At 47.1% G+C, this 44972-nt stretch carries 40 protein-coding genes (1 of these 40 cut by a window edge); 14 read left to right on the top strand and 26 right to left on the bottom strand.

The genetic code is table 11. From position 1 onward, the window contains the following. Both FC61_RS08920 and FC61_RS08915 read right to left on the bottom strand, forming a co-directional pair. The coding region (locus tag FC61_RS08920) for an HAD-IC family P-type ATPase (RefSeq protein ID WP_155516310.1) at positions 1 to 1559 on the bottom strand (1559 nt) is incomplete at its 3' end. Between the two features lie 637 nt (positions 1560 to 2196). Then, on the bottom strand, positions 2197 to 2691 hold the full coding sequence (locus FC61_RS08915) for a MarR family winged helix-turn-helix transcriptional regulator (protein WP_011667054.1): 495 nt from the start codon (positions 2689 to 2691) through the stop codon (positions 2197 to 2199). A gap of 29 nt (positions 2692 to 2720) precedes the next feature. Here FC61_RS08915 and FC61_RS08910 point away from each other — a divergent pair, with 29 nt between their 5' ends. Beyond that, positions 2721 to 3275 carry an NADPH-dependent FMN reductase gene (locus tag FC61_RS08910; protein WP_035464495.1) on the top strand — a complete coding sequence of 185 codons (555 nt, stop codon included), beginning with the start codon at positions 2721 to 2723 and terminating at the stop codon, positions 3273 to 3275. Between the two features lie 61 nt (positions 3276 to 3336). Here the strand turns inward: FC61_RS08910 and FC61_RS08905 are convergent, their stop codons facing one another. The 3 genes from FC61_RS08905 to FC61_RS08895 form a co-directional block, all read right to left on the bottom strand. Beyond that, positions 3337 to 4461 (bottom strand): vitamin B12 independent methionine synthase, encoded by a 1125-nt coding sequence (locus tag FC61_RS08905; RefSeq protein WP_021741662.1) that lies wholly within the window; start codon positions 4459 to 4461, stop codon positions 3337 to 3339. Positions 4462 to 4837: 376 nt separating this feature from the next. Then, positions 4838 to 6358 carry an ABC transporter permease/substrate-binding protein gene (locus FC61_RS08900; protein WP_021741661.1) on the bottom strand — a complete coding sequence of 507 codons (1521 nt, stop codon included), beginning with the start codon at positions 6356 to 6358 and terminating at the stop codon, positions 4838 to 4840. Position 6359: 1 nt separating this feature from the next. After that, a complete protein-coding gene (locus FC61_RS08895) occupies positions 6360 to 7289 on the bottom strand; it encodes an ABC transporter ATP-binding protein (RefSeq protein ID WP_021741660.1) in 930 nt (309 codons plus the stop codon). A 206-nt stretch (positions 7290 to 7495) separates the two neighbouring features. On the opposite strand from FC61_RS08895, the gene FC61_RS08890 reads away from it, so the two are divergent. Then, entirely contained in the window at positions 7496 to 7912 is a 417-nt protein-coding gene (locus tag FC61_RS08890; RefSeq protein ID WP_024525852.1) for an Lrp/AsnC family transcriptional regulator, read from the top strand. A 128-nt stretch (positions 7913 to 8040) separates the two neighbouring features. Here the strand turns inward: FC61_RS08890 and adhP are convergent, their stop codons facing one another. Further along, positions 8041 to 9051 carry an alcohol dehydrogenase AdhP gene (adhP, locus tag FC61_RS08885; protein WP_021741658.1) on the bottom strand — a complete coding sequence of 337 codons (1011 nt, stop codon included), beginning with the start codon at positions 9049 to 9051 and terminating at the stop codon, positions 8041 to 8043. 369 nt (positions 9052 to 9420) lie between these two features. Here adhP and FC61_RS08880 point away from each other — a divergent pair, with 369 nt between their 5' ends. Beyond that, complete coding sequence (locus tag FC61_RS08880; RefSeq protein WP_021741657.1) at positions 9421 to 10656, top strand: ArgE/DapE family deacylase; 1236 nt, start codon at positions 9421 to 9423, stop codon at positions 10654 to 10656. A 58-nt stretch (positions 10657 to 10714) separates the two neighbouring features. Here the strand turns inward: FC61_RS08880 and FC61_RS08875 are convergent, their stop codons facing one another. The 11 genes from FC61_RS08875 to FC61_RS08825 form a co-directional block, all read right to left on the bottom strand. Continuing rightward, positions 10715 to 12862: a lectin-like domain-containing protein gene (locus tag FC61_RS08875; protein ID WP_035464497.1), complete on the bottom strand. Its 2148-nt coding sequence runs from the start codon at positions 12860 to 12862 to the stop codon at positions 10715 to 10717. A 41-nt stretch (positions 12863 to 12903) separates the two neighbouring features. Then, positions 12904 to 13503, bottom strand: a complete 600-nt coding sequence (locus tag FC61_RS08870) for a WxL domain-containing protein (RefSeq protein WP_035464493.1) — start codon at positions 13501 to 13503, stop codon at positions 12904 to 12906. A 150-nt stretch (positions 13504 to 13653) separates the two neighbouring features. Further along, on the bottom strand, positions 13654 to 14331 hold the full coding sequence (locus tag FC61_RS08865) for a hypothetical protein (protein WP_021741654.1): 678 nt from the start codon (positions 14329 to 14331) through the stop codon (positions 13654 to 13656). Positions 14332 to 14345: 14 nt separating this feature from the next. Continuing rightward, positions 14346 to 15713, bottom strand: coding sequence for an amino acid permease (locus FC61_RS08860; RefSeq protein ID WP_015473150.1), 1368 nt, complete (start codon positions 15711 to 15713; stop codon positions 14346 to 14348). 616 nt (positions 15714 to 16329) lie between these two features. Continuing rightward, complete coding sequence (locus tag FC61_RS08855; RefSeq protein ID WP_021741651.1) at positions 16330 to 16854, bottom strand: GNAT family N-acetyltransferase; 525 nt, start codon at positions 16852 to 16854, stop codon at positions 16330 to 16332. Positions 16855 to 16881: 27 nt separating this feature from the next. After that, positions 16882 to 17325: a flavodoxin domain-containing protein gene (locus FC61_RS08850; RefSeq protein ID WP_021741650.1), complete on the bottom strand. Its 444-nt coding sequence runs from the start codon at positions 17323 to 17325 to the stop codon at positions 16882 to 16884. Between the two features lie 223 nt (positions 17326 to 17548). Continuing rightward, positions 17549 to 18751 carry a trans-2-enoyl-CoA reductase family protein gene (locus FC61_RS08845; RefSeq protein ID WP_042516680.1) on the bottom strand — a complete coding sequence of 401 codons (1203 nt, stop codon included), beginning with the start codon at positions 18749 to 18751 and terminating at the stop codon, positions 17549 to 17551. A 143-nt stretch (positions 18752 to 18894) separates the two neighbouring features. Then, positions 18895 to 19890: a tRNA dihydrouridine synthase gene (locus FC61_RS08840; RefSeq protein ID WP_035463980.1), complete on the bottom strand. Its 996-nt coding sequence runs from the start codon at positions 19888 to 19890 to the stop codon at positions 18895 to 18897. A gap of 154 nt (positions 19891 to 20044) precedes the next feature. Continuing rightward, complete coding sequence (locus tag FC61_RS08835; protein WP_021740858.1) at positions 20045 to 21019, bottom strand: DUF4097 domain-containing protein; 975 nt, start codon at positions 21017 to 21019, stop codon at positions 20045 to 20047. After that, entirely contained in the window at positions 21016 to 21654 is a 639-nt protein-coding gene (locus FC61_RS08830; RefSeq protein ID WP_021740859.1) for a DUF1700 domain-containing protein, read from the bottom strand. The genes FC61_RS08835 and FC61_RS08830 overlap by 4 nt, the downstream gene beginning before the upstream one ends. Further along, positions 21647 to 21964, bottom strand: a complete 318-nt coding sequence (locus FC61_RS08825; protein ID WP_021740860.1) for a PadR family transcriptional regulator — start codon at positions 21962 to 21964, stop codon at positions 21647 to 21649. Before FC61_RS08825 ends, FC61_RS08830 begins: the two co-directional genes overlap by 8 nt. A gap of 167 nt (positions 21965 to 22131) precedes the next feature. On the opposite strand from FC61_RS08825, the gene FC61_RS08820 reads away from it, so the two are divergent. Then, a complete protein-coding gene (locus tag FC61_RS08820) occupies positions 22132 to 22686 on the top strand; it encodes a cysteine hydrolase family protein (protein ID WP_035463984.1) in 555 nt (184 codons plus the stop codon). Between the two features lie 47 nt (positions 22687 to 22733). Here FC61_RS08820 and FC61_RS08815 read toward each other — a convergent pair whose 3' ends face one another. The 3 genes from FC61_RS08815 to FC61_RS08805 are packed head-to-tail and all read right to left on the bottom strand — an operon-like array spanning position 22734 to position 27387. Further along, positions 22734 to 24068 carry a glycoside hydrolase family 30 protein gene (locus tag FC61_RS08815; protein ID WP_021740862.1) on the bottom strand — a complete coding sequence of 445 codons (1335 nt, stop codon included), beginning with the start codon at positions 24066 to 24068 and terminating at the stop codon, positions 22734 to 22736. Between the two features lie 45 nt (positions 24069 to 24113). Next, positions 24114 to 25382 (bottom strand): MFS transporter, encoded by a 1269-nt coding sequence (locus FC61_RS08810; protein ID WP_021740863.1) that lies wholly within the window; start codon positions 25380 to 25382, stop codon positions 24114 to 24116. Positions 25383 to 25395: 13 nt separating this feature from the next. Next, positions 25396 to 27387, bottom strand: coding sequence for a beta-galactosidase (locus FC61_RS08805; protein WP_035463982.1), 1992 nt, complete (start codon positions 27385 to 27387; stop codon positions 25396 to 25398). A 129-nt stretch (positions 27388 to 27516) separates the two neighbouring features. Here FC61_RS08805 and FC61_RS08800 point away from each other — a divergent pair, with 129 nt between their 5' ends. The 4 genes from FC61_RS08800 (at position 27517) to FC61_RS08785 (ending at position 32883) form a co-directional block, all read left to right on the top strand. Continuing rightward, complete coding sequence (locus tag FC61_RS08800) at positions 27517 to 28386, top strand: helix-turn-helix domain-containing protein (RefSeq protein WP_021740865.1); 870 nt, start codon at positions 27517 to 27519, stop codon at positions 28384 to 28386. A gap of 173 nt (positions 28387 to 28559) precedes the next feature. Continuing rightward, the gene (locus tag FC61_RS08795) at positions 28560 to 30782 is read left to right on the top strand and encodes a glycoside hydrolase family 3 C-terminal domain-containing protein (RefSeq protein ID WP_021740866.1); all 2223 of its coding nucleotides are present in this window, start codon (positions 28560 to 28562) and stop codon (positions 30780 to 30782) included. 176 nt (positions 30783 to 30958) lie between these two features. Beyond that, entirely contained in the window at positions 30959 to 31831 is an 873-nt protein-coding gene (locus FC61_RS08790; protein ID WP_042516681.1) for a C39 family peptidase, read from the top strand. Positions 31832 to 31848: 17 nt separating this feature from the next. Further along, positions 31849 to 32883 carry a DUF5776 domain-containing protein gene (locus tag FC61_RS08785; RefSeq protein WP_021741096.1) on the top strand — a complete coding sequence of 345 codons (1035 nt, stop codon included), beginning with the start codon at positions 31849 to 31851 and terminating at the stop codon, positions 32881 to 32883. Between the two features lie 123 nt (positions 32884 to 33006). On the opposite strand, the gene glpK is transcribed toward FC61_RS08785, so the two are convergent. From glpK to FC61_RS08770, 3 genes are all read right to left on the bottom strand, one after another. Continuing rightward, entirely contained in the window at positions 33007 to 34521 is a 1515-nt protein-coding gene (glpK, locus tag FC61_RS08780; protein WP_035464187.1) for a glycerol kinase GlpK, read from the bottom strand. Positions 34522 to 34653: 132 nt separating this feature from the next. Then, a complete protein-coding gene (locus FC61_RS08775) occupies positions 34654 to 35301 on the bottom strand; it encodes an endonuclease III domain-containing protein (protein WP_021741098.1) in 648 nt (215 codons plus the stop codon). A 111-nt stretch (positions 35302 to 35412) separates the two neighbouring features. After that, positions 35413 to 35664, bottom strand: coding sequence for a hypothetical protein (locus tag FC61_RS08770; RefSeq protein WP_021741099.1), 252 nt, complete (start codon positions 35662 to 35664; stop codon positions 35413 to 35415). Positions 35665 to 35825: 161 nt separating this feature from the next. Between FC61_RS08770 and FC61_RS08765 the strand changes: the two genes are divergently transcribed. Together FC61_RS08765 and FC61_RS08760 are read left to right on the top strand one after the other, a co-directional pair. Further along, complete coding sequence (locus FC61_RS08765) at positions 35826 to 36560, top strand: gamma-glutamyl-gamma-aminobutyrate hydrolase family protein (protein WP_024855237.1); 735 nt, start codon at positions 35826 to 35828, stop codon at positions 36558 to 36560. Between the two features lie 81 nt (positions 36561 to 36641). Continuing rightward, complete coding sequence (locus tag FC61_RS08760; protein ID WP_024525871.1) at positions 36642 to 37301, top strand: DUF6198 family protein; 660 nt, start codon at positions 36642 to 36644, stop codon at positions 37299 to 37301. Positions 37302 to 37350: 49 nt separating this feature from the next. Here FC61_RS08760 and FC61_RS08755 read toward each other — a convergent pair whose 3' ends face one another. After that, positions 37351 to 39192, bottom strand: coding sequence for a S53 family peptidase (locus FC61_RS08755; protein ID WP_021740831.1), 1842 nt, complete (start codon positions 39190 to 39192; stop codon positions 37351 to 37353). Between the two features lie 160 nt (positions 39193 to 39352). Continuing rightward, on the bottom strand, positions 39353 to 40237 hold the full coding sequence (locus FC61_RS08750; RefSeq protein WP_021740830.1) for an alpha/beta hydrolase: 885 nt from the start codon (positions 40235 to 40237) through the stop codon (positions 39353 to 39355). A 175-nt stretch (positions 40238 to 40412) separates the two neighbouring features. Here FC61_RS08750 and FC61_RS08745 point away from each other — a divergent pair, with 175 nt between their 5' ends. Both FC61_RS08745 and FC61_RS08740 read left to right on the top strand, forming a co-directional pair. After that, a complete protein-coding gene (locus FC61_RS08745; protein ID WP_024525872.1) occupies positions 40413 to 41207 on the top strand; it encodes a tyrosine-protein phosphatase in 795 nt (264 codons plus the stop codon). A 78-nt stretch (positions 41208 to 41285) separates the two neighbouring features. Next, a complete protein-coding gene (locus FC61_RS08740; protein ID WP_021740828.1) occupies positions 41286 to 42218 on the top strand; it encodes an alpha/beta hydrolase in 933 nt (310 codons plus the stop codon). Positions 42219 to 42579: 361 nt separating this feature from the next. Here the strand turns inward: FC61_RS08740 and FC61_RS08735 are convergent, their stop codons facing one another. Beyond that, a complete protein-coding gene (locus tag FC61_RS08735; protein ID WP_021740827.1) occupies positions 42580 to 43158 on the bottom strand; it encodes a TetR/AcrR family transcriptional regulator in 579 nt (192 codons plus the stop codon). 124 nt (positions 43159 to 43282) lie between these two features. On the opposite strand from FC61_RS08735, the gene FC61_RS08730 reads away from it, so the two are divergent. Both FC61_RS08730 and FC61_RS08725 read left to right on the top strand, forming a co-directional pair. Next, positions 43283 to 44197, top strand: a complete 915-nt coding sequence (locus FC61_RS08730) for an NAD(P)H-binding protein (RefSeq protein WP_021740826.1) — start codon at positions 43283 to 43285, stop codon at positions 44195 to 44197. A 113-nt stretch (positions 44198 to 44310) separates the two neighbouring features. Next, positions 44311 to 44972: the start of an NAD-dependent succinate-semialdehyde dehydrogenase gene (locus tag FC61_RS08725; RefSeq protein ID WP_021740825.1), read on the top strand. Its footprint extends 751 nt past the window's final position; 662 of the gene's 1413 nt are visible here — the first part of the coding sequence; its start codon is at positions 44311 to 44313; the stop codon falls past the right edge of the window.

Below are 44972 nucleotides of genomic sequence, written 5' to 3'. Positions count from 1 at the left end.
TGGTAACCCAACGCCACGACCCGCTTACCTTGGTGGGTTAGCTGTGATAGTCGGGCCTGCCAAGCCGCTTCATCAACGGTCTCGCCCTGTTCTTTCATCTGGCGGATCAGGGTTTGTGGGGCACCTTTAACCAATAACCACCGCTGATCCTTGAAGTCAACCAGTCGCGCAGAGTAACGGGTGGCTGAGTCAAACGGCTGTGAATCAATCTCTTGTGGGGCTGGATCATGGCCCACCAACTTGTGATAAAGCGCCGTCAACGCCCCATCGGTTGGCTCACCCGTCAATACCCACTGACCGTCTTCCTCATGGAATTCTGCGTCAGAGGTTTGCCCAGCAATCTGTACTAACCACTCTAAGTCAGGATCTTCTTGCCAAGCGACTCGTTGGCCTTCATCATTTTCGACTTGCCCCGTAGCATCGTAGCCCACGCCAGACACGGTATACGTATCCTGAGTCGTTAATACATCGGTGACGGTCATTTCATTTTTGGTCAAGGTCCCGGTCTTATCGGTATTGACAATATCCACTGCACCCAACGTTTCTACCGCGGGCAACGTCTTGACGATCACATTTTGTTTCGTCATCGCCTGCGTCCCCATCGCTAACACCACTGAGGTACTAGCTGGCAAACCTTCGGGCATCGACCCAACGACCATCGTAATGACGGCCACCAACAAGACTGGCAGACTGTAAACGTGGGTCATCATTCCCAAGATAAATAACAGCACAGCCGCAATTAAAATGGCGATGGATAACCCTAAACCTAAGCTATTCAGGTTCTTCATCAGTGGAGTGGCCTGCTGCTTCACATCAGCCACATTTTGCTGGATACTTCCGATTTCAGTTGCTGAACCGGTCGTGGTCACGATACCTCGCGCCGATCCACTGGTTACCGCCGTTGAAGCGAATGCCTGATTAGACCGTTCAGCCAACGGTAAGGTCGCCGCTGACAACGGATCTTCTCCTTTTTCAACTGAATCGGTTTCCCCGGTCAACGCGGACTCTTGAATCTTCAAGTTGTCTGCGTTGATCAGCCGCATATCGGCTGGAACCGTATCTCCCGCTTCCAGTTGAACAAGATCACCAGCTACCAACTCTCGTGCTGGTAAGGTGACTTTTTGACCGTCACGAATGACGACGGCTTCAGAAACCAACAACGCCTTTATCCGGTCCAAGGCATTATCGGCCGAGCGTTCCTGGAAATAGCCAATGAACGCGTTGGCAATAATCACCAGCCCAATCACAATCGAATCGGAATAGTGGTGCATAAGAAAAGTGATCAAGGCCGCCGCAGCCAAAATATAAATAATCGAGTTGTTAAATTGCTTCAAGAAGCGCAACAAGTTCGATTGCTTTTTGGCGGTCAGTTCGTTAGGACCATTCTCTGTAAGTCGTCGCTTGGCCTCAGTAGTTGTTAACCCTTGCGTCTCGTCGGTTTTAAAATCAACAAGTAAGGACTCAGTCGAGCGTTGCCATAAAGGCGGCTGCTGGCTGGGTCCGGGGTCGGTGGTCTCTGTTTCAGTGGTTGTTGCCGTTATCTTTGATTCTTGCGCCATGAATAATGGTCTTCCCTTCGTTTAACAAATTTTAAATTAGCGGTCTGGAATTGGTAATGCAGCGTACAAGCGGTACAAGACGTCCACCTCCAAATCTTTTTAGTCGTTGATTGAATTTTACCAAGTTTTGGTCAGCTTTGCATCTGTTTTGGTCGTCTGCAATCAAAATTTAACAATGGGGTAAATCGATAATGGTCGTAATTAAGTAATCCTTGTGAAGATTGGCGTATCAACCTCCGCTAGTTGCTCGTCATGCTTAGCGGACACCTCATGAATAAATATACGCTGATTTTTACCTTTAAAATTCAACAGTAACCCTCTCAGTACAAGTCATTTACAATATCTGTGATATTTAAAATCGGCCCGTAAAATTGTAATATTACAAATTGCCAAAATCGCCCGCAGCCCTTGATTTCTTTGTTATTATAAAGATGTCGTAAAACAATTGCTTAACAAACTGACGACAAACTAAAGCTTTTTTGGTAACAGTCGGCGGTGTACCCGGAAAATGCACCGTTAGTTACTGTGTCCAATTGAATAATTAACCTTATTGAATCAGACTAAATCCCAGTTCGATTCAATGAGGTTAATTTTTTTGCACAAAATGACTGCCGCAATGATGACTGCGGCAGTCATTTTACTGATTATCATCCGGATCGTCAGGTGTGGTTAATGTTTTAGCCAATCGCTGTAAGACTTGTAGTAATTCGATCCGTTCCGAATTGGAATAGTCTGCCAAGTGCTGACGTAACCCAGCCTCGCGGGCAACCTTAATTTGTAATAAAGCGCGTTTACCCTGATCGCTTAAGGTTAATTGCCGAATCCGTTGATCCCGTCGCTCGACCTCCACGAGCCATCCCGCTGTGACCAACTTATCGACCTGACGACTGATTGACGAATGATTTCGCCCAATCTGATTAGCCAATTCACCGATGCTAATCTCCGGTTGCCGACCAATTCTAACAATGATGGGCAAGGCTGCCGGTTCTAACGTCAAATTAGCCTGCTTCAGTAACTGACGATCCTGCTGGGGTTGATTAAAAAACGTGACAATTTCAAACAATGCTTCAAAAATATCATTATCCATATTGTTATTATAACAGAAGCGTGCTAAGATGTGTGCATAATGCACGAATTAATGACACATTTAAGGAGCTTTTCATGACTAAAAAAATCGGTATCATTATCGGATCAACTCGACCCAACCGAATCAGTATGAGCATTGCCACTTGGTTACAAACGGCGATGGCCCAATCTGACCTTCAGATCGATCTCATTGACCTCGCTGACATTCAGTTGCCCTTCTTAGACGAAGTCGCTCAACCTTCAGATGGTCATTACGAGCTGGCACACACGAAGGCGTGGAGTCAATTAATTCAAAGCTACGATGGATTCGTCCTTCTCTTTCCCCAATACAATTGGGGGTATCCGGCACCTCTCAAGAATGCCTTGGATTATCTATACACTGAATGGCGCGGCAAGCCAGTTAGCCTGGTCTCCTACGGTGGTCATGGTGGATTTCAGGCCGCACTGGGCATGCAATTGGTTGTCCGTGGCTTAAAGATGCAGCTCATGAGTACTAACCTCCAACTGACATTAAAGAAGACCGACCTGACTGAAAACGAACAATTTATCGACGCCCAACAAGCCTTGGCACCTTACCAATTTTACGCGCAACAATTAGGCGCTGAATTTGTTCATCGCTTGACTGACTAAACTAAAATGTGTCCCCGTAGACTTTTAACGTCCACGGGGACACATTTTTATCATTATCAGTTTAAGCCTCCCAAACGTCTGTAGCAATCTGTTTGACTAGTTTGAGTTTTGCCCACTGCTGATCTTCGGTTAACGTGTTGCCTTCTTCCGTCGAGGCAAAGCCACATTGCGTTGACAAGGCCAAGTTGGCTAACGGCACTTGCTGAGCTGCAGCCTGAATCCGCGCCTTAATCACCGTTGGATCTTCCAATTCCGCGAATTTTGATGTAATCAGGCCTAAGACTAAGCGCTTATCCGGATCACCATGCCAGATTTTCCGCAGCGGCGTGAAATCACCGGCACGATCACTATCGTACTCAAGAAAAAGGCCGTCATAATGCAATTGACCTAGATAATCCGCCACGTCATCATAACCACCGGAAAAGAGATACGTTGACTTGAAGTTTCCCCGACAGATGTGCGTCGTTACCGTTAAATCATCTGGCAAACCCGCTAATAGTTGATTGATTACCCGCACGGCATCCGTCGCTAGCGTAACGTATTTCTGGTGGGCCGCTGCATCTGTCGCTGTTTCATTGAGCTTGCTAATCAGAAATGCCCACGTGGTATCGTCAAGCTGGATATAGCGACAGCCGAGGTCATAAAAATGCTGGATTGTGTCGTGATAAGCCTGGGCCAAATCATCCAGATAATCTGACCAAGTCTCATAATACGTGGCCCAATTGTCACTACGATTATCTCGAAATAGCATGGTCGGCGAGGGAATCGTTTGCTTAACCGTCACCCCTGCTGGGACCAAGCTCTGTAAATACTGAAAACTGGTGAAAAAGGGATGCTCAGGATTAAAGGCCACTTTCCCAATCAGATCGGCATTATCCGTTCGCGTCTGGCTCCCGTGAAATTTATAGCTTTGATGATAATCATAGTGTCCCACGCCAGTTAGGCCCCACAGAAAGTCCAAATGCCACCAGCTTCGGTTAAACTCACCATCAGTGACTGCTTTGAGGCCTAATGCCACCTGTTGGTCGACGACGCGCTTCGTTTCGGCTCGCTGGACGGTTTGCAACTGCTCTGCATCAATCTTTCCGGCCGCAAACTGGGCCCGGGCATCCTTTAAAACTACCGGTCGTAATAAGCTCCCGACGACATCATACCGATATGGAAATTTAATTGCCGTTACTGTCATTTGAATAACCTCCTAAAAGTCTGATGGCCTGCCCGTCAATCACGAAAAAACGCGTTCGTCCCCCGAACTCATTACTAAGTTCAAGGGACGAACGCGTCGTTTTACCACCCTAAATTCACAAGATCCTCACAGACCTTGCCTCAACGGTACCAGTTGATACCCGGAAAGCTAACGGTTCCTACCGACTGAGCAACGTGAATCGCTCAATAGCTATTAGGAGTTCATCTTCATGATACCGTGGTTGACCCGTTCTCACTGTTCGGGCTCACTGCACAACACGACTATCACTACTCTTCTCCGAGCTTTATTTATGACAGACCAATTAGAAATTAGTGGTAATTCTAAGCGTATTTCTCATTATTGTCAAGTTCGGGTTCTAATTCAAGAAACCATGACTTCTGAGATAATCCCGCGCAACGACTGCCGCTTTTTGGTGCTTTACGGATACTTGATAGTTCATTTTTTGCATATCCGTGGTTGTTACCTTCCCGGCTAACTTGTTGAGTGTCGTCCGTAGTTCAGGATGATCTGTCAATAGCTTCTCTGACATCAACGGTGCGCCCTGATATGGCGGGAAGAAATGTCGATCATCTTTTAAGACCACTAAATGATACTCTTGAACCTCCGGATCGGTGGTATAGCCATCAACCAAGTTCACCTTGCCGTTGGCAATTGCTTTATAGCGAATCGAGGGTTCCATCGTCTTAACACTAGCAAACTTCAACCCGTAAGCCTGCCGTAGTCCGGGATAACCATCTTTTTGTTGATTAAAGTCCGGGTCAAAACCCGCGTGAACCCGATTTTCAACCTGAATTAAGTCCGAAATCGTCTTAACGTGATACTTCTTAGAAAACTGACGCGTGACTGCCAAATCATAACCATTTTGGTAGGCCATGGGTTTCAAATAAGCCATCTGGTATTGTGACTTCAAGGCTGACTTAGCCAACTGGTAGGTTTTAGCCGGACTGTGACTGGCCGATTGCTTGGTTTTCACCAGCGATTCTAATACCGTTCCGGTAAATTCAGGATAAATATCAATGGAACCCGATTGCAACGCCTTAAACAAAAATGACGTCGCACCAAAATTAGCCTTCGTATTGACCTTAATATTCGGATGATCGTGTTCGATCAAGTCCTTATACATATTAATTAGAATCTCGGGTTCACTGCCCAATTTACCGGCAACGGTGAGCGTCGTTTGCGTGTTAGTCAATTGACGATAACCCGCAAAGCCACCAATTAGCACAACCAGTGTTGCTAACACAATCCCCGCCTTTTTAAAAGACAAGCGACCTAACCAGTCGATTCCCGCCCCAAAAACCAGCGCAAGAATCGCCGACAAGACGGCCCCAATAATTAGGAGCGCATTGTTATTGGTTTCAATCCCTAACAGAATATAGGTTCCCAGTCCGCCAGCCCCAATCAAAGCGGCCAAAGTGGCCGTTCCAATGATCATGACCATGGCAATCCGAATCCCTGAAATAATCATCGGCAAAGCTAACGGCAACTCAATCCGCAGTAGCTTCATCCGCCGTGACAACCCAAACGCTGTCGCTGCTTCCTCCAAACTGGGGTCAATGGTCGTTAACCCCGAATACGTATTCTGGAAGATGGGCATGACCGCGTAAATCACCAACGCAATAATCGATGGCACCGTTCCAATCCCCACCAGTGGAATTAAGATTCCCAACAATGCCAGACTTGGAATAGTCTGTAAGATGCTAGTGATCTGGAGCATCACCTTAGCCAGCCGTTGGTGATTCATCAAAATAATCGCGAGTGGAATCGCAATGACTGCCGCAATGAGTAACGATATCAACGATAAGCCGATATGTTGGCCGATGGACTGGACGATTTCACCGCCCTGCGTGTGTAAGATATGCCAAATTTGTTGCACGCTACTCCACCTCCGTTTGTGCCAAATAGTCTAATAAATCAGCGGTCGTCAATGTCCGATTCCCTGACGCAGTGCCAACGATAACTGGCCCTTGCTTTAAGGCCGCCGCTAGTTCATTGACCGTAGCCGTTACTGGTAACGTAGCGGCCGTTGTGGTGGTTGCACCATACCCCTGACTCACCAATACCTGGACTGTCGCCGGCCGGGGTGTATGTTCATTTTCAAAAAAGCCGCGTACGAACTCGTTAGCTGGATGGTGCATAATCTCTTCACCCGTACCAACCTGTTGAATGTGACCTAACCGCATGACCGCAATGTGTTGACCCAAGCGTAATGCTTCATGCATATCATGGGTGACAAAGACAAAAGTCATCTTGAGTTCGCGATGTAGTTGCAACACCAAGTCCTGTAACTGCTTGCGTGACAAGGGATCTAGGGCACTAAAGGGTTCGTCCATCAAAACAACCTTGGGCTTAATCGCTAATGCCCGAATAATTCCCACCCGCTGCTGTTCGCCACCGGAGAGTTCACTCGGCATTCGCGTGGCATATTGATCCGGGTCCAAATCGACTTGTTCTAACAACGCTCGGGCCCGGGCCACCCGTTCTTTTCGGGGCCACCCCAAAGATTCCGCTTGAATCGCAATATTTTCTTGAATGGTTAGATTCGGGAATAACGCAATGTTTTGTAAGACATACCCCATTTGTAACCGCAAATCACGTAGCTTATAGTCGATTAACCGTTGATTATCAAAATAAATATCCCCATCGGTTGGTTCAATCAACCGATTAAGCATCTTCAGTGTGGTGGTTTTACCACTCCCACTAGGTCCCACCAATACGAAAAAATCTCCGGTTGGAATCGTCAAATTCAGATCATCCAATGCCAATTGTTCCGTGTATTGTTTGCTAACCTGTTTAAACTCTATCATTGGGAACCTCCAAACCTCTATCGTTTTGCCCGATTACCATCATGGGCCTGTACGATTTCATTATACTAATATTTCGTTATTTACCTAAGAAAAGACCTCGGCCTATTGAACGGCAATAGCCCCTACTTTACATTTATTTCGCCTAACTGTTAATATTAAAAAGAAAGTCTTTACCCGAAAAAATTTGATAAAAAAAGGTGTTTACCGTGAGTGATCCCACAGACTTACAGATTATTAAGGAACTGAATCACAATTGCCGGATTAAGGTGACCCAACTAGCCCAACTCGTTCACCTAACACCCCCAGCCGTTGCGGCACGCATTCAACGCTTGGAAGATGCTGGCATCATTAAGCGTTACACCATCGAAGTTGACCTGGAAAAGATGGGCTTCATGCGACAAGTCTTCATTCAGGTTGCCGTTGCAGCCCAGCAACAATCAGCCTATCGTGAACTTATTCAAACCTATCGTCAAGACATTCGCCATCATTACCAAACGACCGGCGACTTTACCCATCTCATTGAAGGGGCCTTCCCCGATCAGCATCGACTGAGTCAATTCCTCCAAGCGCTAAGTATGGTAGCGACTTATCGCGTCATCGACGCCATTGACGAGTTATTTTGAGTATCAACACGGTTCATGAGCCAAAAAAGGCGGTGGCTTTAGCCATCGTCTTTTTGAATTGCTATTTGATATTTCTACAATACTATACTGTTCGATGTGGGCGGTTCTCTCCCAATTGGGAGAAACCCTTAGAATTTGACGACCATCCGGCCTTCAATCTTCCCGGCTTTCATCTCATCAATAATGTCATTAACTTCATCGAGTTTCCGGGTGGCTACGATTGGCGTGACATCCCCTTCAGCACATAGCTGGAAGGCTTCAGCTAAATCTTGTCGCGTTCCTACCAGAGAACCAGCGATTTCGATACCATCCAAGACCACTTTCACGATGGATACTTCCATGGCACCCTTTGGCAGCCCAACGGCAACGACGCGAGCACCAGCCCGCACAGACCCAATCGCTTGGTCAAAGGCAATTTGTGAAACGGCAGTAACCACTGCGGCGTGGGCACCACCGATTTTATCTTGCACCCAAGCGCCAGAATCTTCTGTCTTAGAATTGAAGGTTAAATCAGCGCCGACCTTTTTAGCACTGGCTAGTTTATCATCATTGATATCGATCGCAATAACGTGGGCCTTAAAGACATTCTTCGCCCATTGGATGGCTAAGTTTCCGAGACCACCACAACCATAAATAGTGACCCATTCACCAGGATGTATGTTGGCAACTTTTAACGCCTTATATGTGGTGACTCCAGCACACGTGATCGAGCTGGCTTGCACGGGATCAAGATTTTCTGGTACCTTGACCGCATAATCAGCTTTCACGATAACCTGTTCAGCCATCGCACCATCCACGTTGAACCCGGCATTTTCAACGTTCCGGCACAGTGTTTCACGGCCGGTCAAACAGTATTCACAGTGACCACACCCGGCAAAGAACCAGGCGATTGATACTCGGTCCCCCACCTTTAAGCTGGTGACGTCACTCCCAATTTCTTTAACCCGGCCAACCCCTTCGTGGCCGATCACTCGACCAGCAGTGTTGCCAAAGTCACCTTGAGCGACGTGTAAATCAGTGTGACATAAACCACAATATTCCACATCAACTAAGGCTTCATTGGCCTTAATTTCCCGTACTGGTACCTCTTTAATATCTACATACCCATCTAAACTATCACGAACAACTGCAGCTTTCATCACGAAAACTTCCTTCCTCAAGATATTGGTTTAATGGTGTGTCTAATGGTTTACTAGTAGGCAATTCTCATTATGCGTAAGCGCTTACATGATGTCAACACCTTTATTTATCAGGACCTTATGCCTAATTTTCTTTCCTATAAGTCACTTACTTTGTAAAGCTCTTCACAGATTTACAAATGGTACCCCATTATCTAAAAATAGCCCTAATCATTCATGCTTTCATGAATCAAATTTTCATTACTAATCAGATCCAACGCCTACCTTGACCAGTCCCCTAAAAAGTGCTGTAATCAAGTTGGGAGCTTGGTTATTTTCATTAACCAATTACAGTATCGCGTTTCAACTTAAACTAATGAGGTGGAAAAAATGGATGAAGTTGTGCAAGCACTCAGTGACGTCATCAAGCTCAACACAGTTAATGGTAACGAAAAGATTGTTGCCGACTACTTAGCTGACTTATTGGCCAAGCATGGTATTGATAGTAAGGCGGTCGCTTACGAACCTGATCGGGTCAGCCTAGTGGCCGAGATCGGCGACGGTAACGGCCCTGTCGTGGGATTTGATGGTCATGAGGATATCGTGGCTTTGGGTGACGCTGCCAAGTGGGACGCAGACGCTTTGTCTGCCAAAATTGCCGATGGTAAAATGTTTGGTCGAGGCACTACAGATATGAAATCTGGCTTAATGGCTGGTGTCTTTGCGATGATCCATTTGAAGGAAAATAACGTGCCACTCCATGGGACGTTACGTTTAATGGCGACGGTCGGTGAAGAATATGGTCAATTTGGTGCCCGGCAGTTGGCTGAAGCTGGCTATGCCAAGGACTTAGATACGCTCATTGTCGGTGAACCCAGCGGTGTCGTTAAGCAAGCAGTCGCCACCCCGCAAATTCAACAGATGTTGCAAATTAACCAAGATAGCGCTAATAAATTAATGGCGGCCAATCAAACAACTGAGCAACACTTTATTGAGTTGGCACACAAGGGCTCTTTAACGTATACAGTGAGTGCTCAAGGTGTGGCGGCACATAGTTCAATGCCAGAAATTGGTAAAAATGCCATTGATTCACTGCTAACCTTCTACCAAAAACAACAGGCCTACTTCGCGACTATCACCGATAAGAAGAATCCGGTCTTAGGGGCCACGGTTCCCGTTGTCACTCTGATTCAGGGTGGCGAGCAGATTAACACGGTTCCAGCCAGTGCCTCGATTTCGGTTAAGATTAGAACCATTCCGGAAGTGCCGAACACCAAGTTAGCCGCTGATATCCAGCAGCTCATCGACGAGCTAAATGCTAACGGGGAACAACTGTCCCTAGATATTCACAGTAACCTGTATCCCGTGCACACTGCCGATGATGCGCCAGTGGTTAAAGCGGCTAAGGAAATCGGTGAGACCGACTTACAACAAGTCTTACCGCTCATCGGGGTTCCTGGTGGGACTGACGCGTCATCCTTCGTTGCGGTTAATCCAGATATCGACGTCGTGGTCTTTGGCCCGGGGAACATCACGGCCCATCAAGTGAATGAATACGTTGACTTAGACATGTATCACCGCTTCATCACCATTTATGAAAAAATGATTACACGTTTGCTAGCTTAAATTCAGTCCTAACTAAAAAGCTTCCCTCAATCTGATTGGGGAAAGCTTTTTTACTGCCTTAACTGGGAACATCTCCCAAAGTCCAAGTGATCGTACTCGTATAGTTACCACTCACAGCGCCACCATCGACGGCTAGTAAGAGCCCCTGATCGGCAGACCAATTCCCCATAACATCATAAACGCCGTCGTGATCACGGTCATCTGTGGTGTGCCAAACAATCGGGGTTGGTACCTCGTCAATTGCGACTGACCCATACGCATCAACATACATCGGCCCCCCAGCCAAAGCCGTCCCGTTATCAGCTACAAACGGGGTTGCCTGAACATCCAGCACCCATTGGCGGCCAGTTCCACGGGTATCACTCACGGCTAAGCGCCAGTCATCTCCCCGTTTAACCACCTGATCTTGACCGGTTAAAGTGGCCGTCTGAAAATGGCTGGTAGACGCGACATCGCTAAATTTCAAGTCACCAGCAACCGTAATGGGCACGGTCACCGTGTTCGAGGTATCACCCGTGTCAGCAGTTGCCACCAACGTTAAGGTGTTGGTCCCCGCCTGCAAATCACTAGCCGCCAGTGGCAGTGAAAAGGTGCCATCAGTCGCTGGGGTAATGGCGGTAAGCCGCGTCCCGTTTAACACGGGGTGAATCGTGACTTGCGGTGGCGCCGTGGCGCTCGTGTTCAGGTGCACTTTGCCGGTCATCACCGTATCAGTTTCTGGTTTGAGTGCTAACGGGTTGTCACTCGTGACACTCAGATTCAAATCAACATTGGGATTAAGCTGGAAGCTCGGCGTATCGGCGGTGCCCACGTAAGCATTTGAGACAAAGGTGCTCGTGGTTGCCGGAACCGTCGTGCTTTTAGCGACCTCATCAGCTTCTCCGGTTAGACTAACGGTCGCTGCGTCGTTAGTCTGATTAAACGACTGGTGGAGCGCTGCCGTTAGCTTTTGTTGACTAATTTGACTCGCATCAAGTGTTTCCGCTGGTTGATTTGCATAGGTAATCTTGGCGGTCTCATAGCTGATATTAGCGGGTAATTTCAAATGGCCCTCAATGCTCGACCATGACTGACGACCGCCATTATACGCAAGATGGTAATCTACTTGTAGTTTATCGTGACTCACCACACTGTGAGAACTATCTACCGGTTGCTTCTGAGTCAGATCCGTCATCGTTGCCGTGGTATTGGCTTCTACTAGGCCGGGAACACTTTCAAATACCACTAGGTTATTTTCATACCGTGATCCAGTCGCACCAGTAAAGCCCCACCGTATTTTTCCGGTATTGTTCGGGTCAATCTTAGTTGGATCAATCGTGACCGTCCGGCTTACACCTGGCTGCACGGCACCGGTTTGCGGGTTTTTATCGTTAAACGTATACGTCATCTGCTTAGCGGCCGCTTTCCAAGATAAGGTCACATGGTGCCATTGACCGTTCGATAAAAAATTCGGCTGTGACTCGTCCGCAATTACGCCAAGATGGTTGAGTCCGTAATAATAGTTATCTGGCTGAATGACCCCCAACACGGGAAGGCCGTGGTCGACATGGCGAATATACGACGACCCATCGCCGGGATAGTTGGACCCAATGTGAACGGCTGGCATACCGATGTCAAATGAGTTGGCATAGCCGGCAGCCTTACCGCCAGTACTGGCATTCCGATTGGTATCAAATTCCAGGGCCCAGCTATCTTGAATAGCGGTCTGCGCTAGTTTATCGACCGAGCCTTGGCGTTTAGCCATATCGACACCCCAGACACCTAGGGTTTCGCCAATGGCCTTTCCCGGCGTTGGATAATCCGGTATGGCCGCCACGCCTCTGGGATCATTTTGCAAGACAAAGGCCATTCCGTCGGCGGCCTGGGTCCCCTGATTGCCAAAATATAACCACATGGAGGCTGTCTCATCCTGTGTTAAATCAAAGTAGTTCTCATCTGTCGACCAAATCGACCCAAATTGGTAGGTGTTGTTATTCACCATGGCGATCTGGGTTCCCGGTGTCGCCGGATTAGTCGCGTTCACAATGGCTGATGAGCTATAACCAGACGTATCAACCGTTAAAATCGCATTATCTTTATTCAACGAAATTCCCTGCGGAGCCGTTGCCAACGCATCATCATAATCACTATCGGCCCGAGCAATCGTGCTAACACCCAAAGCTAACACTAGTGCAAGCAGGCCAGCACCCCATCGCCATTTTAGCACCGCCAACTCCCCCTTTCCCCAATACGCAATTACCCGGCCGGTCATTGCGGCGCGTCATCCAGTTGCCACGTTAAGGTTGTGGTATATAATCCGGCCACTTGTCCAGCCGGCACAGTTAGTTGAATGGTGTTGAGCGCATAGGTTGCGACCCACTGACCTAAGCCACCATTCTGCGGTGCCGACCAGATCACTTGATCGCTATCAGATCCAGCCACACTGACTTGATTGGCCGTTGGCGGCGTTGATGAATTGCCGGTGTTAGGCGACATAATCGCTGGCGTGCCAAGCAACAGCATGGCTCCACGCAAGGAATCCCCCACTTGATCTGTAAAACCAGAGCTTTTAAGTTGAACCGCCCAGCCACTCGTGAGCCCGGGATTGGTCACTTGTAACGGCTGATCCACCGTGGCAGCCAGATAACGGCCGGACTGGGTGTTCGGCGTGCTATTTTCGCCAAAATCAATATTGGGCACTGCATCTAAGGTCGGTACTGCATCAACGGCTGTTGCTACGGTTGCCGTTTCCTGGTCAACATTCCCAGTTGATTGAGCAGCTGCCGCATCAACCGGGAACGCTAATACGCTGATTATGAAAAGACTAATGGCGACAGTTAGTCGCCGTTTGGGGGCATGATGAGTCATCAGCTTCACCTCCCTGACCATGACCGTAAAGCATTAAGCCACTAGTTAGCGGCTTTGAAAGTTAACCAATCCCCACTTCAAGTCATCTTGAATAGTAATCGGTCGTAGAAAAAAAGACCAGCTTTTAGCCGGTCTTTCGTATTTAGTGCTTTAGTGATGAAAGTCGCTCACCGTTAAGGCTAGTAACTCAGTTAGCCACTGATGGGCTGCCTCGTCAGCGGATGCTTGAATGGTGAATCCCAACGGCGAAAAGAGCGCAGCGACCGCCGACCATTGAACGTGACCATCTGCTAAGAAGCTTTTGGTCAACTGCTCGCGTTGCTTAGCCGTAATCGGCGTCGCCATAATCGGCGTCGCCATAATCGTTAGTAAGTTCACCGCCAATTGATCGGCAACTAGTGCGGCCCAGGCCGTCGCTGTCAGGGGTTTGATAATCCGCCGCGGTGTTGCGAGCGGCACCACCGGGCCCTCACGTAACAAGAACTTTTGCCACGCCATGACCTGCTCCAGCAAGACGGCATAAAATTGCCACGGCACCTGATTACCAATTCGTTTAAACGTCGTCGCCGTAATTGCTGCAATATCCCACCGTGGCTGTTGTTCTCCTTGAGCCAACGCCGTTTGTAGCCATTCGCTAAAGAACCGTTGCACAGTGGCGTCCACAGTTGCTGGTAACCGATTGCCTTGTACCAAGTGATAGCGGCCCAACAAGAAGTCCTCAACCTGATCCCAAGCAATTGTACGACTGGCCTGCTGGCGTTTCTTTCGTTTAAGCTGTCGGAGTTGTTTTAAGCGACTCGATTTACCATAATTTCCTGGCCGACTCATCGTTTAACCCCATTTCATGACTTGTTTGCTTTTTCTCGTGGTTGATACTTTCTGAAGTAAATGATGGTCATCACCATTAAGAACACCACACCTACCAGAATTGAAACCCGTGTTTCTGGATTCAAAAACATGAAAATCAACGTAATCGCTAAGAATACTAGCGTAATATAGTTGGACCAAGGCGCAAATGGCATTTTGAATGGATGCTCCGCCATGTGCTGCTGGTTTTGTTTGCGAAAGGCAATTTCACTAATCAAAATCACGAACCATGGCACCATGCCGGGTAGCACGCTGGAGCTGTAAACCATCACGAAGATTTGACTGGCATCCTTGAAGTACATGGGCAAGACCACATTTAAGACCACCCCGATACCAATCCCAATGGAGATTGCTACCACGGAGTAAAAAGGCACACCGTGACGATTTAACAAAGTCATCTTCTTTGGTAATTGGTGCTTCTCCGCTAGGGTAAAGGCCATCCGACTGGCACTGTAAATCCCGGAATTGGAACCGGACAACGCCGCTGTGATCACCACAAAGTTAATGATGGAGGCCGCTGCGGTAATCCCGATCTTCGCAAACGTCTGAACAAATGGCGACCCAATTTGGTTCAGCTGATTCCATGGATAGATGGCGACAATCACAAAGATCGCTCCCACGTAAAAGATCAAAATGCGGGCCACCGTTGACCGAATCGCGGCGACCAAAGTGTGTTGCGGATTCTCCGCTTCACCAGCCGTGACACCAATCAATTCAATCCCCTGATATGATGCCAACACAATGGCTAACGCATAAATAAACCCTTTGGCACCGCCAGTGAAGAAGCCACCATTACGCCATAAGTTACTGATACCGATCGCATGACCGCCATTACCAAACCCAAATAAAATGAGACCTAAACCGGCAATAATCATTAAAATAATCGTAACCACTTTAATCAAGGCAAACCAAAATTCTAGCTCGCCAAACATTTTTACTGAAATCAGATTGGCAATACAGAGGAATGTAATCGCGACTAATCCTGGAATCCAATCCGGTAGGTTGGGCCACCAAAATCGGAAATAACCGCCTAACGCGATCATTTCACTCATCCCCACCACAATGAATTGAAAAATATTACTCCATGCTGTGAGGAACCCAAAGACTGGATGCATATATTCCGAGGCAAACGTGGCAAAGGACCCCGTTGTGGGGTGCACATACAACATTTCACCTAAAGCCCGCATAATCAAATAGAGAAAAACGCCAGAAATAATATAGGCAATGAGGACGGACGGGCCCGTCCACTTAATGGTGGAACCAGACCCCATAAATAGTCCAACGCCAATCGTACCGCCCAGTGCAATCATCTGCATTTGACGGGCGCTCAGTCTTCTTTGCAATCCAATTCCCTCTTTCTGTTCAAAATATTAAAACTTTATTAGGAAATGCTACCTGATTTAGACGTTTTTCGCAATCGTTTTTTCTTATTTTGATTACAAACTAGCCCAACTCTCTATCCAGTATGCCGCAAAATAGGGATTCTTTCAATGGTTCTCACCGATCCGTAATGCTTTCCGCCAGTCTTCTAAACATGCGTTTTATTTGAGTCGTTGTAGCCGTGCCGCCTTCCAGACACGCGTCTCATGTGAGTGGCTGTGGGCACGAGTAATAACCAACACACCAATGCTAATATTCACAAAACAACGAGATAGACTTGTTCTAATTGGACTTAACCAGTGCGACCCGGCCACACCACCGTAGCCCGGGCGAAAAGTGGCAAATGGGCTCAGTACCGTTGCTATCCTTAGTGCGCGAGTTTAGCGCGCTTAGGATAAGACCGAGCTTTAAGACAAGTGGGCTTTACTTGGCTTAAAGTCGTATCCGGTACGTTCCAGCCCCTTTGGCGCGACCAGAGGGCGGGCAATCATCACCCGATTTAAAACACAAGCGGGCAGACCCCACTTCAATTCAAAAATAAAAAAGCGCATCTCATCATGAGATACGCCATCACTTGGCTTACTTCGTTAGTAATTTTTCGTAGACAAAGCAAATGTCGGATGGATTGTAAACACCATCGATTTCGCCGACCTTTTGAAAACCAAACTTTTCGATCAAGTGTTGCATCTTCTTGTTATCTTTGTGAGTATCAATCCGGATGCTTTCGCTTTCAGGATGATGTTCACCAATATAGCTAAACAGATCTTGGAATAGTTTAGACGCATATCCTTGGCCTTGGTGGTGAGAGAAGATGGCTACCCGGTGAACCGTCACGTATTTATCCGTTTGCTTTAACCACTCACCTTGCAACGTATCATAGGAATGATCTGGCGCTTGCACAATCGCCGCCACCCCTAATGTTTCGTGGTCATCACTATTGTAGATAACGGCTCGACCATTAGCGATATCATCCTTAATCACATCACGGTTAGGATAGTTGTCTTGCCATTGATCAATCCCGGCATCGGCTAACTGTTGCTTGCCATCTTCGATAATGTCACAAACTAAATCCAATTCTTCAATCTTTGCCTTACGTAAGTACATTTTACCTTCACCTCGTCATTAAATTCTCTAAGCTAAACTGGTTAACACACGTTGGGCCAACTGATCGACACGTTGCCAATCGGCATCGTCGGGGTCCTGATCGATCTTCACGGAGTCGGCAACCTGTTCACCGTTGCTTGAGTTTAACTGCATGGTCAAGTAATCGACCGCGCGACCGAAGTGAATATGTTTCTTAGAGCTGGAACCAAGAACTGCAAACTTTGTCCGTGCCAAATCAACTTCTTTTAAATCTTCAAAGAAGTCTTGGGCTTCATCTGGCAGATCACCATCGTGGTACGTATACGTAACCACAATAACGGCATCGTTTTCGGATAATGCAAACGCATCGGCTTGTGAGATTTCTGTGACCACCGTTTGGACTTTAGACGCTAATTGCGCTTGTAAATGTCCGGCAATGGCTTGGTTCCGACCAGATTGACTGGCATAAATAATTTGAATTGCTGACGTCATAATTTAGGGTCTCCTCGTTCAAAATAGACTAGCGACTGTCACAATTTCGCTAGAAACTGCTAAGTATTATAGCCCTTTTTACTGAGTTTCCCTAGTAAAAAGACGCAATTTTTGGGGTTTTTTTCTGGTTCCGTTTGCATAAAAGTACTGATACTATGCGGTTTACTTTAGTTTACTCGGTTATTCATGTGGCCGCACTAGACAAAGCACGGCTTGTGCCTTATCAGTAAGTCAGACCATGTAGATCACTATCCGCCAACGTGTTGGCAATCCCGGGGACCGCAAAACCATTTAATTGTCGAAATTCGCGCCGCAACTGTTGGTAGCCAGGAAGAGCGGTGGTAAAGGTCGCCGGGGTTAATTGCGGCAACAACTGCATCACTTGTGCCTGCACTGCTGGCGATAACTCAGCGGCATCTGGACGTAAGCGCCCCCGCTCATCCAGCTCACGGTGATCGCCGTAGATCATTTGCCGCATTAATCGGTCAATCTGCTGGACGGGGACTTCATGACCCCCAGTTGCTTGCTCAACTTGATACAACGCCATGCAGTAACGCGAAAAACCGGGGATCACCATGGAGGCTTTGGTCGTCACTGACCGATTAACGCTGATCAAGGCCTCACCACCACTGGGCGCTAATAACGTTTGCAGGCGCTGGGCACTGGCTTCGGCTGCCCGCTTAGCCTGACCCAGTGTGCCATCATGATAGATTGGCGCCGTGGCAGTCGGCCCTTCATAGGAATATAAAACTGTCTTAAACTGGGGAGCTAACACCCCGGCAGCCTGTAACGCGTGGACCCATAATTCCCAATCTTCGCCCCCCATGACATGAATTGTGGCAGCCAGTTCGGTAGCAGTGGCCGGGGGCACAGTCGTCGACACTATTTTTTCATGCTCCAAATCTAACGTCGCATCCGTGACGGCTTGGCCCAGCGGCTTAATCACTGAGCGCCAGACCTCGGTGGGATTCACCGGATTCACGCGCTTAGGCGCAGCAATCGAGTACACCAACAAATCGATAGCGCCACCAAAGTGCGTTTGAATCTCCTCGATCACTGCCCGTTTCGTGGCCGGTGAAAAAACATCTGCATTCAAGTTGCGGGCGATATGGCCCGCCTGCTCAGCGGCTTGTTTAAAGTAAACTTGATTCCACCAGCCAGCACTGCCTAAAGACTCACCTTGTGGTGGCCGATCATAGCCGACTGATAATGTGTCAGCCCCGGCGCCAAAAGTTGCCGTTAAGCGGCTAGCTAGTCCATAACTCGATGAACCGCCCAAAACTAAAACGCGGCGGGGTCCCGGATAGGTTCCCTGATTCGTAATCGCTGTCATTTGTTGGGTCATCATTGCTCGTAATCCCAAGGGGTTCACAGACCGCGCCACATTACCTGTTATTTTTTCAGTCAACTGCACGTGGGTCATCATGTCATCACCTTTTTACTTATTTCCTCTAACTTACCACTTTGGTCGCGAAAAGCGGTAGATTTACCCTGCTAACGTAAAAAAGCGCGCCACCAATAATCAAACACTTGGTGAAACGCGCTAAATTCATTTATTTTTGGCAATGATTACTTCGTCAGATCGGAGTCGGCTAACAACTGACGGACTTCATCAGTCGTATGCGTCTCCATCATAGCGTTACGTAGGCTCGCCGCATTACGCTGGTTGCGCACATAAATTTTGAAGAACCGCTTCAATGACGCAAAACGCGAGGTATCAAATCGTTGGGCAAACTCATCGTAGAGATCCAATTGGTAATTTAGTAGACCCAACAGTTCTTTAATGTCATGTTCTTGTGGTGTCGCTTCAAACGCAAAGGGGCTAGTGAAAATCCCCCGCCCAATCATAATACCATCAACTCCGGGGTGCGCCTGGGCTAGTGCCACACCATCCGTATAGTTTTCGATATCCCCATTCAATTGAAGTAACGTATCCGGCGCAATCTCATCCCGCAACTTAACGATGTCATCAATCATTTCATAATGGGCCGGCACCCGACTCATTTCCTTTTTCGTCCGCAAATGAATCGTCAATAATGGAATATCTTGTTGGAACAAGAAAGTTAACCAGTCACGCCATTCATCCAATCGGCTGTACCCCAGTCGTGTTTTGACACTGACTGGTAGTCCGGCCGTTTTAGCACCCGCAATTACCGCCGCTGCACTATCGAAATTACGGATTAGATCACTACCACCATGATTTTTGATAACCGTCGAATCGGGACAGCCCATATTGATATCAATGGCCTCATACCCCAAGTCCTTGACCGCCTCCGCAGCCCGAGCAAAGGCTTCACCATCATTCCCCCACAATTGGGCGACTGGCATGTGGGCCTCTTCAGGGGCAACGTATAGCCGGCCAGCCACGGTAAACTTGGCTTTGGGATGGGTAATGCTAATGGCATTGGTGAACTCCGTAAAAAAGACATCCGGCGCCGCAGCTCTCGCGACGACCCGCCGAAAAATAGCGTTGGTAACGGCCTCCATGGGCGCCAAACTAAAAAAAGGTCGGTTTTCCGCCCGCGCGTGGTCAGCAATTTGTTGCCAATAAGTTGAATCAGGCACGATAAAGTCTCCTCTATAACTTAAATTTGATGTTTAATCCGGTTTAACGCAGTTCCTACATTTTAACACGTTTGGTCTTAGAAACCAGCAAAAAAGGCCGTAACCGCAGTCACCGCCTTTTTACTGGTTTCTCCCCTACTCGTCTGACCACCACTTATTGTGTCACGGTAATATCCCCATCATCCGTGGACAATCGGTATTGCGCACTGGCAGCGCGCCGCAACCAGTAACCACTAGACCGCGAGTGACCCACGACATGAATTTCATCATCGCTATCCGTGGTCGTCACCTTAGCTCCCGCGGCTGGCGCAATTCGCGCTGAAATATCGCCATCAGTCGCCGTTGCCTTTAGAGTCCCCATTAGTCGATTATCGTGTAACTGAATATCGCCGTCACTAGCGACCACGTGACCACCGCCCAATTGGGTTGTGGCTAAGCGAACATCGCCATCTCCACTGATTACACGGTTATTGACTGCTTTAAAATGGCTCTGCGTGAGGCTAACGTCCCCCTCCTCAGCAGTTAAATCCACGCGATCTGCTTTGACCTGTTTACCACTAATGTCACCAGCGGTCGTATCCACGGCTAAGGTCTTCGTTACGCGAACATCATTAAAACTGACGTCATCTGTGGACTTGACGGAAATTTGTTTGACGGTCATCTTTTTTAAAGATAGCTCTCCGCCCTCACGCTTAGAAACAATGCTATCTAACCGCTGTGTTTTAGGTACCGTGATAACGACACCGCGTTTATCACCGTTACTACTAAAGTTAATTCCGCCACCATCACTTCCAAAGCCTAAAACATAGTTCATAGTTGTCGAACCCCCGGTAACTGTCAGTGTCCCCTGACTGACCCGTGCGCGAAGCCGATTATTAGCACTACTGAAATTATGTAGCGTCACCTGGCGTGTGTCGCCTTGGCGAATCGTAACCGGCGCTGTCGTATCAATCACAATGCGTCGATAACTGTCTAACCGCTGGCGTTGTTTTTTCTGTTGAATCACTTCAAATCGCCGATCTTGGTGGTTCCACACAACCGGCTTATCACCACGATGTTGCCAGCCACAACCTAACAAGATCGCCCCAAGAATCAAAAGACCTCCGCTGACCATTAAACTTCGCTTCATAGTTTCCGCCCCCGTTCCGCGCGACTTCGTGGAATAAAGCGGTCATAAATCCCCTTGGCCGCCCACGATAAGCCACTAATCAATTTGATTCCCAACCACTTGATGACTAACCAACCTAATAGACTGGCGCCCAATGACAGACAGCCGACACCGAGATAAAAGACCCCCGTCCAAGGCGCCTGAAATAACATCACAATTCCCACAATCGTGGCTACGACACCTACAATCACGATGCTAGCAAAAACAGCTAAAGCCGCGACCGCTAATCCAAATAAAACAGCGGCAAAAGCAATAAATAGCGCACCAACTACCAATAAAATGGGAATCGTAATAGGCGTCGATAATAGTGCCAAAATAATTAACCAAACTGTTTTAACATTATCTTTAGTTGCCTGTACCGAGGAACGTGTTCGTCCTGAAGTCTGATCTCCTCCTTGTTCTGATAAACGGATCGAGTAATCCGCCAAAATCTTGCGCGCTAATGACCGCGGCGTCCCCAACTCATCAACTGCTTGCTGGTAAGTCTCAAGGTTAGCATCTAATAAGTATTCTCGATAATAATCCACAACATCATGTTGCTCCGCCGTCGTTAGTTGGCCGATCAGGCGATGGACCGCCTGTAAGTAATCATTCATGTGTGTTTCCCCCTAATAACGTCGTAATCGCTGGCTGAAACGCTGCCCAGTCCGTTTGAATCTCGGTTAAGCGCGTACGACCCGATGCCGTTAACTGATAATAGCGTCGGTTACGCCCCTGAAAAGGCTCATCGTAGGTTGTTAACCAGCCATTCTTTTTCAGCCGTCGCAAGACCGGATACAACGTTGACTCTGAAATTGGAATCTGCTGGCGCACTTCTTGGGTTAGCGTATAACCGTAATAATCTCCCCGAGTCAACAGGCCCAAGACGCAACCGTCTAATAGTTCAGTTGGAATTTGAATAGCCATTAATTTTCCTCCTCAATACTATACGACGTATAATATAGATTCACTAATAATATACGACGACAAAAATCATCTGTCAATGTGCATCTATAAAAAAATAAATAGCCACTTTCATTGACAATTTATTGAGCGGCCAACATACTGTAATCAATCTCGTGGAAGTGAGGACCATTATGACTAATCAAGCTTTGTTAATCATCGACTACACTAATGACTTTGTTGCAGATTCGGGAGCCTTAACCTGTGGTCAGCCGGGACAGTTGCTAGCCCCCACCATTACGGAGCTGGCCCAACAAGCCCAGCAAGCTGGCGACTGGGTGTTACTCCCAACCGATGTCCATACCCCCGATGACCCTTATCATCCTGAAAGTCGCTTATTTCCGACGCATAACGTTGCGGGGACCTGGGGGCATGAGCTCTATGGCCCGGTCAAAGACTGGTTTAATCAAAACCAGTCGGCAGATAATGTCTGGCAGTTCGCTAAGACCCGCTACAGTGCCTTCGCCGGTACTGACCTTGATTTGCGCTTACGCGAACGCCATGTCGATACGTTAGTCTTAACGGGCGTCTGCACCGACATCTGTGTCCTACATACGGCTGTCGATGCTTACAACTTGGGTTATCAATTGGTCGTTCCAAAGAATGCCGTTGCCAGTTTTGATGCAACTGGACATACTTGGGCCCTTCGCCATTTTGAAACGGTGTTGGGTGCTAAGATTATTTAGACGTTAAAAAACCGTTGCCCACAGTTGAAGGGCAACGGTTTTTCAAATTAATCGAGTACAAATGTATTGAATGAGTTCGGCGCTAGTGTTACCTGAATTCCCTCATCCGGTTGATCAGGATCGGCAAAGGTAAACGGTAATTCGCGATTTAATGCATTCTGAACAACGACGACCACTTGGCCATCCGGATTGCGAAAAGCCTTTCCCATTGAGTTAAAATGTCCCGTTGTCGCTAATACGCGAGCCCCTGGCTTCACATAATGTGCATAGTGCCGCATAACATAATATTCAGGATTACGGGTGACTGCTTGTGTCTTAGAATCAATTGAAAACATCGAGTTTTGGTGCCATCCCCATGTGCTAATGGTATCACCTAGAATCATATTCCAATACGTGTAAGCTGTTGCTCCTGCTGTGAAGTAATGGTTGACCAAATGGAAAATATATTCAGCATATTGCCACGTATTTTCACCATAACCACATTCCGATTCAGTCTGAATCAGCTCCATTTCTGGCCACGACGCATGCGTCCGTTCGATAGCATGTTGCCCAGCCCATTGATACCCAATTCCTGTGATGTATTTTCGGGCCTGGTCATCAAATAAAATGTTATCAACGTATCGATTATAGTTATCCATTTTAATGCCGGATGCATCAAATGACATGTCCTCTGGACCATTCAGCGTCCCCAGAAATATTTCAGTATCCAAGTTATTTTGCTTGAACGTCGGGCCAAGATAATCTCGAATAAAGATACGTAAGTCTTCACTATGCCATCGACAGGATGGAAACTTCTGGTCGGCAAATACTTCATTTTGCGGGCAAACACGTTGAATATGAATACCTATTTTTTCATAAGCCCGAATGTACTTGACGAAATAATCCGCATACGCCTGTAAATTCTCAGGTGTCATCACAATTCGTCCAAAGTTATAGACTTTAGGAAACTTCATCCAAGTCGGCGGTGTCCACGGACTGGCAAATAATTCCAAATTTGGTTGATAACGCTGGGCATTTCTAATATAGGGAATCAACGTCTGTTCATCGTGGGCTACTGAGAAATCATCCAGTGCATAATCCCCATCGCTTTCATCATAACTGTACCAAGTTTCTGCAAAATCATTCGCCCCAATTGGGGTCCGATTAAAGGTAAAGTTCAGCCCTTCTGGTGAAAATAAATCACGATAAATCATTTGCTGCTGATCATCGGGTAACTTACTGAGGGGTAGGTACCCCAGTTCATTAAAACAACCGCCAAATCCCCGCAATTTCTGTAACTGTTCTCCTGTCAATTGCAAATCTGGCGAGGTGGTTGCTGTAATCGTTGTGGGTGTTTTCTCAGTTAAATACGCATCCGGCGTACTTTCAATCCAAGTTGTCATCTGTTATCCTCCTCAATATATTTGTAGCGCTTACAATCTTCCAAATTATTTAGTTGATCGGATCATCTGAATGAAGATACATGCTAATAAGACAAAGACAATCGCGATTGGGAAAACCAACTTGTAGCCACCCATAACAACAACGATACTGGTCACAATGGGTCCAACCGTTTGTCCCAAGGTTGTCGCAATATTTAAGATTCCCAAGTCTTTACCAGCCTCTTCTTTATTCGGTAAAACATCAATATTCAAGGCCTGGTCGACCGCACCATAAACGGCATATCCCAAACCGGCAAAACCGGCAAATAAAATCATTGAGGTTGCCGAACGCATTACCCAAGGTAGCAGGTAGCCAATCGCTAGTAAAATAGCAGAAATAATAACGGGTAACTTTCGTCGACCGATTGCATCAGAAATCGCACCAGAGGCTAAAGACCCAACTAATCCCACAATCATCGTAACAACCGACATCACTGAAATGGTGGCCGCTGCACTAGTTTTTCCTTGGCCAATGTAGCTTTCCAAAATGTATAACTGATAATTCAGAATCATATAATAACTAAAGATTAACAGCGTACGGCCTAAAAAAGCTAACCAAAAATCACGGGCACCCTTTAATGGTGGTCGAAATGATGCTAGTAATTCACTAAAACCACCCGCAACAGCTGGTAAATCTTTCGAAGATGGTTCAGTCGGCCAGACAATGACTGTACAAATGCCTGCAACCCCCATTAAAACACCGGCAATCACAAATCCAGGAATTTGTAAGGTGATAAAATAAGCGCCAATTAGAGTTCCCAAGGAAGTTCCACAAGTCGTTCCAGCAGACATAAATGCTGACATCGTTGCTCGCATATCGTCTGAAACACGATCAGATAGTGTTGCAATAACTGGTGCGATCATCATATTTAAGCCAACCATGCTAATACAATAAGCCACGCCAATCGTCCACGCGTTATTCAAGATTCCAATTGCAAATAAGGAAATTCCGCCAACAAGTCCACCACCAATAACCCAAGGCGTCCGTCGACCTAATCGCGACCGCGTACGATCGGACAAATTTCCAAAAACTAAATTAGATAGTAATGATGCAATGGCTGTTGCCGCATTAAGAACACCGAAAATGGCTGTTGAAGCTGTCGGTCCCACTAAATCCTTCAGATGTTGTGGTAATAAAACAGCAGAAACAATTCCTAAACCACCCATCCATAACAGCGCGAAGATAAAGAAGCTAATAGAAAACCGAACTTTGTGAGCTTTACTCATCGTTAATTTCGATACAACTGTCTCGCTATTTTTTGCTGTATTATCCATGTTTTTTCTCCTTTTATACGGACTCAACAATCGCTACACCCCACGGGTTTAATACTAACTTGTTGACCACTTCTTGATTGCTCAACAAGTTAGTGCCGCGAACTGGATTCGATACGAGTTGTGTTTCACTTGAGTAGTTGAAGTAGTAGGTCACCGTCTTACCTAAGTCATTCGTTCCCTGCTTAATAATGACTGGAAAAGCCGCAGTGAACCGTCGTAATCCTAACTCTTGCGTATAATCAGCCACTAATTGAGAAATTACCGCCGCAGACGGATAACAGCCTAGATAAATTACCGACCCTTGACCGTAATGATTTTTAGTGATTGCTGCATAATTTGACCAGTTAGGATCATCGTACGTTGCTAAAATCTCCGCTGTATCAGGAATTAATAATTCCATCCAATCCTGTAATGACGTATCTGCAATCTGTCGCAAACTTCGAGACTGACCAACTAATTGTGTGCCATCTGGATCTACAAATAGGTTGTAGTGGACCCCCGTTGAGCGGGTAAGTCGGCCCGGTTGTTGATCCATGCGTACTTTGACGTGTTCATTTGTGAAACCTGACTTAAACGTATAGATCACATGTCCACCACGTTTTACGTAGTCATCGAGTTTATCCAAGAAAGCATCGCTCACACTATACAAAGCCGGCACAACAATTAATTGATAGTCCTGTAATCGAATATGAGTCTCATCAGTTATGTCGGTCCGAATATTCAATCGATAAAATTGATCATATAGCGATCGGAAGAGGTCATTATAGTTATGATTATCAGAAAATGGAAAGGCATTGAGTGCTGTAAAACTACGATTACTAGCCAAGAAGGCAACATTTGCCTTAATTTTTAAATTGACCAAATGACTTGAAAGACGCTTCAATTCCGTGCCGGTTTGTTTAACCTCGTCATAAATTGGATTCGGCTGAAAATCATGGCTGAGAATCCCCTTCCAGTAAGTCTCTGCCGAATTATGAATCGAATGCCAGTGCCAGTATTCCACCATATTAGCCCCCGAAGCTAGATGGCTATAAGCCAATTGGCGCAACTGTCCTGGATAAGGAACCTGCTGCTTAAAGGCTTGCGCCTGAGTTTCCATTACCAAATAATTATCATGCTTTAGTGTTCGCAACTCATCACCCGCAAAAGAGAGTTCAGTTCCCGTCAAGTGCTTACGCGACGGGTGATAAATATCACCTCCGGCATAAGTCAACGCGGCACTAGCATCAAAATGATTGACTTCTGGTTGAATACCATATGAATAACCACGCCATTCAAAATCAAAATTATGGGTAACAAATTGATCAGCGAGACGATAGTCATCAACCAGAGAAACCTGCCAAGATAAGTAATCTGTGACTAGTTTCTGCCGATAAGTCTCAAAGGCCGTTTGTAGGCTTCCGTTAATTGTGCCGTCCATTGAGGGAAAATCTTCCCATGCGTTAATCCGGTTACTCCAATAATCCAGTCCAAATTCCTGATTTAATTGTTTTAAATCGCCTTTAAATTCACGCTTTAAAAACTGAACAAACCCTTTTTGAACATTATCGCTTGACGTACCATAGTGTTTGGTTTCGTTGTCTACTTGGAATCCAATGACTGCAGGGTAGTGTGCAACATGTTGCATCATTTTCCGAATGATTCGTTCAGCATATCGTAGAAATGTTGGATTTGTAATATCAAAAATTTGCCGAGCACCATACGGTTTACGCTGACCATCAACCTGTACCATAACTTCTGGATACGTCTTGGCCAACCAAGTTGGAATAGCGTAAGTTGGGGTACCAACAATTACATGAATCCCGGCAGTATGCATAGCATCAAGCACTTTATCCAAAGGTGAAAAATCAAAAACACCATCCTGTGGCTCATAAGTGCTCCATGTACTTTCACCAATGCGAACGACATTGATGTTAGCAGCTTTCATCATCTCGATATCCTTATCCAATCGATCAACAGGTAAATATTCGTAATAATAGGCCGTGCCATATAAAATATCTTTCATCACTTGTCCCTCACTCATCGTTTCTGTAAACGCTTACCTGGTAATTATTACCGATTAGTGTATGCTTGTACATGGCTATGTTCGGCTAAAAAAGACCCAAATCAAACCTTTGGGAGAAAGGAATTGACTATGGATATCCTAAAAAATGCACATCGCCTACCAGTTCTCGATTGGAATTTAAATTTTTTTGGCGGTCATTATCAGCAGGTCGCTAATGATTGGTTCGTTCCACAAGATAAACACCAAGCCTTTGAATTAATTTTTATCTTGCATGGTCAGGAATGTCTCACTATTGAGCACGAAAAGTATCACTTAAATCAAGGGGATTTTGTTCTGATTCCCCCTGGATTTCGTCACACGGCACAAGCTATTGACCAACTAACTTATTTCTGTTTTCACTTTGATTTAGATGAGCCCAATTTCATTGTGCAATTGATTCAAAACTCCCCCGTGTTTTTTCCCAAAATGGATCCAATCAACCGAGAAATTCGCCCAATTTTAGGTGCAATGGTTGAGTTAGTTTCACCAACCACGACCTATTCTTTCGAGGATAAAATGCAAATTCAAATTTACCTGTCACAAATCCTTATGGCCTTCAATCGCTTGATTCCAACAAAAACCGCTAGCACCAATGCTAATCAATCTCGCTACGCTAAGATTATTGCGGAAACCCTCAAATCAACACTTAACGAGGCTATTCTTCATCCGATCGATGAAACATCCATTCAGATTTCAATTGCTGATCTTATGTCCTCTATTGGTATCAGTGAAGGCTATGGGAACCGCCTATTCAAGGAGGCCTATGGTTTTTCACCCCAACAGTATTTATCGACGCTTAAGTTAAAATGGGCTAAAAAGATGCTACTCAAGCCACAATTTAGTGTCAGTGAGATTGCCCAAACACTGGGCTACCAAAATGCTTCACATTTTAGTCGCCAATTCAAGCGCTGGACCGCTATGTCGCCCAAAACCTATCGTCAAATTGTCGCTAAAAATTAGGGAGTTTCAGCCTATCATGCTTCCAGTTTTGCTCACAAGTCATTTGCACTATTGGATCCTCAGTAAGTCAGATTTGGGTCATTTTTCGTTCAATTCAGTACTTTCAGCTATTATGGATTCCTGATACACTGATTCTTGTAAGCGTTTTTATAAAATGACAAAGGAGCCTCTCTATGACAGCCATTCCTTCTAATGATTTTATTGATCAACTGACTTTGACCGAAAAGGCCAGTCTGGTTTCCGGCAAAGATTTTTGGTTTACTGCTGGCGTCGAACGACTAAACTTGGAAAAAATTATGATGACAGATGGTCCTTCGGGTTTGCGAAAGCAAGCCAGTAGCGCGGATGCTTTGGGTCTTAATCAAAGCGTCAAAGCGGTAACCTTTCCAGCTTCAGCACTGACTGCTAGTTCCTTTGACCGCAGTGCTTTAACTCACCTCGGGCAACATCTGGGGACCGCGGCTAAAGCCGAAGGTGTCAGTATTTTATTAGGCCCAGGTATTAATATCAAACGTAGCCCATTAGCCGGTCGAAACTTTGAGTATTTTTCAGAAGACCCCTTAGTGGCTGGTGAACTGGGTGCTGCATACGTAACTGGCGTCCAGAGTCAAGCTGTCGGCGTTAGTGTTAAACACTTTGCCGCCAATAACCGTGAAAATCAGCGGTTCACCTCATCCTCAAATATGAGTGAACGAGCACTGCGAGAAATTTATCTCGCTGCTTTTGAACGGATTGTGACCAAAGCCCATCCTGCAACCATCATGTGTTCTTACAATGCGATTAACGGCACCCTAAACTCACAAAACTTCCGTCTATTAACGACAATCTTGCGTGATGAGTGGGGGTTTGATGGCGTTGTCATGTCCGATTGGGGCGCAGTTGCCGACCATATTGCGGCATTGCGAGCTGGTCTTGATCTAGAAATGCCCGGAAAGGGTCCTCAATCTACAACAGAAATTATCGAGGCCGTACAGCACGGCGACCTAACCGAGGCCACTCTCAATATTGCTGTCAAACGTGTTCTTAAAATGATTCACGAGTGGCATGTGGATAGCACGCCACATGCTTACGACCAAGAAAAACAACATCAATTTGCTCGCCAACTGGCGGCTAATAGTTTTATTCTGTTAAAAAATGACCATCAAGTCTTACCATTAAATAATCTCCAAGATGTCACAATTCTAGGTGAATTAGCGGAAAAGCCACGGTACCAAGGTGGTGGTAGTTCCCACGTCAATGCTTTTCGGGTTACAACACCGCTCTCAGTAGCTCAAGCTGCTGGCAACACAACTTATCAAGCCGCTTATCAAGTTAACGCCACGCAGTCTGACCCCAATCGATTGGCGCAAGCCGTAGCGGCCGCTAAAAAAGCACCCGCCGTTGTTATCTTTGCTGGCGTCCCTGAAGCATTGGAATCAGAAGGCTTCGATAAGACCACCATGGCCTTACCCGAAAACCAAAACACCCTGATTTCCCAAGTTGCTGCCGTGAACAACCATACCGTTGTTGTTTTACAAAACGGTTCAGCTATTGAAATGCCTTGGGCAGATGACGTCGCAGCTATCCTAGAAACCTATTTGGCTGGAGAAGCTGTTGGTGAGGCCACTTGGGACGTATTGACTGGTGCAGTCAATCCCAGCGGAAAATTAGCGGAAAGTTTTCCATTTAAGTTAGCCGATAATCCGACTTATGGAACCTTTAATGCCAGTCCGTTAACGGAAGATTACCATGAAGATATTTTTGTGGGATATCGCTACTACGACTTGAAGCAACGGGCTGTACGCTATCCATTTGGCTTTGGTCTCAGTTATACCCATTTTAACTATCATGATCTTACGGTTACTGTCCAAGATCAGCAGGTGACGTTACGTTATCAACTTACTAATGATGGTCCGGTCGACGGACAAGAAATTTCTCAAATTTATGTGGCTAACCATGCCAGCCACATAGAGGTGCCGCGCCGTGAACTCCGTGACTTTGTCAAAACAGCTTTGCGTTCTGGCGAAACTAAAACAATTACTCGAATACTGACTCGACGTGATTTCAGTTGGTACAACGCCCGAACCGCTTCCTGGCAAATGGATGACGGTAACTATACGATTAGTGTCGGTCAATCATCTCGTCAGCTAAACCTCAGCCAAGATATCTCACTTACCTGGAATCCCAAACACTTGGCCCCCATTACCGCTAATACCTACATTGGGGACATCATGGCTCGACCAGATCTGCGTCCCGCTCTGGAACAAACAAAAATGGCAACCAGTCTTGATCAACTGACTAATGATGACACTAACAGTGAACTCATGAAAAATATGCCACTCCGAGCTGCCATCATGGTCGGCATTGATGCGAGTCAGCTCACGGAATTTTTACGCCTCGCTAATCAAATTCAATAACCATAAAAAAACGGCAGTTAACGTGTGCTTCACCACGTTAGCTGCCGCTTTTTTGTTTACCCATTCAACATTGTTTAACTTAAACATAACGTGTACAATAAGAATGACGCTAAGCCCGCATTTTGGTGGCTCGGTCATTCATTTATCATACATATTCTAAGGGGGAACCGTTTATCATGAAACGATTCATCAGTAGCATCGTGGCGTTAGGCGTCGGCCTAATTCTTAGCGGGTCGATTGGGGTCGCCGCCAGTACCACACCCGATGCCCAAAGTTCGTCTACCGTCACCCAACAACCCGTCTATCGTCCCGTCAGTCAACGTAAGGTTGTTAACTACTATACTAAGATTGGGCCAAATCAAACTCATAACTACAAGGTTTATCGTTCTGGCGGCGCCAAATCATCCGCAGCGAATGCCAAACCGATTGCCACTGGTCGGCAATACGCCAATCAGTCGGTTCACATCACCCGTGAAGAAACCATGGCCGATGGTAGCTGGTTAAAGTTCACCACAACAACGACGAAACAAGTTGGGTGGATTCACCGTAATGGAACGGTCAAAACTTACCGCTACCTAAAGGTGCCACTAATTGGTCAACGGCCACAATTACCAACGGGCTGTGAAGTAACTGCCACCACCATGATGCTCCAATATGCTGGGGCCAAGGTCACTAAGACCTCATTAGCCAATGAAATGCCCCGTAGTTCCAATCCGAATAAGGGGTTCGTTGGTAATCCTTATTCCAAATCCGGCTGGTGGATCTATCCCAAGGGCTTAATGCCACTGGTTAAAAAGCACGTTGGGTCGGCTACCAATTTGACTGGTGCGTCCTTTAACCAATTAAAGGCCAAGATTAATGTCGGACATCCCGTTGTTGTCTGGGTGGCTAACGTTGACGGCTTTGTTAATCACGCAATCACCCTCACCGGCTACAGTAAGACGCGGGCCTATTACAACGACCCTTGGACCAAGAAAAAAACTAGTATGACATTAACCAGCTTACAGACACACCGCAAGCACGATGCTTATCGCGCATTAAGTTACTAACATAAGGGGAGCTTCTCATGAAAAAATTAGGTTTATTGATTTTAGCCTTAACCAGTTTGGGACTCGGCAGTAACACTGTTGTTGCCCAAGCTAACACGAAATATTACACTGCCAATCCTGGCATTATCCGTACCAAAAAGACGGTCGTCTACTACCAAAACGCCGCCAAGACTAAGAAAGCAGCAACCATCAAGGCCAATCACTATGCCAAGATTACAAAAGTGGTGACAGTTAAGGGCCACGCTCCACTGCTCAAAACCAATACTGGCAAATACGTGACCGCTAACAAAGCCTTCGTTGCCAAAACCGCGGGTTATCAAAATCCTAAGAAGTATTACCAAGTCAATTACACCCAGATCAAGCCTTACGGCAAGGTGGGCTACACCGTTAAGCGCAACTATGAAGGCATTAAGACCTGGAAAATCATGAAACGCTTGGGAACGGCCAACGGCTATAACAAGTACAACACCGCAACCTACTACGCCGTTCGTTCATTTCAAAAGAAGCATCATCTAAAGGTCACGGGTAACGTTGACGAAAAGACGTGGGTGAAGCTAGGCTTCTCCAAATCCAGTTGGACCAGCATTGATCGTTATGTTGCCCCACTGGGTGCCCACGCTTGGAACGGCCGTCAAGACCACATTGAAGCCATGATTAAGCAAGCCTACAAATACATGGGTAATCCTTATCTAGTTGGCTCTTCCACGAGTCCTGCTTATGGTACCGACTGCTCTGGCTTGGTCATGCAAGCCCTCTACGCCGGGGGCATTAACCCCGCACCAATCAGCTCTATTCATCATGCCTACCCTGGAAATGAATGGAACTCACGGAACCTGTGGGCTAGCAAGAAGTTTAAGCACGTGGCTTACAGCCACAAAAAGCGTGGTGACTTGGTCTTCTACTATCAACCAGGTACCCACACCATCTGGCACGTTGCGCTTTATTTAGGCAAGGGTAAGGTCATCGAAAGCTGGCCACCACGGATCATGGTCCAACCTATCAAGAACGGCCAACGCTCTAATGTCGCTGGTATTGCACGCGTTTTTAATTAAATAAGCATGGTCATTGGGCCGAAGATTCTCAGACTGAGAATCTTCGGTCTTTTTGACTAAAGACAACTAAAAAGCCGTGGACCACCAGCACTCATGCTGGCGTGTTCCACGGTTTTAGTCTGCTTAATTTTCTGGCTTAAACGCCCGTGTCGCCGCCACGGCCTGTTGCCAGCCCGCGTATAGCTGCTGACGCCGGTCTTCTGGCATATCTGGCGTAAACAAGCGACCGTCATTGTGAATCGCTTTAACCTCATCCAGGTTCTGCCAAAAACCGACAGCCAATCCGGCCACGATTGCCGCCCCCATCGCCGTCGTCTCTTCATCGGCTGCACGCCGAACTGGGGTGTTGATAATATCAGCCTGGAACTGCATGAGGTAGCGATTCCGTGAGGCCCCCCCATCGGCCATCAATTCTGAAATTTCAATACCGGTATCTTGCTTCATCGTGCGCAAGACATCGCGCGTCTGGTAGGCAATCGACTGCAAGGTCGCCTTCACAAAATCATTGCGATTCGTTCCCCGGGTAAGGCCAAAGACAGCGCCCTTCGCATCAGGATCCCAGTAAGGTGCCCCTAATCCGTTAAACGCGGGTACCACATAGACTTCATCGTTATTGGTCGACGCCATAGCCGCTTGCCGGGATTCCGGCACATTACTGATAATCTGCATGCTTTCATGCAGCCAAGCCAACGCCGTTCCCGCGACAAGGATTGACCCTTCTAGGGCATACGTAATCTCACCATCGAGGCCATACGCAATGGTCGTCAATAAATTATGCTTAGACAATTGTGGTTCATGCCCCGTGTTCATCACGACAAAGGCCCCATCCCCGTACGTGTTTTTCACCGTACCGGGTGTTAATGCCAATTGTCCCAGTAACGCAGCTGATTGGTCCCCGATGATGCCGGCAATTGGGACTTCTACGCCATAAAATTGGAAATTCTGGGTCACACCATAAACTTCTGAACTCGATTTTACTTCTGGCAACATTGCGACCGGAATATTTAGCCACTGCAGAATTTCTGCATCCCACTGCAACGTATGAATGTTAAACAGCATCGTCCGACTCGCATTACTGTAGTCAGTCACGTGAATGTTGCCGCCCGAGAGCTTCCACGCTAACCAGCTATCAACCGTGCCAAATAACAACTCGCCCCGCTCAGCGCGTTCCTGGGCACCAGGGACGTGATCTAAAATCCACCGCACCTTCGTGGCACTGAAGTAGGCATCCACCACGAGCCCGGTCTTTTCCTTAATCGTTTCTGCTCGCCCAGCCGCCACTAACTCTTTGGCGAGACTGGCCGTCTGCTGACTTTGCCAGCCGATGGCATGATAGATGGGTTCCCCGGTCGTCTTGTCCCACACAATCGTGGTTTCCCGTTGGCTACTGATCCCAATAGCTTCGATATTTTCGGGGTGAATTGACGCATCAATTAGCGCACTGGCAATCACCGACAACACACTGTTCCAAATCTCATTTGCGTCAGATTCGACCCAGCCTGGATGTGGGTAATACTGCGGCACTTCCTTGTACCCTTCGATCACCTTGCGGCCCGTGTGATCAAAGATTAGTGCCCGTGTACTACTCGTACCTTGATCAATCGCCAATACATAATTTTCCGGTTGTTTAAGTCCCATCTGCTTGACTCCCTCCAAAATTCCATCATGACGAAACCGGTTCCAAAATCGTTGCACTTATCATAGCACGACTCTTGTGAAAAACGCCAACCTTTACTCCCGGCTTTTGGCGCTTTGATGGTTTCTTAAGCTTTATACCACGAGTTTTTTCCCTGCTAAAAAGGACGTCGCAAAATCACGATCGGTTTTCACTTGCTTGCCAAATTCATCAATCAACGCGTGAAATTCTTGGCAGTCGGTCAATGCCAAGGGAAACTGACTCAATACCCGCTTTTGAAACGCGGGATACGTCTTAGGCATCGCAGCCCCGAGCCAGTCAAACAGCCGGCGGGCATACGTATCCACCATAAACGTGCCATGGTCGAGCGTGTACATCAAAATATAATCGGCCGTCTCGTGTCCGATCCCGGTAATTGCCAATAATTCCTGACGTAACTGCTGACCGTCCCGTTGCTTCAAAGCCGCCAAGTCATCATTGGCCTGACCCAGCCACGCTGCCAACGATAAAATAGCGGCCCCTTTCCGCCGATAAAAGCCACTGGTCTTAATCAAAGGCATCAGTTCCGCCGCTGTCAGCTGACGTAGTGCTGCTGGTGCAAACCCCGTCGCCTGTTTTAAGTTCAGTAACGCAGGCTCAACGTTTCGCCAGTTGGTATTTTGAACTAAAATCGCTCCCAACATGATCTCAACGGGCGTTTCAGCCCACGGTGTCCCTGGCCTAAGCCACGGTTGTGGGCCCATTTCAGCTGCCATTAGGTGATAGAGTTCCTCCACAGTCATCTGCGATAAGTCCTTTCTTCAATGCGTATCTACCTCTATGTTACCCAGTCTGGGCCAAAAAGGCCACTAAAAAACGGGCTCTCGGAAGAACCCGCCGACTACTTGATAAATTTATTGATCGTTACGTTTAATCACTAGGCGAATATCAGCATCGCCGTCTGGGTTCAATTCTTCTTGATAATCAAAGTTAGCGCTTTCGAAATATTTCTTGATTTCGTCGTTAATTGTCGTTACTTCGCGCACGTCTTGGTCCTGTCGGGTCAATAAAAGCGTGTATTCCTTGGAATCCTCATCGACGTTTTCAAAGCTGTATTCCACCGCTTCGGAATTCAAAATTTCTTGAATCAACTGCCGTTCTGTCATCACGTTTACCTCGCTTAAATTTATTAGATTACCTCTTTATTGTAGAGTTATTCTGGAAATTTGTGAACTATTTCGTCACGAAAATACCAGATCGTTGGGTGACAAGAGGTGACACGCACGCGTATACTTAGGCATACTTATATCTGAAAGGAAGCGACGCCATGCGTCCACGCATAGCTCTCCCCGCTGATACACTCGACGAGGCCACGAATATTATTAATGAACGAAATGCCGCCTTCGCCCCCCGCCCCGTCATTGAGGCCATCGTGAAGACCGGCGGCTTACCCGTTATCCTCCCCAGTATTGACCCAGCCGATGTTGCCGATTATTTGCCCCTCTTTGATGGTGTGGCTTTCCTCGGCGGCTTCGATGTTGACCCAACCTTTTTCGGCGAAGAACCGCACGTCCGCTTGGGGAAGACCTACCGGAAACGCGACCTTTTTGAAATCGAATTGTTAAAACAAGCCGTAGCGGCTGATAAGGCTATCTTAGGTATTTGCCGCGGCTTGCAGTTAATCAACGTTGGCCTTGGTGGCACGCTGTATCAAGACCTTAGTGAAGATCCAACTGCGCAGATCAAGCACAGCCAGGCCGCTGCTGGTAATCAACCTAGCCATCACGTCACGGTGACTCCTGGCAGTACTTTGGCCACGTTAACAGGCGAGCGACCTTACGTGAACTCACGACATCACCAAGCTGTTAACCGCGTCGCTCCGGCACTCACGGTAACGGCTCAAGCAGACGATCAAGTCGTTGAAGCACTGGAATCTACGGCCAGTGATCAAATTTTAGCCGTCCAGTGGCATCCCGAAAACATGTACAAGCACCATGCGGAATCGCGCCAGATCTTTCAAAATTTTGTGGATCGATCAGCAGCGCGGATGCCGCGCATGTAAATTTCTGGTAAAAGCACTTTTCATTGTGGGCGTCTTCAACTAAACTAGACTTAATATCAAAAATGAAAGTAGGCGAAAGCAGTGGCGAAGATGCAGGACTTTGGACAACGAATGCGCTTTTTAGGGTTCTCCATTGTCCTGAATTCCGCCGCTAACGCCTTGACGATCTCGACCAATTTGGGGAGTGCCGTTTGGACCGGATCGTCCGTCAACCTCGCCAACTGGATTCATGTGCCACTGGGAACAACGCTCTTTTTGTATGGCATCGCCATTACGTTGTTAAATCAAGTCCTGCTCGGTCAATTTGACCGACGGCGCTTCGTGTCTAACTTACTGTACATCGTACCGTTTAGTTACCTCGTTGAATGGATTGGTTATTTCTGGGATTGGCTGGGCGTTGGTCAGTTGAGCCTAACTGGCCGCGTCGTTGTGGATATCATCGGCCTGTTCGGCGTGGCGTTTGCCGTGTCGATTTATAACCGTTGCAATATCATTATGCACCCCAATGATGACTTAGCCTACATCCTGCGCTTTAAATACTTGCGCGGGTCGGCCGTGATTGCTCAGTGGGCGAGCTACACCCCACCACTGATTATCATCATCTTATCCTACCTCTTTACCGGGCAGCTTCACGCGATTGGATTTGGGACGGTTTGGGCCCTGGTCACACAAGGAATCGTGATGGGTTGGGCCGATACCCACGTCTTTCCACAACTAAAACATCATGTTGATGTGTCATAAAAATAGCGACTACGGTAGTTGACCGTAATCGCTATTTTTATGACCCGGCTTATTGATAAGTCCGTGCTAATTTTTCAAAATTGACGGTTCCCAGACCAGCCGCCTGATTATACACTTTCCCCGGCTGACCCACATAATACAGGTTCCCATTATTAGTTGCCGCATCAAGCCGAGTAAACGGCGAGTGGTCGGTTTGTGCCAAGGCGTAGAGCTGGGGATTCCAAAGGCCCATCCGCTGCGAGCGATCACTGTTCATGACCGCTGCCATCGCGGCAAATTGCGGTGCAACCGCACTGGTTCCCCCCATTAATTCCCAGCCACTGTTTTTCGAGTAGATATCATAGCCCGTAATCGGATCGGCATTCGCCACCACATCGGGGTAGTTCCGTCCACTTCGATAGCCGTGAATCAACTTGGGACCTGACTTGGGGCCCACCGCCGTGAGATACTTGCGTGCATTATAGGTATTGACGCCGGCAACACCTTGTTGGTATTTGGGAGTTCCATATAAACTGGAAATACCGCCACCGCTGGCCGCCGTCAACTCTTCTAGTAAGATGGGGTGTTTGATAAACTGCAAGGGGTGCCGATGATAACTCTTAAAGAAGATATCGCCACCCCACGTCCGTTCGCGGGTAACATTCACACTAATTCCTGGTGCGAATGTCTTTTTAATTGGCAGCGTACTACCACCGGTTGCCGTCACCCACGGACTATCGGCTGGAAAATCAGCTTCAATTCCCGGCATCGCTGACGATTCACTTAAATTTTGACCATAGGCTCCTGTGTCACCACTCGCCACAAAGGTCGAAATCCCCTGAATCGCTCCTTGAGCCAGTAAGGTGTTCATAATGTCGCCGTATAGTGGCGTTAACAGATGGTCGCGGTTCAAATCCCGTAAGATATTTTCTGAAAGTCCCCAACTAAGTGACAGGGAACTGGCACGATTCTCAGCAAAGGCCGTGGTGAACGCGTCCAGCCACCCAATATCACTGAACTTGGCCGTATAAACCCGAACCTTCGCTCGGGGCGCAATCGTGCCAGCCTGTTCGGCATCCAGTGCCGTTTCATCATCACTATCATCTCCATTGTCCATAACCGTAGCGCCACCCGTGGTTTTGGTTTCTAAGCGCCCCGCTGTGGGTACCCCCGCTTGCCGCCAAAAGTGTTTAATGGCCGCCGTCGGCACGTGACCAAAACTAATAATCCCTACTGTTTGGCCGGCCCCTTGTTGACCACTGGTCGCTAAGTTTGAGGCGTGATACTGTTTCAGAAACTTAGTGGGTGACCGTTTAGCGGTTAAATGCTTGACTTGAGCAGGCGATTTCGTAGTCAGACTCTTGGCAATCATTAAGTTCGTTACCCCAACAACTGCCCGGATGGGTTGGGCCACCTGCTTAGGCAACCGTGGGGCCTGCTTGGAAAACTGGATCTTTTTGCCGTGATACCGCGCAGTCTTGAGATTTACCGCAAAGGCTTTATTAATCGTGGCGACATGCCCCTTGACCCGGATTAACAGACCATTATTGGCTGCTGTGGCTTGCAAATGGCGGGCCCGAAAATAACGAGTCAAACGACTCGTAGTCGCACTGGATTGGCCGAACTTGGCACGAAATTGCTGCGGTGTTAAGTACCCCTTAAATGACTGACTATCGGTGGTGTTCACAGCCAAAGCCAGCTGACTAAGCGTTTTAGTTTGCCGTGGCTTTAACACAATATCCAACGACACCGTCTTCTTCTTAGCCACTTTCTTCACGTGGTGCAAGTGTTGGAGCCGACTCTGACGATACGGTGTGGCAACTGTCACCAACTTGGCCGCCTGTCCCTGTGTATCCCCGAAGCAGACGAGTCCGACAACCAGACTCGTCACAATTAGTCCTATCTTTTTCATAAATGTAATCCCCCCTGATGGCTATATTATACGCTAGTTAACATGGGGTTTTACACAAAAAACAACACCACTAAATCTTTTTGCGGATAAATCAATATAAGCCTACTAAAACAAAAGCGTATGACATTGACTACTTCTAATCAACGTCATACGCTCCACTTTAAAGTTCTCCTGTCAAAATAAACTGCTTAATCTCGGCCAACGTCTGCTTGGTCTCGGGTAACTTCCGCCACAAAATATAGTCATGCAGCATTGATGGCATCTGATGCGCTTGAAATGGCGTCCCACTGGCCGCTTGCAGTTTCTGCAATAGCCGTTCATCATCTGCCGCCAACAATTCATTGGTGCCGTAATACAATAACACGGGTCCCAGATTGTCGAAGTTACCATAGATAGGGCTGACCACCGGATCGGTCACCGGATGGTCGCCCGCATAGTCAAAACCAATCTTTTTTAATGTGGCTAGTGTCAAGTAAGGATCTCGCTTAGCCGCCAGCGTAAGGTCGGGGTTCATCATACTCAAATCGGTCCATGGCGACACCAAAATAGTGCCCGCTGGCATTGGTTCTTGATGATTAACCAGTTGTTGAAGCAACGTTAACGCCAGGCCGCCCCCGGCCGAATCACCCATCAAAAAGAACTGATCGTCAGGGTACTGGGCGCGCAAATAATCATAAGCGTTCATCGCAAAAACCACCGTTTCATCTACCGTGGCTTCTGGCACCAGCGGATAGTCGACGTATGTTACCCGTAAATTGGCCTGTTGGATCAACGTTTCCATCAACTCGCGGTGGCTATCAATCCCTTGCATGGTATAAGCCCCGCCATGAAACAGTAATACATGTTGGGGTAACGGTGCCCCCGTGGCCGCGGTCAATAATCGGCCACCAAAAATTTGCCGTTCTTTGGTCACAATTGACGTTGCAAATTTTTCAGGAATGACAGCCCTATTTTGCCGACTAGGTTGCAAAAATGCCTGTTGAATCTGTTGCTTGAGCTGACTGTGCTGGGTCTTGAATAATAACCATTTCCCACGCAAACTCACGACTTATCACCCTATCTTTTACTTATTCTCAGCGTCAATTCTCGAAAACTCTTATTGCCAGTATACAGCGTTTGCGTGAAAAACGCTCTTAGAGAATCAATTACTAGGTAATTTATCCCAAAACCGTTAGAATAAGGGTATGTGACAGTTGCTAATGAAAGGGCAGGGAAAACGCATGACAAATAACCGAAATCTAAACGTGACCGGTGGCTTAAACTTCCGTGAACTAGGAGGCTACCCCACGCTAGACAATCAAACGGTCAAATGGCATAAGCTATTGCGGACAGCAGGTCTAGCAGGCTTAACACCGGAAGATCAGCAACATCTCAGTCAATATGGTGTCGTGGCCGATGTCGATTTTCGGTCAAAAGACGAGCAAACAATGGCCCCGGATCGGGTTCCGGTCGGTGCAACCTACCATTTTCTACCCGTTTTCCCAGCTGACGATCAGACCGATGCTTCGGCAACAGAAGCCGAACTCGAGCAGCGCTTCAACGGCGATGACCAAGCGGGTTATCGTCACATGGTAGATGTTTACCAAAAGATGATCACCTTACCTTCTGCCCAAGCCGCCTATCATGATTTCTTTGCGACCTTGTCCGCTAATGACACGGCGCAACAATCCGTGTTATTCCATTGTACGGCTGGTAAGGACCGGACGGGCATTGGCGCTTTCTTAGCGTTAAGTGCCTTGAATGTCGACCCCCAAGTGATCAAAACAGATTACTTATTGACCAATCAAAACGTCATGCCCAAAGTTGAGGCGCAAAGTGACGCTGCTCGTCGAGACGGGCACACCGAAACCTTTGTCACCAACATTCGGGCGCTTTCGACCGTCAATGCCGACTATCTAGACGCCGCCATTAAAGTGATTAACACGCAATATGGCGGGGTGCAAGATTACCTCCACGACGTGTTGAAGCTATCTCGTAACGACTTGAATAATTTAAAGCAACTCTATTTGGATTAGGCAATCCGACCAGACTAACCGCATTTGCGGGTAGTCTGGTTTTTTACCGCCAACCCTTATGAAAGGACCTGATTATCGATGAAGAAACGTACCTTGACCTTAACGCTCCCACTTATTGGTATCGCCGCCACTTCCCTAGCCGCCAGCGAACACCTCTTCAACTTTGCCTTTAAGCGGGTCAATTATGTTCCCGAAACCTCAGCTGACAAGCAGAAATACGCAGACGCCTACTACGCCTACGTCGATTGGTACCAGCACGTGACGAAAGAAAAATGGTACTTACACGAACATGATCCGAAAAACCGAATGGTGGCCGAATACATCCCGGCTGCAACCCCTAGCCAACAAACGGTCATCATCTCACATGGCTACAAGGGCAACGGTGAAACCATGGCGAACTTCGCGCAAATGTATCATCACCTCGGCTTCAACGTCTTACTACCCGACGACCGTGGTCACGGCGAAAGCGCGGGTAAATACATCAGCTTTGGGTGGCTCGATCGGCTGGACTACCTACAATGGATTCAGCAGGTTATCGACCGCTCAACTGCCGATGTCAAAATCTTATTATTTGGTGTCAGTATGGGCGGCGCCACGATGGAAATGTTATCTGGTGAAACTTTACCCCCACAGGTTAAAGCAATCATCGCCGACTGTGGTTACTCCAGTATTGAAGCTGAGTTAACCTATCTGCTCAAACGCCAATTTCACTTACCCAAGTACCCGATCGAACCACTCGTCAGCACAATCTCTAAACGCCGCTTGGGTTACTATCTCGGCGACGTAACGTCAACCGATCAGCTTCGTAAGAATACGCGTCCGATTCTTTTTATTCACGGCGAAAAGGATGTTTATGTCCCCGTAGGCATGGCTTACGAAAACTACGCGGCGACTCACGCGCCAAAACAGCTTTGGATTGTCAAAAATGCGTCGCACGCTGAGAGCTTCTGGATGAACCCAGAACGCTACCAACAACGAGTGACCGCCTTTCTGCAAACTTACTTTAAGTAATTCGCCCCATTTTCTTCACACTTTAGCTTTTCTTTACTAATTTATCGCAAAGTCATCATGACTTGCCCCGTTTATGTTCACAAAATCCGGGTATATTAGTAACCATAGTAATTAGCCAATAACTGTTACTAGTCAAATTCTATATCCAATCCCTTTTAGATTCTCTTCCCCCTAAGAGAATCATTCCTTGGTTAGGTTCCCTCAAGCCTAACCACTCCTCTAAATTGCATTCGCCCCCCTTATGCGAATGCACTCCTCATGATGGCCGCACCGTCTTCCCCGGATGGTGCGGTTTTTATTGTCCCATAATAAAAACACGCTAGCCCTGGATTTCATCCACTGGACTAGCGTGTTTCGTTAATTAGCGTTTCATCGCATCCCAAATAAATTGATAGATCTCTTTGAAACTATACTTATCAACCGGATAGCGTCCCAACTGCAAGTTAGTGGTATGCCGATTAATGATCGCAAATACCAAACTCATGTGTAGACTGACTGGCAAATCTTTCAAGACCCCCTCATCAATCGCCGCCTGAAGTAACTGACTAACCGTATTATTAGGCGTCAATTCATTAGGCAATAAGTCGGGTGACTGGCCCCGTAAAAATTTAATTTGTTGAATCAACGTCAGACTATCCGGATTGGCCAATGAAAAATCATAGACTTGTTGAATGTACAGACGAACGCGCTCCTCTAATGGTATTTTCTGATCCTGTAGGCTAGCGATCTCGGTAGTTGCCAAAATCTTTTGCGTTTCCCGTTCATAGACGCTATCGAGTAACGCCTGTTTATCCTTAAAGTAGAGATAAACGTTCGATTGGGCAATACCCACTCGTCGGGCTACCTTAGTCGTTGATACGCTAGCAGCACCTTCAGTCAGAATAATCTCAGCAACAGCATCTTGAATCTTTAATTGTTTACTCATATCTTTTTTCTTCATAAATTCAGTATAAAAGATAAAAATATCTTTTTCAAGCTTGACAAAGATAGAATTATCTTTTATGATGTATTCACGTTAAAAGATAAACGTATCTTTTTTAAACCAATTCAAAGGAAGTTACTTCATGATGAAAATTGCAATGCTAGGTTCTATGGGAAATATTAATCGCTTGGTCATTCCACAACTCGTCCAAGCTGGCCACGACGTCACCGTCATTTCAACCAGTGATCAACGCCGCGCCACGATTGAGGCCGCCGGGGCCCATGCCGCGATTGGAACGATGACGGACATTGATTTCTTATCCGAAACATTCACTGGTAAGGATGTTGTTTACTTGATGCTATCTGGCTCAATTGGCACGGACCCATTCGCCGGTGCCATTGAACAAGCTCAGATCTGGCGCCAAGCGATCGAAAATGCCGGCGTTAAAAACGTTGTTGACCTGAGTAGCATTGGTGCTGATGCCGATGAAGTTGCTGGATCCTTACATGCTTATAACCTCATCGAAGGCGTTCTTCGTTCACTAGACATCAACATCGCTTTCGTTCGCCCAACCGGCTTCTATGCCAACCTATTTAGTAACTTAACGTCCATCAAGCAAGATCACGCCATTTATGCTAACAATACCGCTGACTTGGAACAAAAGTGGGTGGCCCCAGCAGATATTGCTGCCGTTGTTTACCCACTCATCGCCCACACACCAGCTGGTATCACCGTTCATTACGCCTACAGTGACACTTTCTCCGGCGCCGACTTTGTCACAGCCTTACAACAAGCCCTAAACATGCCCGACTTGCACTGGGTACAGATTTCAGATGAGCAGTATGAACAAGGCCTACTGACTAATGGCGTACCTGAAAAGATTGCCGCATCACTCGTTCAAACGAGTCACTATCAACGCCAACCCGAACAAATCTATGCTGACTTATCGGCCAAACAAACTGCCGCTGGTCAAGTTAAACTAGCCGACTTTGTCCGCACGTTTGTCGATGCCTTCAATGGTAAAGGTAATCATCGCTCTCACACAATTGCTGATTAAGTAAAAATCACAGCATTAGTTGCCTAATCTGGGGCCGACCGCCAAACCATTACCCAAAAATCATACGTGATAGACAAGACAATGACGGTAATTATAACGAAGGAGATTTTAACATGGCTTATCAAACAATTAATCCATTTACTAACGAGGTTGTTAAAACGTACGCTAACGCTACTCCAGAAGAAATTGAGAACGCCTTAGCGCTTGGTGATGAACGCTACCACGCTTGGCGCCAAGAACCCATTGCCGATCGTGCTCAAATCTTGCACCGGATTGCCGCTTTGATGCGCGACCACAAAGACCAATTGGCTAAAATTGCCACGATTGATATGGGCAAATTATTTACTGAATCCCAAGGCGAAGTTGAACTCTGTGCGATGATTGCGGACTACTATGCCAATCACGGTGCGGACTTACTAGCTCCAACGCCAATCACCACGCAAGCCACCGGTGATGCTGAAATTGAAAAGCAGGCAACGGGCATCGTTATGGCCGTTGAACCCTGGAACTTCCCTTACTATCAAATCATGCGGGTCTTTGCACCCAACTTCATGGTAGGTAATCCGATGATTCTAAAACACGCTTCTAACACTCCAGGCTCCGCAGCGGCCTTCGAACAACTGGTAAACGAGGCAAATGCCCCACGGGGAACCTTCAAAAATCTATTTTTAAGTTACGACCAAATTGGTGATATTATTGCTGATCCACGGGTGCAAGGTGTGGCCTTAACCGGGTCGAAGCGTGGTGGACAAGCTGTCGCTAAGACCGCTGGTGA

The sequence above is a fragment of the Levilactobacillus brevis ATCC 14869 = DSM 20054 genome, from assembly GCF_001433855.1.
GTDB classification, from domain to species: Bacteria; Bacillota; Bacilli; order Lactobacillales; family Lactobacillaceae; genus Levilactobacillus; species Levilactobacillus brevis.
This window is presented reverse-complemented; position numbering and strand designations above follow the sequence as displayed.

Bases quoted from the DNA above. Each gene is read 5' to 3' on its own strand.
- FC61_RS08910 (WP_035464495.1), top strand. From the start codon at position 2,721: ATGACTAAAAAAATCGGTATCATTATCGGATCAACTCGACCCAACCGA.
- FC61_RS08905 (WP_021741662.1), bottom strand. From the start codon at position 4,461: ATGACAGTAACGGCAATTAAATTTCCATATCGGTATGATGTCGTCGGG.
- FC61_RS08895 (WP_021741660.1), bottom strand. From the start codon at position 7,289: ATGATAGAGTTTAAACAGGTTAGCAAACAATACACGGAACAATTGGCA.
- adhP (WP_021741658.1), bottom strand. From the start codon at position 9,051: ATGAAAGCTGCAGTTGTTCGTGATAGTTTAGATGGGTATGTAGATATT.
- FC61_RS08880 (WP_021741657.1), top strand. From the start codon at position 9,421: ATGGATGAAGTTGTGCAAGCACTCAGTGACGTCATCAAGCTCAACACA.
- FC61_RS08870 (WP_035464493.1), bottom strand. From the start codon at position 13,503: ATGACTCATCATGCCCCCAAACGGCGACTAACTGTCGCCATTAGTCTT.
- FC61_RS08865 (WP_021741654.1), bottom strand. From the start codon at position 14,331: ATGAGTCGGCCAGGAAATTATGGTAAATCGAGTCGCTTAAAACAACTC.
- FC61_RS08855 (WP_021741651.1), bottom strand. From the start codon at position 16,854: ATGTACTTACGTAAGGCAAAGATTGAAGAATTGGATTTAGTTTGTGAC.
- FC61_RS08850 (WP_021741650.1), bottom strand. From the start codon at position 17,325: ATGACGTCAGCAATTCAAATTATTTATGCCAGTCAATCTGGTCGGAAC.
- FC61_RS08845 (WP_042516680.1), bottom strand. From the start codon at position 18,751: ATGATGACCCACGTGCAGTTGACTGAAAAAATAACAGGTAATGTGGCG.
- FC61_RS08835 (WP_021740858.1), bottom strand. From the start codon at position 21,019: ATGAAGCGAAGTTTAATGGTCAGCGGAGGTCTTTTGATTCTTGGGGCG.
- FC61_RS08830 (WP_021740859.1), bottom strand. From the start codon at position 21,654: ATGAATGATTACTTACAGGCGGTCCATCGCCTGATCGGCCAACTAACG.
- FC61_RS08825 (WP_021740860.1), bottom strand. From the start codon at position 21,964: ATGGCTATTCAAATTCCAACTGAACTATTAGACGGTTGCGTCTTGGGC.
- FC61_RS08815 (WP_021740862.1), bottom strand. From the start codon at position 24,068: ATGACAACTTGGATTGAAAGTACGCCGGATGCGTATTTAACTGAGAAA.
- FC61_RS08810 (WP_021740863.1), bottom strand. From the start codon at position 25,382: ATGGATAATACAGCAAAAAATAGCGAGACAGTTGTATCGAAATTAACG.
- FC61_RS08805 (WP_035463982.1), bottom strand. From the start codon at position 27,387: ATGAAAGATATTTTATATGGCACGGCCTATTATTACGAATATTTACCT.
- FC61_RS08800 (WP_021740865.1), top strand. From the start codon at position 27,517: ATGGATATCCTAAAAAATGCACATCGCCTACCAGTTCTCGATTGGAAT.
- FC61_RS08795 (WP_021740866.1), top strand. From the start codon at position 28,560: ATGACAGCCATTCCTTCTAATGATTTTATTGATCAACTGACTTTGACC.
- FC61_RS08790 (WP_042516681.1), top strand. From the start codon at position 30,959: ATGAAACGATTCATCAGTAGCATCGTGGCGTTAGGCGTCGGCCTAATT.
- FC61_RS08785 (WP_021741096.1), top strand. From the start codon at position 31,849: ATGAAAAAATTAGGTTTATTGATTTTAGCCTTAACCAGTTTGGGACTC.
- glpK (WP_035464187.1), bottom strand. From the start codon at position 34,521: ATGGGACTTAAACAACCGGAAAATTATGTATTGGCGATTGATCAAGGT.
- FC61_RS08775 (WP_021741098.1), bottom strand. From the start codon at position 35,301: ATGACTGTGGAGGAACTCTATCACCTAATGGCAGCTGAAATGGGCCCA.
- FC61_RS08770 (WP_021741099.1), bottom strand. From the start codon at position 35,664: ATGACAGAACGGCAGTTGATTCAAGAAATTTTGAATTCCGAAGCGGTG.
- FC61_RS08765 (WP_024855237.1), top strand. From the start codon at position 35,826: ATGCGTCCACGCATAGCTCTCCCCGCTGATACACTCGACGAGGCCACG.
- FC61_RS08755 (WP_021740831.1), bottom strand. From the start codon at position 39,192: ATGAAAAAGATAGGACTAATTGTGACGAGTCTGGTTGTCGGACTCGTC.
- FC61_RS08745 (WP_024525872.1), top strand. From the start codon at position 40,413: ATGACAAATAACCGAAATCTAAACGTGACCGGTGGCTTAAACTTCCGT.
- FC61_RS08740 (WP_021740828.1), top strand. From the start codon at position 41,286: ATGAAGAAACGTACCTTGACCTTAACGCTCCCACTTATTGGTATCGCC.
- FC61_RS08735 (WP_021740827.1), bottom strand. From the start codon at position 43,158: ATGAAGAAAAAAGATATGAGTAAACAATTAAAGATTCAAGATGCTGTT.
- FC61_RS08730 (WP_021740826.1), top strand. From the start codon at position 43,283: ATGATGAAAATTGCAATGCTAGGTTCTATGGGAAATATTAATCGCTTG.